This is a genomic window from Agrobacterium sp. GD03872 (genome assembly GCF_029840625.1).
Taxonomy (GTDB): Bacteria; Pseudomonadota; Alphaproteobacteria; order Rhizobiales; family Rhizobiaceae; genus Agrobacterium; species Agrobacterium fabrum_A.
This window is the reverse complement of the sequence record NZ_JAOCCY010000021.1, coordinates 1-57,671: the sequence shown is the minus strand read 5'-3', so window position 1 is coordinate 57,671 and position 57,671 is coordinate 1. Positions and strand designations below refer to the sequence as shown.

Annotated in this window: 51 protein-coding genes and 1 riboswitch (1 of these 52 running past the window's edge); of the genes, 27 read left to right on the top strand and 24 right to left on the bottom strand. The window is 60.7% G+C overall.

What is annotated here, in order from left to right; genetic code table 11:
* From N5D22_RS24815 to N5D22_RS24765, 11 genes are all read left to right on the top strand, one after another.
* A protein-coding gene (locus tag N5D22_RS24815; RefSeq protein WP_279658637.1) for a DUF2169 domain-containing protein crosses the window boundary here: on the top strand, positions 1–672 show its 3' portion. Its footprint begins 354 nt before the window's first position; the window shows 672 of its 1,026 coding nt (coding positions 355–1,026); the start codon falls outside the window, past its left edge; its stop codon occupies positions 670–672.
* Positions 669–1,736 carry a hypothetical protein gene (locus tag N5D22_RS24810; protein WP_279658638.1) on the top strand — a complete coding sequence of 356 codons (1,068 nt, stop codon included), beginning with the start codon at positions 669–671 and terminating at the stop codon, positions 1,734–1,736. The genes N5D22_RS24815 and N5D22_RS24810 overlap by 4 nt, the downstream gene beginning before the upstream one ends.
* The gene (locus N5D22_RS24805; protein WP_279658639.1) at positions 1,733–2,869 is read left to right on the top strand and encodes a DUF4150 domain-containing protein; all 1,137 of its coding nucleotides are present in this window, start codon (positions 1,733–1,735) and stop codon (positions 2,867–2,869) included. The genes N5D22_RS24810 and N5D22_RS24805 overlap by 4 nt, the downstream gene beginning before the upstream one ends.
* A 9-nt stretch (positions 2,870–2,878) precedes the next feature.
* Positions 2,879–3,871, top strand: a complete 993-nt coding sequence (locus tag N5D22_RS24800; RefSeq protein WP_279658640.1) for a type VI immunity family protein — start codon at positions 2,879–2,881, stop codon at positions 3,869–3,871.
* Between the two features lie 14 nt (positions 3,872–3,885).
* On the top strand, positions 3,886–4,878 hold the full coding sequence (locus N5D22_RS24795) for a type VI immunity family protein (RefSeq protein WP_279658641.1): 993 nt from the start codon (positions 3,886–3,888) through the stop codon (positions 4,876–4,878).
* A gap of 9 nt (positions 4,879–4,887) precedes the next feature.
* The gene (locus N5D22_RS24790; RefSeq protein WP_279658642.1) at positions 4,888–5,880 is read left to right on the top strand and encodes a type VI immunity family protein; all 993 of its coding nucleotides are present in this window, start codon (positions 4,888–4,890) and stop codon (positions 5,878–5,880) included.
* A gap of 427 nt (positions 5,881–6,307) precedes the next feature.
* Entirely contained in the window at positions 6,308–6,592 is a 285-nt protein-coding gene (locus N5D22_RS24785; protein ID WP_279658643.1) for a YMGG-like glycine zipper-containing protein, read from the top strand.
* Between the two features lie 182 nt (positions 6,593–6,774).
* Positions 6,775–7,467: a response regulator transcription factor gene (locus N5D22_RS24780; protein ID WP_279658644.1), complete on the top strand. Its 693-nt coding sequence runs from the start codon at positions 6,775–6,777 to the stop codon at positions 7,465–7,467.
* Position 7,468: 1 nt separating this feature from the next.
* Entirely contained in the window at positions 7,469–8,818 is a 1,350-nt protein-coding gene (locus N5D22_RS24775; RefSeq protein ID WP_279658645.1) for a HAMP domain-containing sensor histidine kinase, read from the top strand.
* Positions 8,819–9,068: 250 nt separating this feature from the next.
* Positions 9,069–10,262 (top strand): efflux RND transporter periplasmic adaptor subunit, encoded by a 1,194-nt coding sequence (locus tag N5D22_RS24770; RefSeq protein WP_279658646.1) that lies wholly within the window; start codon positions 9,069–9,071, stop codon positions 10,260–10,262.
* 8 nt (positions 10,263–10,270) lie between these two features.
* A complete protein-coding gene (locus N5D22_RS24765) occupies positions 10,271–12,220 on the top strand; it encodes a MacB family efflux pump subunit (protein ID WP_279658647.1) in 1,950 nt (649 codons plus the stop codon).
* Positions 12,221–12,286: 66 nt separating this feature from the next.
* Here N5D22_RS24765 and N5D22_RS24760 read toward each other — a convergent pair whose 3' ends face one another.
* Entirely contained in the window at positions 12,287–13,171 is an 885-nt protein-coding gene (locus N5D22_RS24760; protein ID WP_279658648.1) for an NmrA/HSCARG family protein, read from the bottom strand.
* 89 nt (positions 13,172–13,260) lie between these two features.
* Here N5D22_RS24760 and N5D22_RS24755 point away from each other — a divergent pair, with 89 nt between their 5' ends.
* Entirely contained in the window at positions 13,261–13,674 is a 414-nt protein-coding gene (locus N5D22_RS24755; protein ID WP_279658649.1) for a helix-turn-helix domain-containing protein, read from the top strand.
* 236 nt (positions 13,675–13,910) lie between these two features.
* On the opposite strand, the gene N5D22_RS24750 is transcribed toward N5D22_RS24755, so the two are convergent.
* A complete protein-coding gene (locus N5D22_RS24750; protein ID WP_279658650.1) occupies positions 13,911–15,131 on the bottom strand; it encodes a LysR family transcriptional regulator in 1,221 nt (406 codons plus the stop codon).
* Positions 15,132–15,203: 72 nt separating this feature from the next.
* On the opposite strand from N5D22_RS24750, the gene N5D22_RS24745 reads away from it, so the two are divergent.
* The 6 genes from N5D22_RS24745 (at position 15,204) to N5D22_RS24720 (ending at position 23,797) form a co-directional block, all read left to right on the top strand.
* Positions 15,204–16,586, top strand: a complete 1,383-nt coding sequence (locus N5D22_RS24745) for an amidohydrolase family protein (protein WP_279658651.1) — start codon at positions 15,204–15,206, stop codon at positions 16,584–16,586.
* The gene (locus tag N5D22_RS24740) at positions 16,586–17,824 is read left to right on the top strand and encodes a Zn-dependent hydrolase (RefSeq protein ID WP_279658652.1); all 1,239 of its coding nucleotides are present in this window, start codon (positions 16,586–16,588) and stop codon (positions 17,822–17,824) included. The genes N5D22_RS24745 and N5D22_RS24740 overlap by 1 nt, the downstream gene beginning before the upstream one ends.
* 2 nt (positions 17,825–17,826) lie before the next feature.
* Entirely contained in the window at positions 17,827–18,918 is a 1,092-nt protein-coding gene (locus N5D22_RS24735; protein WP_279658653.1) for a DUF917 family protein, read from the top strand.
* A gap of 2 nt (positions 18,919–18,920) precedes the next feature.
* Positions 18,921–20,579, top strand: a complete 1,659-nt coding sequence (locus N5D22_RS24730; RefSeq protein WP_279658654.1) for a urocanate hydratase — start codon at positions 18,921–18,923, stop codon at positions 20,577–20,579.
* Positions 20,580–20,682: 103 nt separating this feature from the next.
* Entirely contained in the window at positions 20,683–21,990 is a 1,308-nt protein-coding gene (locus N5D22_RS24725) for an MFS transporter (RefSeq protein ID WP_279659053.1), read from the top strand.
* Positions 21,991–22,132: 142 nt separating this feature from the next.
* Positions 22,133–23,797, top strand: coding sequence for an aromatic amino acid lyase (locus tag N5D22_RS24720; RefSeq protein ID WP_279658655.1), 1,665 nt, complete (start codon positions 22,133–22,135; stop codon positions 23,795–23,797).
* A 319-nt stretch (positions 23,798–24,116) separates the two neighbouring features.
* On the opposite strand, the gene N5D22_RS24715 is transcribed toward N5D22_RS24720, so the two are convergent.
* Complete coding sequence (locus N5D22_RS24715; RefSeq protein WP_279658656.1) at positions 24,117–24,464, bottom strand: gamma-glutamylcyclotransferase; 348 nt, start codon at positions 24,462–24,464, stop codon at positions 24,117–24,119.
* Between the two features lie 112 nt (positions 24,465–24,576).
* On the opposite strand from N5D22_RS24715, the gene N5D22_RS24710 reads away from it, so the two are divergent.
* On the top strand, positions 24,577–24,786 hold the full coding sequence (locus N5D22_RS24710) for a molybdopterin-binding protein (protein WP_279658657.1): 210 nt from the start codon (positions 24,577–24,579) through the stop codon (positions 24,784–24,786).
* A gap of 5 nt (positions 24,787–24,791) precedes the next feature.
* Here the strand turns inward: N5D22_RS24710 and tsaA are convergent, their stop codons facing one another.
* The 5 genes from tsaA to N5D22_RS24685 all read right to left on the bottom strand — a co-directional run bounded on the left by tsaA (position 24,792) and on the right by N5D22_RS24685 (position 29,657).
* Complete coding sequence (gene tsaA / locus N5D22_RS24705) at positions 24,792–25,316, bottom strand: tRNA (N6-threonylcarbamoyladenosine(37)-N6)-methyltransferase TrmO (protein WP_279658658.1); 525 nt, start codon at positions 25,314–25,316, stop codon at positions 24,792–24,794.
* A complete protein-coding gene (locus N5D22_RS24700) occupies positions 25,306–26,109 on the bottom strand; it encodes an ABC transporter ATP-binding protein (protein WP_279658687.1) in 804 nt (267 codons plus the stop codon). Before N5D22_RS24700 ends, tsaA begins: the two co-directional genes overlap by 11 nt.
* A complete protein-coding gene (locus N5D22_RS24695; protein ID WP_279658659.1) occupies positions 26,106–27,134 on the bottom strand; it encodes an iron ABC transporter permease in 1,029 nt (342 codons plus the stop codon). Before N5D22_RS24695 ends, N5D22_RS24700 begins: the two co-directional genes overlap by 4 nt.
* Positions 27,131–28,168 carry an iron ABC transporter substrate-binding protein gene (locus N5D22_RS24690; RefSeq protein ID WP_279658660.1) on the bottom strand — a complete coding sequence of 346 codons (1,038 nt, stop codon included), beginning with the start codon at positions 28,166–28,168 and terminating at the stop codon, positions 27,131–27,133. The genes N5D22_RS24695 and N5D22_RS24690 overlap by 4 nt, the downstream gene beginning before the upstream one ends.
* A 232-nt stretch (positions 28,169–28,400) precedes the next feature.
* Positions 28,401–29,657, bottom strand: a complete 1,257-nt coding sequence (locus N5D22_RS24685; RefSeq protein WP_279658661.1) for an MFS transporter — start codon at positions 29,655–29,657, stop codon at positions 28,401–28,403.
* Between the two features lie 90 nt (positions 29,658–29,747).
* Between N5D22_RS24685 and N5D22_RS24680 the strand changes: the two genes are divergently transcribed.
* Complete coding sequence (locus tag N5D22_RS24680) at positions 29,748–30,599, top strand: LysR family transcriptional regulator (protein WP_279658662.1); 852 nt, start codon at positions 29,748–29,750, stop codon at positions 30,597–30,599.
* A gap of 276 nt (positions 30,600–30,875) precedes the next feature.
* Here the strand turns inward: N5D22_RS24680 and atzF are convergent, their stop codons facing one another.
* The 9 genes from atzF to N5D22_RS24635 form a co-directional block, all read right to left on the bottom strand.
* Positions 30,876–32,702 carry an allophanate hydrolase gene (gene atzF / locus N5D22_RS24675; protein ID WP_279658663.1) on the bottom strand — a complete coding sequence of 609 codons (1,827 nt, stop codon included), beginning with the start codon at positions 32,700–32,702 and terminating at the stop codon, positions 30,876–30,878.
* On the bottom strand, positions 32,702–36,238 hold the full coding sequence (uca, locus tag N5D22_RS24670; protein ID WP_279658664.1) for an urea carboxylase: 3,537 nt from the start codon (positions 36,236–36,238) through the stop codon (positions 32,702–32,704). The genes atzF and uca overlap by 1 nt, the downstream gene beginning before the upstream one ends.
* A 4-nt stretch (positions 36,239–36,242) precedes the next feature.
* Positions 36,243–36,893: an urea amidolyase associated protein UAAP2 gene (locus tag N5D22_RS24665; protein WP_279658665.1), complete on the bottom strand. Its 651-nt coding sequence runs from the start codon at positions 36,891–36,893 to the stop codon at positions 36,243–36,245.
* A gap of 16 nt (positions 36,894–36,909) precedes the next feature.
* Positions 36,910–37,725 (bottom strand): urea amidolyase associated protein UAAP1, encoded by an 816-nt coding sequence (locus N5D22_RS24660; RefSeq protein ID WP_279658666.1) that lies wholly within the window; start codon positions 37,723–37,725, stop codon positions 36,910–36,912.
* Between the two features lie 163 nt (positions 37,726–37,888).
* The gene (locus tag N5D22_RS24655; protein ID WP_279658667.1) at positions 37,889–38,635 is read right to left on the bottom strand and encodes an ABC transporter ATP-binding protein; all 747 of its coding nucleotides are present in this window, start codon (positions 38,633–38,635) and stop codon (positions 37,889–37,891) included.
* Entirely contained in the window at positions 38,632–39,450 is an 819-nt protein-coding gene (locus N5D22_RS24650) for an ABC transporter permease (RefSeq protein ID WP_279658668.1), read from the bottom strand. The genes N5D22_RS24655 and N5D22_RS24650 overlap by 4 nt, the downstream gene beginning before the upstream one ends.
* 59 nt (positions 39,451–39,509) lie before the next feature.
* Positions 39,510–40,583 carry a putative urea ABC transporter substrate-binding protein gene (locus N5D22_RS24645; protein ID WP_279658669.1) on the bottom strand — a complete coding sequence of 358 codons (1,074 nt, stop codon included), beginning with the start codon at positions 40,581–40,583 and terminating at the stop codon, positions 39,510–39,512.
* Between the two features lie 74 nt (positions 40,584–40,657).
* A riboswitch (guanidine-I (ykkC/yxkD leader) is annotated at positions 40,658–40,767 on the bottom strand.
* A gap of 323 nt (positions 40,768–41,090) precedes the next feature.
* A complete protein-coding gene (locus N5D22_RS24640; protein ID WP_279658670.1) occupies positions 41,091–41,411 on the bottom strand; it encodes a ferredoxin family protein in 321 nt (106 codons plus the stop codon).
* The gene (locus N5D22_RS24635) at positions 41,411–43,027 is read right to left on the bottom strand and encodes an FAD-binding protein (protein WP_279658671.1); all 1,617 of its coding nucleotides are present in this window, start codon (positions 43,025–43,027) and stop codon (positions 41,411–41,413) included. The genes N5D22_RS24640 and N5D22_RS24635 overlap by 1 nt, the downstream gene beginning before the upstream one ends.
* Positions 43,028–43,116: 89 nt before the next feature.
* Between N5D22_RS24635 and N5D22_RS24630 the strand changes: the two genes are divergently transcribed.
* Positions 43,117–43,923, top strand: coding sequence for a PhnD/SsuA/transferrin family substrate-binding protein (locus N5D22_RS24630; RefSeq protein WP_279658672.1), 807 nt, complete (start codon positions 43,117–43,119; stop codon positions 43,921–43,923).
* Here N5D22_RS24630 and N5D22_RS24625 read toward each other — a convergent pair.
* The 5 genes from N5D22_RS24625 to N5D22_RS24605 are packed head-to-tail and all read right to left on the bottom strand — an operon-like array spanning position 43,905 to position 49,265.
* The gene (locus tag N5D22_RS24625; protein WP_279659054.1) at positions 43,905–44,882 is read right to left on the bottom strand and encodes an oligopeptide/dipeptide ABC transporter ATP-binding protein; all 978 of its coding nucleotides are present in this window, start codon (positions 44,880–44,882) and stop codon (positions 43,905–43,907) included. The genes N5D22_RS24630 and N5D22_RS24625 overlap by 19 nt on opposite strands.
* Positions 44,879–45,853: an ABC transporter ATP-binding protein gene (locus N5D22_RS24620; RefSeq protein ID WP_279658674.1), complete on the bottom strand. Its 975-nt coding sequence runs from the start codon at positions 45,851–45,853 to the stop codon at positions 44,879–44,881. The genes N5D22_RS24625 and N5D22_RS24620 overlap by 4 nt, the downstream gene beginning before the upstream one ends.
* Positions 45,850–46,683 (bottom strand): ABC transporter permease, encoded by an 834-nt coding sequence (locus tag N5D22_RS24615; protein WP_279658675.1) that lies wholly within the window; start codon positions 46,681–46,683, stop codon positions 45,850–45,852. Before N5D22_RS24615 ends, N5D22_RS24620 begins: the two co-directional genes overlap by 4 nt.
* Entirely contained in the window at positions 46,680–47,660 is a 981-nt protein-coding gene (locus tag N5D22_RS24610) for an ABC transporter permease (RefSeq protein WP_279658676.1), read from the bottom strand. The genes N5D22_RS24615 and N5D22_RS24610 overlap by 4 nt, the downstream gene beginning before the upstream one ends.
* Before the next feature lie 42 nt (positions 47,661–47,702).
* Entirely contained in the window at positions 47,703–49,265 is a 1,563-nt protein-coding gene (locus N5D22_RS24605; RefSeq protein ID WP_279658677.1) for an ABC transporter substrate-binding protein, read from the bottom strand.
* Between the two features lie 234 nt (positions 49,266–49,499).
* On the opposite strand from N5D22_RS24605, the gene N5D22_RS24600 reads away from it, so the two are divergent.
* Together N5D22_RS24600 and N5D22_RS24595 are read left to right on the top strand one after the other, a co-directional pair.
* Positions 49,500–50,480, top strand: a complete 981-nt coding sequence (locus N5D22_RS24600) for a fatty acid desaturase (RefSeq protein WP_279658678.1) — start codon at positions 49,500–49,502, stop codon at positions 50,478–50,480.
* Positions 50,481–50,735: 255 nt separating this feature from the next.
* Positions 50,736–51,419, top strand: a complete 684-nt coding sequence (locus tag N5D22_RS24595; protein WP_279658679.1) for a DUF2161 domain-containing phosphodiesterase — start codon at positions 50,736–50,738, stop codon at positions 51,417–51,419.
* 82 nt (positions 51,420–51,501) lie between these two features.
* Here the strand turns inward: N5D22_RS24595 and N5D22_RS24590 are convergent, their stop codons facing one another.
* Both N5D22_RS24590 and N5D22_RS24585 read right to left on the bottom strand, forming a co-directional pair.
* Complete coding sequence (locus tag N5D22_RS24590; RefSeq protein WP_279658680.1) at positions 51,502–52,422, bottom strand: SMP-30/gluconolactonase/LRE family protein; 921 nt, start codon at positions 52,420–52,422, stop codon at positions 51,502–51,504.
* Positions 52,423–52,454: 32 nt separating this feature from the next.
* Positions 52,455–53,168 carry a GntR family transcriptional regulator gene (locus N5D22_RS24585; protein WP_279658681.1) on the bottom strand — a complete coding sequence of 238 codons (714 nt, stop codon included), beginning with the start codon at positions 53,166–53,168 and terminating at the stop codon, positions 52,455–52,457.
* Between the two features lie 102 nt (positions 53,169–53,270).
* Between N5D22_RS24585 and N5D22_RS24580 the strand changes: the two genes are divergently transcribed.
* The 4 genes from N5D22_RS24580 to N5D22_RS24565 form a co-directional block, all read left to right on the top strand.
* On the top strand, positions 53,271–54,323 hold the full coding sequence (locus N5D22_RS24580; protein ID WP_279658682.1) for a Gfo/Idh/MocA family oxidoreductase: 1,053 nt from the start codon (positions 53,271–53,273) through the stop codon (positions 54,321–54,323).
* Positions 54,316–55,332: a Gfo/Idh/MocA family oxidoreductase gene (locus N5D22_RS24575; RefSeq protein WP_279658683.1), complete on the top strand. Its 1,017-nt coding sequence runs from the start codon at positions 54,316–54,318 to the stop codon at positions 55,330–55,332. Before N5D22_RS24580 ends, N5D22_RS24575 begins: the two co-directional genes overlap by 8 nt.
* Positions 55,329–56,402, top strand: coding sequence for a Gfo/Idh/MocA family oxidoreductase (locus N5D22_RS24570; protein ID WP_279658684.1), 1,074 nt, complete (start codon positions 55,329–55,331; stop codon positions 56,400–56,402). Before N5D22_RS24575 ends, N5D22_RS24570 begins: the two co-directional genes overlap by 4 nt.
* 22 nt (positions 56,403–56,424) lie before the next feature.
* On the top strand, positions 56,425–57,671 hold a 1,247-nt coding region (locus tag N5D22_RS24565), incomplete at its 3' end, for an ABC transporter substrate-binding protein (RefSeq protein ID WP_279702807.1).

The following is a 57,671-nucleotide window of genomic DNA, read 5'->3' as shown; positions in this document are numbered from 1 at the left end:
AAAAAAAAGCGCGGCTGGGAGGTTACCGAAAAACAGCAGGCCTCACGCGTCGAACTGTCATGGAGACGTTCGCTCGGCGGAAGCGATCTTTTTGTGGATGATGATGGGGCCGAATGCGAAGCCAATCCAATTGGCCGGGGCTGGTCACGTCATTTCGAGCGCGCGCCGGAGGGCGCGGAGCTGGCTATGCCGCAGATTGCAGCTCCCGCCGATGTCTTTGATCCCGGTCGCCCGCTTTCGCAGCCGGTCGGGTTCGGTGCGATTCAGCCGGCCTGGGCAACGCGGCGTATTCACGCCGGCACCTATGATGAAGCGTGGATGAAACACAGGTCTCCGCTTTTGCCTTCCGATTTCTCGGAAAATTTTCACCAGACCGCGCCCGTCGATCAAATCTATTCCGGTGAGTTGCGTGGTGGCGAACCGGTGCGACTGGAAGGGCTTCATCCGGAAGGCGGTTACGCATTTCGTCTGCCGCAATGTATCCTCGAAGCGGACACTCGGATCGCCGGCAAGACGCTGACGCACAGGTTCAGGCTCGTTCAGGTGGAGATCACTGGCGATGAGCGTCTCGTGGATCTGATATGGAACGCCCATGTGCCCTGTGGCGGGCGCGATCAGGACGTCGAAGTCTCTTTCCTTCGACTGAGGCAAATGGCCGGGGTCGTCGCATGAGGGCGGCGGTTTCAATTCTGGCGGCCGGCCTGACATGTCCGGCGGGCAAAAATTTTGAAACGGCAACTGCCGCCTATTCGCGCGGCGAAAGATTCACCGAGAAGGACCGCAACCTGGTGATGGCGGACGGGCGACCACCGACCCTTGCGCCGGTCTATCCGTTGACGGAAGAGCGGGACTATGTCGAGCGGCTGCGAAAATTACTCGCCTGCGCGCTTGCCGATTGCGTTGCGCAATTGGCGAAGTTCGGACAGGAAAGCGCGGATTATGCGATGCTTCTGCTGCTGCCCTATTGGATGGAGGACGGACCTGTCGCTGAGGACTTTAATGCCCGGCTCCGCCAATTTCCTCTGCCGCGGGTGACGAACCTCTTCGTTTCCTTTGGTGGGCAGGCTGAAAGCCTGCAGCTTGTTGGCAGGGATGGTCCGGAAATCGTGAGGAGAACGGAGAGAATTGTTCTCGTTGCGGTCGTAGACAGTTATATCCACTCAGACATGCTCGACAGTCTGGCTTATCACGGTGAATTGCTGACACGAGACAACCCCTACGGTATGGTTCCCGGCGAAGCTGCGGTCGTGTTGGCACTTGGGCCGGAAGATGACGCGCGGCTCGGTCGAATTGCGCGCCTTTCTACCATGGAAGAGCCTGAAAACCCGATTGATCCCGAGCGCGGATTGATGGGCCGCGCCCTTGCGAGCTGTTATGGGGCTCTCCTTGAGGGGGGCTTTTCTCCGGATCGCTTCATTGTCGATCTCAATGGTGATCGCGTACGCGCCGAGGAGTTTGGATATGCGATCGCAACCAATGCTGCGCAAATGGCCGAGCTGTCCGACAGGGCGGAAATCCCCGCGCTTCAACTGGGTGATCTTGGGGCCGCGAGCGGGCTTGTGATGGCGGCGCTTGCGCTTGGGCCCGCGCCAGGATCGCTCGTAGAAAAGACAGAGCCGGGGGGCGAGGAATTTCTCTACAGCCTTCTGTCCGCCAGTTCCCGCGACGGGTTGAGAGCGGCAACAATTGTGGAAAGCGTCCAGCGCGACATAAAAACCGGCAGGATAGACGCATGAAGGAAACAATCCGCATCAACGGGATTACACTCTGCCATAAAAACTCGAATGGCTATGTCCGCTCGACGCTGCCGGATGTATGCCTGACCCCGCCCAAGCCTGTGCCCGTGCCATATACGAATACCGCATTTGCCCGCGACCTCGCCGATGGTACCACCACGGTGTTCTCGCATGGCGGGGCGATGAATGGCGTGCGCGGCTCGCGGTTCGCCAAATCGATCGGTGACGAGCCCGGTTCGTCCGGCGGGATCAAATCCGGCACGCATCTGCATCAGGCCACCTTCCTGTCCTGGTCTCCCAACGTGTTCATGCAAGGCCGAGCAGTGACGCGCCTTACCGACAAGATGCTCCTCAACAAGGGCAACACCGTATCGGTCGGTGGTTATAAAACCGACCTGCCCGAAGGCCATCCCGAGCGTTATCTCTGCGAAGTGGGCTGCCGCTGCTATGCGCTGCATCGTCCGCGAAACAGCGTTACCGAGGGGCTTGAATGGGTCGATCAGGTTTTACCACGCGACGATGAGGCCAGCCCGGGGCGTTATCAGCGCTGTGTCGATGCAACGATCCAGGCGCAATATCCGAACACGGTCCTTGGCAGCAGCATGCCGGTCGGCGATCCGCGCACCAATTACGGCTATGTTTCCGAGCTTGGATTCTGGGACCCGAACAATCCGAACAATCAGTTCCCGGACAAGCCGCCCGGCAATGTCATCCTGCAGGGAGAGGAACACGACATTCCGAAGGTTCCCCGTCGGGCGCCCTGGGGCGGCACGCGATGGTTCAATGTGCGTGGCTCTCGCTGGCTGGATGTGGTGAAAGTCGAGAACGGCCAGATGACCCACATGTATGACATGAAGTTTCCGGGGGACAAGTTTCCAAATGAAACCGCGAAGGATGATGCTTATCGCGCTATCGCACGACGGCACAGAGCTCGTTACAAGGAGTTCGTGGTGTTGGATGAGTGTGACAATTGCGAAGAGTCTGTGAGACAGCGCGAACAGGAGCGCCAGTGGGAGGCCGAAGAACGATGGCGACAGTTAAAAAAGGGGCTTGAGAATGCTCCACCGATCTGGCTCCCCTTGCCCGGACCACGGATCCCGGGTGGGCGCCTCCCACCCGTCCCAAGCTGGTAGGATGATGTCATGAATCTAAACGAACTGATCGCTGTCATGGCAAATTTCGAAGAGCGCGGTGAACTCGAAAAACTGGATGAAATCGGCCTGCCGCCCGGCAATGCCATCCAATGGTTGTTCGGACTGACATCCGGGTTCTATTTTGCGGATGGTGAAACGCGGCGTACACGCCAAGCCATGCTGAATCTGGCGCTACGTTACTACGACCTTGCGGAAGGCAACACAAATTTGTTGTCCTTTAACGAGCGAGTACGTCGCATCGAGTCACGGGAAGACGTTGCGCAAAATCTGTCACAAGACGAGTATTTTGACGAGGGGAAGACCGCGAGCTTTTATATCAGGCACATGCCAAAACAGGCGTTGCGTTCGACCGATCCGGTTCACGACTACTTTACTGTCCTGCTTCCAAGCGCCGGCTACCGCGGCGGCAATGGGCGCTTGATGTATCAGACGCGGTTGTCGGAATTATCACGCGGCCCAACTGGCGTGGTTCGCTTCTTCGTTGATGCCTGCCGTGATCTCCGGGTTTTTTATGCTGTTTCGGGGATGTCGCTTTTTTTCTATTCTTATGCGACGGGTGTGACTGAAAAAGCGTATCCTCTATTTCGCCGGTTTCCTGGCCTCCTTTACGAAGATGGCAGTAATTTTACCTTGGAAATATTACACCGTACCGATGTGATCCGCGACGTGAATTGGCTGACAGCCATCAACGATGAGCTACTGGAGCGCGTCGGCGGTATTGAGAAGGCAAGGGAAACACTCGGAGACGAGGTCATCCTCCATCCCTATGAGGGCGGCGTCGTTTTCCAAGCGGGCGAACGTCCCGTGCTCGGCGATTTAAATAAGGGCCGCGTGCCTGCAGCATACCGAGCGGTCAACGATTTCCTCAAGCCCTTGCGATACGAGAACTGGGATTATCCCTATCTGCGAGCACCGTACGATGTTGACGAGATGGAGTATACGCAATGGTGGACACATCGATTTGACGATGTTGAACGTTAAGATCGCTCAGCCTCGTGGAGTTAAACGAACTCATCACCGCGATGGCCATCTTTGAGGAGTGTGGTGCACTCGAAAAGCTGGATGAAATCGGAATGCCGCCCGGCAATGCAATCCAGTGGCTATTCGGGCTGACATCCGGGTTCTATTTTGCCGACGGAGAAACGCGTCAAATACGCCAATCTATGCTGCGTTTGGCACTGCGTTACTACGATTTCGTAGAAGGTAACACCAATTTATTGTCGTTTAACGAGCGGACGCGCCGCATTTCAGCAGGAAAACAGATTGAAGAATACCTGTCGCAGGGGGAGTATTACGACGAAAGGGAGACGGCGAGTTTCTACATAAGGCATATGCCAAAACAGGCGTTGCGTTCGACCGATCCGGTTCACGACTACTTTACTGCCCTTCTTCCCGGCGCCGGTTATCGCGGTGGCAACGGTCACCTCATGTGCCAGACGAGGCTATCGGCGCTGTCGCGCGATCCGGATGGTGTGATCCGTTTCTTCGTTGACGCCTGCCGCGATCTGCGGGTTTTCTATGCCGTGTCGGGTTTGTCGCTCTTTTTCTATTCCTATGCGTCTGGCGCAACTGCGAAAGCCTATCCTCTGTTTCGCAGGTTTCCTGGGCTGCTTTACGAGGATGGCACGCGTTTTGGATTGGCCATAAGAGACCGGACGGACACTATCCGCGACGTGAACTGGCTGACAGCCGTCAACGATGAGCTACTCTCAAGGGTTGGCGGTCTCGACAAGGCACGAGCCGCACTTGACGAAGAAGTGATCCTTCACCCTTACGAGGGTGGCGTCGTTTTCCAGGCTGGCGAACGGCCTGTGCTCGGCGACCTGAACAAGGGGAGGGTGCCCGCAGCATATCGCGCAGTGAACGATTTCCTCAAGCCCCTGCGTTACGAGAACTGGGAGCGCGCCTATCTGAGAGCACCATACGATGTCGATAAGATGGAGTACACCGAATGGTGGACACGCCGGTTTGACGATGGCGAGCGCTAGGATGGCGTCTTGGATATAAACGAACTCATCGTCACAATGGCGCTCCTCGAAGAGCGCGGTGAACTCGACAAATTGGACGAGATCAGTTCGCCGCCGGGCAACGCGATTCAATGGCTGTTTGGCCTTACGGCCGGGTTCTATTTTGCGGGTGGTGAAACACCGCGGACACGCCAGGCCGCGCTCGATCTGGCCTCGCGTTACTACGATGTGACGAAAGGAAACACCAATCTTCTGACGGTCGGTGAACGTTCGCGCCGTCTGTCTTCGAGAGATGACATCGAGCGGCATCTGGCACAAAGCAATTACCTTGATGAGAAGGAGACCGCAGGCTTTTATATCAGACACATGCCTGCCCAAGCCCTGCGGTCAACCGATCCCGTACACGACTATTTGACGGCACTTCTTCCGGGTATTGGGTACCGTGGCGGCTGTGGGCACCTGATGTACCAGACGCGGTTGTTGGACCTATCGCTAGATCCGATAGGTGTTGTGCGTTTCTTCGTTGACGCATGCCGTAACCTTAAGGTTTTTTATGCCGTGTCCGGCATGTCGCTTTTCTTCTATTCCTATGCGGCAGGCGCAACCGAGAGAGCCTATCCATTGTTCCGCAGATTTCCCGGCCTTCTCTATGAGGACGGCATCCGTTTTGGGTTAATCATTTCGCAGCGCACCGATGTGATCCGTGACGTGAATTGGCTTACAGCCGTCAACGATGAACTGCTGGCGCACGTTGGTGGTCTTGAGAAGGCGAGAGAAGTGCTCGCAGACGAGATTGTCCTCCATCCCTATGAGGGTGGCGTCGTTTTCCAGGCGGGTGAACGGCCCGTGTTCGGCGATTTAAATAAGGGCCGCGTGCCTGCAGCATACCGAGCGGTCAACGATTTCCTCAAGCCCCTGCGCTACGAGAACTGGGACTATCCCTATCTACGGGCTCCCTACGGTGTCGATGAGATGGAGTATACGCAATGGTGGACACATCGATTTGACGATGGTGAACGTTGAGTTTGTCCAGCCTCGTGAAGTTAAACGAAACTTATTACCATCATTTCGTCTCGACGCTGCCTTCCGGCGCAGCTGGTTGCGTCGCGACCGTTTTGGAAAATGCGGGATCGTCGTGATAAAGCGTGCTGCGGAAGAAGGCGGTTGAAAGGCGCTGGATCGCGGCGACCCGCGGGGCCGTTCGTCGTCTCGTGCGCCTCATAACCAGGGGTGTCGCCAAGAGCATGCCCTATCGATCAGGCGGGCGGAGTTGCCTGAGAATGACTTATCGCGAAGACGCGCTTCCTGCACGAATTTGCGCTTTCGACCGGTGTCGATACCGACGGCTCTGCGTAACTTCCACGTAATTTTCGGTGTCCATACGTCTCCGCCTTGGTGCGTCTCAACGGTCGACGGGCGACCGTAGCGGCGATGGATCGAAAGGACAGACATGAAAAAAATCATTTCAGGCGTATTCGTTTGTTTAACGCTGACGGCGTGCAGCCAGACGGAAAAGGGCGCCGGTATTGGTGCGGCCAGTGGTGCAATCATTGGCGGGCTGGCAAGCGGCACGTGGCAAGGTGCTGCAGTGGGAGCCGCCGCGGGTGGCGCGGGAGGGGCTGTCATTGGGAACATCAGTGAACGAAACGACAGGAACCGCCGCGATCGCTGGGAAAATCGGGACCGGCGCGACTACGGTTGCAGATATCGGGATAACTACGGCCGCTGCCGATAAGGAGCGGGTCTTGGCGACGGGGGGGCTAAAAGCCGGCTGGATACTCAGCAGGTTTCGGTTCCCCGGTGCCGGACATCTGGACCGCCGATTGACTTGGCGGCCAGTCGGTCATGGCAGTCGAGTTTATCTGAACCATACATATAAATTTGCTGTTAGAATTCCTGGGAACAGCTGTCCGGGACTTGCACGATCAGGCCACTATGAAACTTCTGCTTATCGAAGACGATCCGGAAATGACGGATGCCTTGAGGACGGCCCTCTCGCAGCATGGCATCGTGCTGGACGCTGTTGGTGATCTGGCAACGGCACGGGAAGCAATCGCCATGGCGGACTACGATATTGTCCTTATCGACCGGCAACTGCCGGATGGTGATGGCAGTACCTTCCTCGCCGATTTGCACCGCACGGGTTCAAATACGCGATCGATCATCATCTCCGCTCTGAGGTCGACCGACGAGCGAATTTCCGGCCTCAATGACGGTGCCGATGACTATTTGCCGAAGCCGTTCGAAATTCCCGAGCTGATTGCCAGAATGAGCGCTGTGCTGAGGCGGGTGCCGACAACGGGCCCGTTCGTCCTGTCGGCGGGAAACGTCACCTATGATCGTGTTTCGTGCGATGTGCACGTCAACGGCGTCAGGCTTGCGCTCACCCGAAGGGAACTGCTTATCATCGAAACTCTTTTGAGAAACCGTGGTCGTACCGTGTTGCGCTCGTCCCTTGAGGGGCAGGTCTATTCCTTTGACGATGAGATCCAGTCGAACTCACTGGAATCCAATATGTCTCGCCTGCGCCGAAAGCTTGGCGAAGCGGAGGCCGACATTGTTATCAAGAACATTCGTGGCATAGGCTACTACCTTCATGAGCAGAAATAGGATGACCAGCACATCCCTTCGCTGGCGATTCACTTTTGGTTTTATTGTCCTGCAGCTCTGCGCGGTCATCGCCTCGCTCAGCCTGGTTTTCTATCTCCTTTCTGGCCTCAAGCCCGATGTGGCGATCACGTCCATCTGGCTGTCTCAGGAAATCGCAGACTCGGTTCGTCTCGAGCCGAATGGCCGACCCCATCTGGTTCCGACGGCCGAGCTTAAAGAAATTATGGAGGAAGCGCCTGACCTGTGGTTCGTGGCAGACCTTGGAAAAGATATTGTCCTTGCACACGGCGCGCCTCCCGGGAAAATTGCCGACAACATGCCATTCCTGCGGGCGTTCAGAAGTGTCGAGCTCCATGGTGACCTGAACGATCCGCTGAGTGTCGCCCGCATGGAGCGTTTCGACACAGAGGCCGGTGAGGCAACGATTTTTGCCGGCGGTGTTTCGATGTCCCAATATGGTGTGACCGTGCTGTTGGGGAACCTTGCCATCGGCGTGCCGGCGCTGATCCTCGTCGCTATTTCCCTGATTGGCGTCCCGTTTGTCACACGCTGGGCTTTGCGGTCCTTCAGCGACCTGACCAGGCGTCTCGACAGGATCGATCTCGACACACGTGGCGCCCTGGTGGAAGAGCGGGGCTTGCCCAATGAGGTGCTTCGTCTGGTGCGCGACATCAACAGGGCGCTGCGTCGTCTCGATAGCGGCTTCGAGTCGACGGAGCGCTTCTTCGTCAACGCCGCCCATGAACTTCGAACGCCGATTGCTGTCCTGCAGGTGAGAATCGATACGCTTTCACCAGGTGCGGACAAGACACACCTGCAGACGGCCATCAAGCGACTAACGGCGATCGCGAACCAGCTTCTCGACACCGAGAAGTACCGGCAGAAGCCCCAGCAGAATGCACCTGTCGATCTCAACAGTGTTGTGTCGAAGGTGGTCGCCGACCTTGCTCCGCTGGCGATCGCCGAAGGTTATGAGATTTCTTTCGACAGCGACGCGGAAAACCTGTTCGTTCCCGGTGATGCCGAAGCTCTGGAGCGTGCATTCGTCAATCTGGTGCGTAATGCAGTCCAGTACGGAGGTGGAAAAGGACAGATATCGGTCAGTATCGAGGCTGATGGCAGCGTGACTGTCGCCGATCAGGGCTGCGGAATCGCCGGCGACAAGCAATCGCGCATATTCGAACCGTTCTACCGGGTCAGCCCTCACGGCTCAGGTGCGGGCCTGGGGCTCAGCATGGTCAACGAGATCGTGACCCGTCACGGCGGCTACGTTGAGCTTTCGTCCGCTCCAGGCAAGGGCAGCACATTTGCCGTGCGCTGGCGCGAGAAGCGCGTTTTCCAGCAGCGGTAGGGCCCGTCGTCTGCGCCAACCGGTCAAGGCATCTTCGTCCGTCGACGTTGGCTGAGCATGGCCGCGATTGCTTGATGTCTCTGGCGCGCAATCTCTGGTGCGGCATCCACATTGCAAGCACCCTTTGCCGATCGGCTGATTTTACAGCGCGTGCCAAACGGATCAGGCACGACGACCGCTCCCCGTAATTTTCAGGTAACTCTCGTGACAGAGAAAGCCCGCAAATTTCAATAGCGTGGACCAATATCTAATGGCACGACACATTACCCGCAAGGGTTTCATCCTGGCGGCGGCGGTCCTTGTCGGTCTGCTGGTCGTCTGGTTCCTGTTTCTGCGTCCGCCGGCGAAGCCTGAACTGGTGACGGCGCAGGCGCGAACGGGTGACATTGAAGAGGTGGTGCTGGCGACCGGGGTTCTCGAACCGCTCGAGCTGGTGCGTGTCGGCGCCCAGGCCTCGGGTCGCATTGAGCATCTGGCTGTCAAGATCGGTGACATCGTCGAGGCTGGCCAATTGGTGGCCGAGATCGATTCCCAGACCCGGCGCAACACCTTGCGGGACCGCGAGGCCGCTCTGGCGAACATCCGCGCCGTTCACGCCGCACGCAGCGCCGGTCTGGTGAAAGCCGAGAAGGATTTCGAGCGCGAGCGTGACCTGCTGGCAGGTGGTTCCACGCCGCGCGCCCAGTATGACGCCGCGGTTGCGATGCGAGACACCGCGCGGGCTGAGGTTCAGTCGTTGGACGCTCAGGTCTCCCAAGCGCAGGTCGCGCTGGAGTCTGCGGGTATAGAACTGGACTATACGCGCATCACCGCCCCAATCGCCGGCACAGTGGTTGCGATCGTCACTGACGAGGGCCAAACCGTGAATGCCCTGCAGACCGCGCCGACCATCGTCATGATCGCACGATTGGACACAATGACGGTGCGCGCGGATATCTCCGAGGCTGACGTTGTGCGTGTGCGGCGGGGCCTGCCGGTCTGGTTCAGCATTCTTGGCGATCCGAAGCGCCGTTTCGATGGGGAGTTGCGACAGGTGGAACCGGCCCCAGCCTCCATCGCCAACGAGAGCAACGCCGCCGCGAGCCGGATTGGCTCAACCAACGGCGCGGTCTATTACACCGGGCTGATCGACGTGGCGAATGCGGACGGGGTGCTGCGGCCGTCCATGACGGCGCAGGTGTCCATCATCTTGAGCCGCGTCAGCGGCGCCGTGCTGGTTCCGCTCAGCGCAGTGGAAGGGGCGCCCCGGGCCGGCGATACGGCGCGTGTGCGCATACTGGACGCGATGGGCGAGGTCCAGATCCGGCAGGTCCAGGTCGGCATCGATAACGGCGCGGACATCCAGATCCTTAGCGGTCTTCAGGCAGGCGAGACCATCGTCCTGGGAGCGTCCACGGACGAACGCACGGATGGCCAGGCTCAACTGGCCGCAGCGAAGCGGTAGGGCGCGCTATGACGGAACCACTGATCCGCGTACGTGGGGTATCCCGCGCTTTCCCCGCAGGCGACGAGATGGTGCGGGTGCTGAAAGACGTCGACCTCGACATCGAGGCCGGCGAAATGATGGCGATCATCGGTGCTTCTGGCTCCGGCAAGTCGACGCTGATGAACATCCTTGGCTGTCTCGATCGTCCGACGGACGGTAGCTACTGGATCGAAGGGCGCGAGACGTCGAAGATGTCCGTGGACGAACTGGCGACGCTACGCCGTGAGCGTTTTGGTTTCATCTTCCAGCGCTATCATCTGCTTGGCGATCTCAGCGCGGCCAGCAACGTCGAGGTGCCGGCCATCTATGCCGGACGCAGCCGATCCGACCGGCACAAGCGAGCGATCTCCTTGTTGACCCGGCTGGGCCTCGCCGAGCGGACGGGCAATATCCCCGGCAAGCTTTCGGGCGGCCAGCAGCAGCGGGTGTCGATCGCCCGCGCCCTGATGAATGGCGGCGAGATAATTCTGGCCGACGAACCGACCGGAGCGCTGGATACGCACAGTGGCGCCGAAGTCATGAAGATCCTGCGCGAGCTTCACGCCGAGGGGCACACCATCATTCTCGTCACTCACGACAAGAAGATCGCCGAACATGCGGATCGGGTCGTCGAGATCAGCGACGGCGTTATCATTTCCGACGAGCGCAATATATCCAAATCCGCCGCGACGGCCCGTCCCATCCGCGAGCACGCGCCGGGCGGTGGCTGGCGGGGTGCAATTGACCGGATGACTGAGGCCTTTCGTATGGCGGGCGCGGCAATATGGGCGCACAAGATGCGCTCGCTTCTGACCATGCTCGGCATCATCATCGGTATCGCCTCGGTGGCGGCTATTTCGGCGCTGGGAGCCGGCTCGCAGCAACAAATCCTGAGCAGTATCAGTTCGCTTGGCACCAACACGATCGAGGTGCGGGCCGGTAAAGGCTTCGGCGATCTGGAAGCGGGCAAGATACGGACGCTGGTTCCCGCCGATGCCGAAGCGCTGGTAAACCAGCCCTATGTCGACAGCGTGACACCAACAGTTACGACGAGCGTAACTGTCAAGCGCGCCGCCGTGGCCGTCAATGCGTCAGTCACCGGAGTTGGCGCGGACTTCTTTCGTGTACGGGGTCTCGAGCTGGCGCAGGGACAACTGTTCGACGCCCAGGACGTTATCGCCTACAGCCAGAATGTGGTGATTGATGCAAACGCCGCGCGAGACCTGTTTCCAGACCGGGTAAACCCGGTGGGGCAGGTCATCCTTCTGGGCACAATGCCGGCGAGGGTTGTGGGTGTGACGAAACGGGAAAACTCCTTCGGCCCGGCGGTTGATACGTTGACCGTTTATGCGCCCTACACAACCGTCATGGGCCGCATGCTGGGTCGTCCGAATGTCGACGGCATAACGGTCCGTATCAGAGACGATGTCGATCCGGGCAATGTCGAGGCCGCAGTTTCCCGCCTTATCGAGCGTCGGCATGGCGCGAAAGACTTCTTCCTCACCAACTCGGCGACCATTCGCGAGACTATCGAGACCACCACGCAAACCCTGACGCTGCTGATTTCGTCAGTCGCCGTGATCTCGCTGATTGTCGGCGGCATCGGCGTGATGAATATCATGCTGGTGTCCGTGACCGAACGTACCAAGGAGATCGGCGTTCGTGTGGCTGTCGGGGCGCGCCGCAGCGACATCCTTTCCCAGTTCCTGATCGAGGCCGTCATGGTCTGCCTTGTCGGCGGCTTCATGGGAGTGATGCTCGCCCTCGGGATCAGCGCTCTTTTCAATTTGCTGAGCCCCGACTTCAAAATGATCTTCTCTTCGGGCTCCATCATGGTGGCCTTCGCCTGCTCAACCCTGATCGGAATTGTCTTCGGCTTCCTTCCGGCCCGCAATGCGGCAAAGCTGGACCCGATCGAAGCCTTGGCGCGCGACTGATGAACTGCAAGCGTCTGCTTGGTGGCGTTGTGATTCGCTTGTCATTATTGAGGCTGGCGTATGTCACTAGACCGACGGTTGCAAGGCTGCATCGAGCAGCTTGCGCCCATTGCCAGCGAGCCAGGACCTGAAAGTGAGAAGGTTGGGGTTAATTTCGCGCATAACTTTCAGATCGACGAGCTCGGCGAGCGGCCCGGCTACCAGGCTCTCTGCCATATGCGCGAGATCCGTGTTTGCAGCGAGAACGTCATCGGGAAACCGTTCATAGGTTATCGAGCGACCGGCTGCTTCGCTGAAGGCGGCCTCAAGCTCGGGGCCGGTCAGTCGATCGCTGGCGATCTTAAGTGTTGCCCCGCCGAAGCGTGACTTGTCGGCAAGCACGGCAGCGACAAACTTGCCGATGTCTTCCACGGCGGTAAGCTGAATGGAATGATCGGGTCGGATCAGGGACACCAGCCGGCTCTCATCCAGACCGAAGCCAGGTCGCACCAACATTTCCATGAAAATCATCGGCCGGATGATGGTCGTGGTCATGTCGAGCTGTCGAATATGGGCTTCGATACGAGGCTTGGCGTCGAAACGCGGAACGCCTGTCAGTTCATTCCCCACGCTGGCGCCTGACGAATAAACAAAATGGTCGATGCCGGTTTCAGCAGCGATATCCGCAATCGATATACCATGACGGACTTCGTCTTCGGCAGCCAGGCTGGCTGGTAGTACGCTAAAGACACCGTAAGCGTCTTTCATCGCTGTGCGGACTACTTTGGTCTCTTCAAATGAACCCTGCACAAGCTCGACGCCTGAATTCTGCAATTGCAGCGATGCAGCTTTGGTGGAATCCGGAACGAGTGCGCGAACAGGCCATCCCGCCTTCAACAAGGCTTTGGCGACAGATCCTCCCTGCCTTCCGGTAGCGCCGAAAACCAGAATGGGGTGCTTGCTATTGGTCACTTGAAGCCCTCGCGTTAAACTAGGACCGTCTATATATACGAATGTAATTCTGCCGGAAGACGGCACATTTTTTAGCATCAGGCACAGGGATGATACCCTTGGAAGAACAGATCGATGCCGGCCCATCGTGCGGATCAGAAAACGACAGACACTTCAGACCCATCCCGTCAAACGGGGTCTGCAGCCTGCTGAGTGACAAATGGACTGTGCCGGTTCTTTGGCGTCTTTCTCTCGCGGAAGATCATCGGCTCCGCTTTTCGACATTGAGAAAAGAGGTCGGTGAGATCACCCAGCGCATGCTGACGCTCACGCTGCGTAATCTCGAGCGTGAGGGATTTGTCGTGCGTCACTATTTTCCCGAAGTGCCGCCGCGTGTCGAGTACGAACTGACAGAGATCGCCCATGGAGCTTTGCGCGCCCTTGAGGGATTTAACTTCTGGGTTCACGACAATCTGGACACCATCAGAGCGCGCCGGCGCGCTTACGACCGGGCGGAGTTGTAAATCCAAGTGACCGAAATTGGCTGAGAAGGTCAGATGTCGGTTCTGAGGCCAGCGTAGACCTCAAGTCGGCATCCGTCAGAGGCAACGCCTTGGGGAGGCGTGCTGGAAGTCGATGGCTACTGACTAGAGATATTTTTACGGATAGGCGCGTTCGGTTTCTGGACCAAGCGTTTAATCAGTCGACATACGGGATTTCTTGAACCCGGGTTGCTGGAGCCGAGCTCGCCCGGCCACCATCAGTTCGTCATATCAAGCAGCTGAAGAACGCGCTGCGCCATATCTGTGCCTCTGTCATCGGCGCGCCAGGCTAATAGCAATGGAACGGAAAATGCCATCGGTAATGGGATTTTCGTCACCTTGGGGGAGGTTATTCCCACGGCGGACGGTAATATCGAACAATATCCGTGGCTGACAATCAGTTGCACCGCCACCGGTATGCTGTCGATTTCTATCAACTGCACCTTTGATAGCCAGGTTGGCCCAAGCAGGTGTTCGAGAAAGCTCTCGGCCGTCTGGCGAAGTCCGGAGGCGCGGGAAGGCAGTACCAGGCGGTGTTTGAGGATCGCCTCGCGCATCTGTGACGGCGAATCTGCATCCGTCAGTTCAGGTGCTTCATGCTGCAGGAAACATGAAAGGTGGCTGCGCAAAACCTCACGGCTGCGCAGGCGAGAATTGTTGACTGGCATGTCGACAAGGACTGCATCGTATCGCTGCTGTTCAAGCCCTTCCAGCAGGCTGTCTGCAAGTCCGGGCTGCATCAGCAGCGGTGTGTCGAAACGCCTTGCCCAGTTGGCGGCAATGCGCGCCAGAATAATTGCCGACGGGCTGTCCGTCGTTGCGGGAGGAATGCCGCCGAATGACCAATGCCGCAAATGCCGCTTGAAACGCAGGGCGGATGTGGAGTCCAGCGCAGCCCAGATATCGCGTAACTTGTTGACGTGGGGCGATATGCGAAGCGCCTCGGGCGATGCGAGCGAGCCGCTGCGGGTCCGTTCAAAAAGCCGGACGCCCAGATTGTCCTCCAGCATCGCCATCATCCGCGTCAGCTGTGGTTGCCCGATTTGAAGCCTCAATGCGGATTTACGGATCGAGCCCGATTCGAGAATGTCCACGAAGCGGAAGAGTGCAATCAGCGACACGCTTCTCTGATAAATATCTTTCGTATGGTCATCGCCGCACGCGCCATGGATCGTGAAGATTTCATAGGCGGCCTGCGCGAGATAAGGGCCAAGTCTCCCGCCTTCGGCCGTCAGGATCAGGCCTTTTGCGCCCTGGACAAAAAGCCTGACGGAGAGGGCGGTTTCCAGGCGGCTGACGGCATCCGATACAGTCGAAACCGGAATTCCCGTTGCGTTGGACGCAAGGTGGATGCCGCCGAGGCGAACCACCTGGTCACATAAAAGAATCGTCGAAACCTTCACCGCCCACGCCTCGTTTCGATCTTCCCATTTCGGCATCGTCTGTCCGGATTTTGGGATATACCACTAATTTAATTGTGCCTCATAGTCGAAATATGACAGGAGGACGACATGGCGGATTTCGATACGGTTCTGGCGGGGCGAGTCATTCTGACCGATCGCGAGATTTCTCGAGGTTTCGTGGCCATTCGCGAGGGGAAAACGGCACTCATCGGAGAAGGCCCCGCGCCGGCTGGACGAGAAAATCATGATTTCGGCACCGGCCTTATATTGCCTGGCGCCATTGATGCACAGGTGCATTCGCTGTCGCAGAAGGGGGCCGAGGGTTTTGCGGCTTCGACCCGTGCGGCGGCGGCGGGCGGCGTCACGACAATCGTGGACATGCCCTATGATGAGGGCAATCTTGTGTGTTCCGCCGAGGCCGTCGGGCGCAAGGTCGCGATGATCGACGCGGAGGCGCGCATCGACGTCGCGCTTTATGGCACTGTCGATCCGCAAGAGGGTCCCGCCCGCATTGCCGAACAGGCTGCGGCGGGAGTTTGCGCCTACAAGTTTTCGACTTTCGGCACGGATCCCCAACGCTTTCCGCGTATCCCACCTGCGCTGCTTCGCGCCTGTTTCGCCGAGATTGCAAAGACCGGGCTTGCCGCAGGCGTGCACAATGAGGACGACGCCTATGTCCGCGCCGCGATTTCCGAGGTCGAAGCATCCGGCATAACCGACTGGCGTGCGCACGGTCTGTCACGTCCCGAATTGGCCGAGACGCTGGCGATGCTGCAGATTTACGAAACCGGCGCCGAGACGGATTGTCCGGCGCATGTCGTCCATTGCTCCGTCAGCCGCGGTTACGAAATCGCCGAGATGTATCGCAGGAACGGCCGGTATTCCTCCATCGAATGCTGCATTCACTACCTTGTTCTGGATGAGGAGAACGATGTCGCGCGGCTTGGCGGCAAGGCCAAGATCAATCCGCCGATACGCCCCCGCAAAGAAGTGGAGGCGATCTGGCGCCATCTGGCGGAAGGGCGGGTGTCGATGGTGTCCACCGATCATGTAAGCTGGAGCGAAGACCGCAAGACCAATCCCGATATGCTGAAAAATGCCTCTGGCGTCCCGGGGCTGGAAGTGATGGTGCCGCTCTTCGTCAAGGGCGCGATCGCACGCGGTGTGCCGCTGGTGTGGGCGGCTCGGCTTATGGCTGAAAATCCGGCCCGGCATTTTCGTCTGGACCACCAGAAAGGCGGGCTGCAGGTCGGGCGCGACGCTGACGTCATGGTGCTGGTCGATCGGCCCGTGGTGTATGACGCAGCCACCAGTCCACACTCCATTGCGGGGTGGTCGCCTTATCACGGCATGGAACTTCCCTGGACGGTCGCAGCCACCTGGCGGCGGGGCGAGATGGTCTTCGACGGTGAAAACGTGCTGGCTGCGCCGGGAACCGGCATTTTTGTGCGGCCGCCCGAAACGCTTGGACTGCGCAAGGGGCTGTTGTGATGCGCCGCAATCTCGATGCATCGATAAAGGACATAGAAGCGGATATCGACGCGCTGGCGCAGATTACCGATCCGGAACGTCCCTGGACCCGCCGCGCCTTCTCGCCCCGTTTCGATGAAGGGCGCGACTATCTTCGGCGGCGTTTCCTGAGTGAAGGATTGAATGTCTCGACGGATGCGGGCGGGAACCTGATCGGCCGCCGCGAAGGCACGGAACCGCAGGCCGGAACGATCATGCTGGGCTCGCATTCCGACACCGTGCCGGATGGTGGACGTTTTGACGGTGTTGCCGGCGTCGTCGTTGCATTGGAGGTCGCACGTATTCTTTCACGGCGCGATGTCGCCTTGCGGCATAACCTTGCCGTCGTCGATTTTCTTGCTGAAGAAGTCTCCATTTTCGGCGTTTCCTGCATCGGTTCGCGAGCGATGGCGGGTGTTCTGCCGCGGGACTGGCTGAGGCGTATCAGCGACGGGCGCGATCTGGCGACGGCCATATGTGACGTGGGCGGCAAGCCGGAAACTCTTGAAGCTCCTTTGGCTGATGATCTGAAGGCCTTTCTGGAACTGCACATCGAGCAGGGGCCGGTTCTCGAACGGGAAAAAATTGCGCTCGGGGTGGTGACAACCATTGTCGGCATCAATCGCGTCGAGATCGAGGTTAAGGGCCGTCCGGATCATGCCGGCACAACTCCGATGGGGTTGCGTGCGGATGCCCTTGTCGCTGCGGCGCGGATCGTGAATGAGATCGAGCGGTACGCGACTGAGCTTTCCGGTGGTCCCGGGCATTTTACCGCAACTGTGGGCGAGTTCGAGATATCCCCCAATGCCGCCAATGTGGTGCCGGGCCGGGTCCGCATGCTGGTTGATATCCGCGCCGAGCGGGCCGAAGACAAGGAAGCATTCGTATCCTGGCTGACCGGACTTGACGCGGACGGCGAAAACACGATCGAAGCGCGGCTGATTTCCGGCAATCCCGGCGTGCAGATGGATGATGGATTGCAGAAGATGCTGGCAAAGGCCGCCGACGGGCTGGACACGCCCTATCGCAAGATGGTGTCGGGCGCGGGCCATGATGCGGCATTCATGGCACGGCTGTGCCCTTCGGCGATGCTCTTCGTCCCTTGCCGCGACGGCCGTTCCCATTGCCCGGAAGAATGGGCGGATGCGGCCGATCTCGCTTTGGCGGCTGAAGTTCTGGCAAACACGATTATGGAATTGGACAGAAAAAGGGAGGGCTGAAAGTGGCCAGAATTCTGACGGAGAAGGATGTGGAGCCCGCGGTGCGGGGAGGCGCGGTCTATGCGGCCGGCGGTGGCGGCTGGGTCCACCACGGACGGAAGCTGGGCTATGCCGCGGTGAACGCCGGTGCGCCGGAACTCGTCTCCATCGACGAATTGAACGAAGATGACTGGGTGGCGACGGCTGCCGCCATCGGCGCGCCTGCCTCCACGACGCCCTGGGAAATGCGGGGCGTGGATTATGTCAAGGCCGTGCAGCTTTTGCAGGATGAGCTTGGTGCGAAGGTCGCGGCCCTGATGATCGGGCAGAACGGCAAGTCCTCGACCCTCAACGCATGGCTGCCTTCAGCTATCCTCGGTTGCAAGGTGCTGGACGCGGTGGGTGACATGCGCGCCCATCCGACCGGCGACATGGGGGCAATCGGCATGGCTGGAAAACCGGACCAGTCGATCCAGACGGCCGTCGGCGGAAATCGCGATCAGAATCGCTATATCGAACTCGTAACGCGCGGCGCAACCGGCCGTATCTCTCCCATCCTGCGCACCGCCTCCGACATGTCGGGCGGTTTCATCGCCTCGGCCCGCAATCCGGTTCGCGCCGGCTACGTCGCGAAGAATGCGGCGCTCGGCGGAATTTCCAAGGCGCTGGAGCTTGGTCAGGCAATCCTCGCCGCCGAGCCTCGAGGGCATGCGGCCGTTCTCGATGCGATCCTTTCGACTACGGGCGGCAGGATCATGATTGAAGGAGAGATCACGGCGAAGGATGTCGTTTATACGAATGAGGCTTTCGACGTCGGTACGGTCACCATCGGCAGGGGCGATGCGGCGCTGACCCTGCATGTGATGAACGAATACATGGCGGTCGATGCGGTCGATGGACGTCGTCTCGCAACCTTTCCGGACGTCATCACCACATTGTCGCAGGAGATCGAACCGCTGTCTGTCGGTGAGCTGAAGGTCGGCATGAAGATCCACCTGCTGCATGTCCCGAAGACTCTCATTCCGATCGGCGCGGGCCTGATGGACCCGGCGATTTATGTCCACCCCGAAAAGGTCATGGGTATCAACCTGACCAACTACGCATTGGAGGCTTGAAGATGCCGAGAGAGAATCCCCGCAATCCCGGCTTCCCGATCCCTTCAGGCCCAGAGCTTCGAGCGAAGGGCTGGCGGCAGGAAGCCCTGCTGCGCCTTGTGGAAAACGTGCTGGCTGTGGGTGAAGACCCGGAAAACCTCGTCGTCTACGCAGCACTCGGCAAGGCGGCCCGCAACAAGGCCGCATATGATGCCATCGTGCGTGCATTGACGACCATGGATGAGGATCAGACGCTTGTCATTCAGTCGGGAAAGCCGGTCGGCTTGATGAAGACTTCGACCGAGGCCCCGATGGTCATCATGGCCAATTGCAACATGGTCGGCCAATGGGCCAAGGCCGAGAATTTTTATGCTCTCGAACGTAAGGGCCTCATATGCTGGGGCGGCCTGACTGCGGGGGCATGGCAATATATCGGCTCGCAGGGCGTCATTCAGGGCACCTATGAAATCTTCATGCGCATTGCCGAACGCCGCTTCGGCGGCACGCTCAACGGGCGTTTCGTATTGACTGCGGGCCTTGGCGGCATGGGAGGCGCACAGCCGCTTGCCGGCCGCATGGCGGGCGCGGCTATCCTGTGCGTGGAGATCAATCCGAAACGGGCCCGCACCCGCAAGGATATCGGTTATCTCGACGAGATTGCCGATGATCTCGATAGCGCACTGGCACGGATTGAAGAGGCCCGTTCGAAGGGTGAGGCGCTGTCCGTTGGCCTTGTCGGCAATGCAGCGGAAATCTATCCCGAAATAGCTGCGCGCGGGATCATTCCGGATATCGTGACCGACCAGACCTCCGCCCACGATCTCGTTTATGGCTATATTCCAATCGGTTATGATCTGGACCGGGTACGCCGCCTGCGCAGCCAGAACCCGGATGAGCTGATTGAGGCCGGCAGGGCGTCGATTGCCAAACAGGTAACAGCCATGCTGGAATTCCAGCGGGCCGGCTCGGAGGTTTTCGACAATGGCAATCTGATCCGCACGCAGGCGCAGGCCGGTGGCGTTGCTGACGCCTTCGACATTCCGGTCTTCACCGAAGCCTATCTGCGCCCGCTGTTCTGCCGGGCGATTGGTCCCTTCCGCTGGATGGCCCTGTCGGGCGAGGCCTCGGACATTGGGCGGATAGACGAGCTGGTGCTGGAGATGTTTCCGGACAACAAGATTGTTACCAACTGGATCTCGCTGGCGCGCAAGTATGTTCCGTTCGAGGGGCTGCCGGCACGCATCGCCTGGCTCGGCCATGGCGAACGAAGCGCACTCGCACGGCGGGTCAACGCTCTGGTCGCTTCGGGCGAATTGAAGGGGCCGGTCGCCTTCTCTCGCGATCACCTCGATTCAGCGGGCATGGCGCATCCGAACATCATGACGGAGAACATGCTTGACGGCTCGGACGCCATCGCCGACTGGCCGCTTCTCGACGCGATGTTGCTCTGCGCTTCGCGTGCCGACCTCGTCGCGCTTCATTCCGGTGGTGGGGGATATGCGGGTTTCATGACCTCGGCAGGGGTCACGATCGTCGCTGACGGCACCAAAGCGGCTGACGACCGGCTCTCGCAATCACTCGACAATGATACCGGGCTCGGCGTCATCCGTTACGCGGATGCGGGCTATGCCGAGGCACAGGATGAAATTGCCAGCAAGGGCATAAATCACGTGCAGATCTGACAGGTCAAAGCGAGGAGACGCCATCAATCGCCACGAAGGGCGGAAAACTACGATCACCAATCAACATTGCCTGCCGGCACCGGCAGGCCAAGAGGGGACAATAATGGAAAAAACATATCAAAATTTGTCAGTGACACCGGCCAGACGGTCATCACCGGAGCGCGCCGTTGCGGCAGCATCGATAGGCAACGCCCTGGAATGGTATGACTTCACCGTCTATGCGCTGTTTGCAATCTACATCGCCCATAATTTCTTTCCCGGCGGCGATCATACGGTCGAACTCGTGAAAGCCTTCCTCGCCTTTGGGCTGGGCTTCGTGATCCGCCCCCTGGGAGCCATCGTGATCGGGGTCTATGGCGACAAGGCTGGCCGAAAGGCCGCACTGTTCCTGACCATCATGATCATGGCGGCGGGCACCCTGCTTATCGCGGTGGCGCCGACCTATGCCGCGATTGGTGTGGGAGCGCCGCTCATGATCCTTGCCGGACGAGTCCTTCAGGGCTTCTCTGCGGGCGGAGAAATCGGCGGAGCAGCCGCCTTTCTTGTTGAACATGCGCCAGCCGACAAAAAAGGCAAATATGCTTCCTGGCTGCAGGCAAGCATGGCGATTTCAAATATCATGGGTGCACTCGTCGCCTTTGCGGTCACCTCGCTTCTGACGGAGCAGGAGATCGGAGACTGGGGCTGGCGGATTCCGTTCTTCATTGGCGTATTGATCGCGCCGGTGGGCCTGTGGCTGCGCAGGACGCTGGACGAAACGCCGGCTTTTCAGGCCGAACAGGCAAGTCTGGAGAACCAGTCCGCCAAAACACCCCTGAAGCTCGTCTTCTCGGACTATTTCAGCCATCTGATCAAAGGCTTCGCTTTCTCGATCCTGTGGGCGGTTTGCGTTTACGTGCTGATCATCTACATGCCGATCTTCGTTCAGCGTGCTTTCGGTTTCAGCCCTTCGGAGGCGTTTACGGCATCGCTGATTGGCAACGTCTTCCTCGCGGTCGGTTGCGTCAGCGCCGGCAGCATTTCGGACAGGATCGGCCGGCGCTTGATGCTTACCATTGCCGCCGGCGCAATGCTGGTCGCGGTCTACCCCCTGATCTGGTGGCTGCAATCCTCACCGACGCTGACGACGCTCATCATCGTGCAAAGCCTCTTCTGCATCATGGTCTCGGGATATGTCGGGGTCGCGCCCGCAACCCTGTCCGAGGTTTTCCCGACTAATATCCGCACCACCGGCATGTCATTGGCCTACAATGCCGCCGTAACGATCTTCGGAGGATTTGCCCCGGCGATGCTGACCTGGCTTGGCAGCACGGGCATCGGTTATCACGCGCCCGGATTTTACGTCATGGCCGCCGCATTCATATCGCTGATAGCGGTCCTGATCCTGCCGAAGCCGTATTCCACGAACTGAAGGAGATGGGCCGCTCAAGGCCCAGCTCCCCCATTGCTCCACCCGTCATGTCTGGAAAACTTCCAGTCGAAGCGAAGCCGCTTCGACGCCGGACAGTGCTGCAAACATGACAGCATAATAATAACCAACTCAAGGGAACATCATGTCTGTTAAAAACGGGACTATTCATCGCTTCTCCATTGTCACAGCTTTTGCGATCGTCGGGCTTGCTGCTTCAAACGCACGGGCGGAACATTGGTCCATCGACGGCCAAAACCTCACCGTGGAACAGGTCGTCGGCCTGGCGCGGGACGGCAACGCCAAAATTACTCTCACCGATAGCGCGAACAAACGGATCGCCGAAGGCTTCGATCTGGTGATGGAGGCCGCCCTGCAAGGCAAGGCGGTCTATGGCCTGACGGTCGGCGTCGGCTGGAACAAGGATCGCCCAGTTTTCGCGATGAAGGACGGCAAACGCGTGCTGGACGACGATCTGCTGAAACTGTCACGCGCTTTCAATTCGACATCCCTGCGCGCGCATGGCGCAGGCGTGGGCGAGCCGATGGCGGTCGAGGCCGTGAGGGCGGGCATGGCGATCCGTCTAAACCAGATTGCAACTGGCCGAACCGGCGTTCAGAGCGCCGTTGCGGAAATGTATCGACAGTTTCTGGAGCAGGGGATCACCCCGGTCGTTCCTTCACGCGGTTCTGTTGGCGAGGCGGATATCACCCTTGCCTCCCATATCGGTCTGGCGATGGTCGGCGAGGGGGAGGTCTTCATGAAAGGCAACCGCATTCCCGCAGCGCGTGCCCTGACTGACGCCGGCATCGCTCCGCTCGAGCCGGTTGGCAAGGATTTCCTTTCAATCCTCAGCACGAATGCGCTGACCGCCGGGCAGGCTGCCCTGCTGGCGCACGATACGGCGGGCTATCTCGAGAAGGAAGCCGTTGTCTTTGGTTTGGCACTGGAAGGTTTTAACGGCAATGTCGCCCCTTTCCTCGCAGCGACGAACGAGCTGCGCCCCTTTGCCGAAAACACATCCGGGGCACTGATGGTTCGCTCTGCTCTTGACGGCAGCTATCTCTGGTCACCCTCGAAGGATAGGGCGTTGCAGGACCCGCTGTCTTATCGCACCATGGCCTATGTGCTCGGCGGAGCCGAAATTGCAACGCGTGATCTGACCAAGGCGCTGGAAATCCAGATCAATCACAGTGATGACAATCCGGGCGTGGTTGCGGGAGCCTCGGACGACAAGGCTTCCGGGCAGGTCTCGCAATATTTTATCGAGGGCGAAGTATCGGGAGCGATCTATCCGAGTGCGGGTTTTGAGATGCTGCCGGTGGCCTCAAGGGTTGAAGCACTGAACACGGCGCTGGTGCGTCTGTCACAGGCCATTACGATGCAGACGATCCGCTTCGAGAACCCGGATTTGACGCATCTTTCGCGGTTCCTTGCTGCTGAAACCAATCAAGGACATGCGTTTGGCGCGATCCAGAAACCGCTCGTCGCGCTTCTGGCCGAAAATCAGCAGATCGGCGCGCAGGCCCCGGTCGGCTCGATTGCGATGGCAGGAAATATCGAGGATCTGGACAGCCACGCTCCGCTTTCGGTCGCCAATCTCGGCCGAATTCTGGATAACCTGTACTGGATGTCCTCGATCCAGTTGCTACATGCGGCGCAAGCTGTTGATCTGCGCAAACCCGGGCAGTTGGGAGCGGGAACGAAAGCGTTGTTTGAAGACTATCGCCAGGGTGTGCCCTTTGTGGCGACGGACCGAATATACAGCAATGATTTCAGTACGGGTTATCGCTTTCTAAAGGCCCGTTGAGCAGTTGTTGTATTGGTGTTGAACCAGATGAGAGGACCGACGTCTTCGGACCGTTTCGCAAAGCAGAAACTCGACGCTGCGGCACGGCCCGACGACCTCTGCCATTTCTATCCGTGGGGAACCTTGGATAGGATGCGTGCTTCGGGTTCCTCTCGTCGGTATCGGCTTCCGGCGTCAGCGGGCCGTGCTCGCCAATAACCGCGATCATCGCGAACGGAACGTTTCAATCAGCGCGCAGATGACGGCCGGGAGCCTGAGCATCCCATAGTGCCATTGAATTGCCAATCGACATTTGAGTTCCGGTTGGGGCCAGAGCCATTCAGGCCTTGACGTAGACACAGGCAGGGATGCCGGATTTCAGGGTTACTTCTATTCGTTTATAGTCGGACACTTCATAGGCGTCTGCCGCAACCAGTTCCTCGGCGGTGATCCGGAACACTTTGCCGGTTACCGCATCATCGGGATTACCGGAGGGAAGAACAATCGGATGGTAGCGCTCGCCACTTTTCTCCAGCACGGCCGGATCGGTGATCTCGACCATTTCCTTGCGAAACCCCGGCATGCTGTCGTCCGAGCCATGCAATAGCCGTCCAAACGACGCCATCTGGACATTGTCCAGTTGCAGTGTTCCATAGGAGAAGAGATGGATGGTTAGAGGGTCAGACATCGGGCACCTTGTTTGCGGCGGTTGTTCGGATTGGCGGGTTATGGCAATGCTGCATCGATCGAAATAACGCTCGACTCGTTTGAAGCCGATACAATGTCCAAGGGAGGACACCATGAAAATCAGCGCACGCAATCAGCTCAAGGGTAAAATCGTCGAGGTCACCAAGGGTGCAACGACATCCCATGTCTTCATCGACATCGGCGGCGGCGCGATCGTCACTGCGTCGATTACCAACCAGTCGGTTGACGAACTCGGCCTTGCTGTCGGTGGCTCGGCCTATGCGATCATCAAGTCCTCCGACGTGATGGTTGGCGTCGACTGATCGTTTCAGGGTTTCTGGCAATAATGTGCGCTCCCATCGTCGCCGGTCTGGAAATCGCCCGGCTGCGGCGGCGCGATTGGCTTGAACAGGGTGCGGTCGGGCTTGAGATCGATCAACGGCGTGCCATCCAGGCAGTCGAGGCCGCGCACCAGAAGCGTTGCGCCCTCGACGGCCTCGAGCTTGACGATCGATGTGCCGATCGGATTCGGCCGCACCGGGGAGCGTAACGAAAAGGTCCCGTGCACCTTGCCATTGCTGGCCGGGCTTTGCAGGACGAGATCACGGCGTGACCGATCAAGCCAATAGAGAACTTCCAGCCGTTCGAAGGCATCGATACCGCGCAAGCCCATAATCCAGGGCTCGAAGATCTCGATCCTGCAGATGGGGCCGTCATGCCGGCCCTGCCTTGGCGTCTCCATGCGCGATGTCCATGGTGTCGAGATGCTGCCGATGAACACCAGGCCGGCATCCGTCGCCGGCGGCGGGTCGACGGCGACTTCGTTTTCACGGATTTCGTTCTCACGAACCATCGGTATCTCCTTCTGTCGATGATCGAGCACGCGGTGCGCAAAGCCGCGCTTCGCTGCCGTCGATGGAGCCGACGACAACGTCGATACCATAGAGCTGTTTGAGTGCTTCGGGCGTCAGCACCTCTGCGGTCGGTCCGAGCCCAATAAGTTCGCCGGCATGAAACAGGGCAACGCGATCTGCGACCATGAAGACGTGATCGGGATTGTGGGTCGACAGGATGATCGAAATCCCGCGTGCCGCCAGCTGCTGGATATGGGAAAGCAGCCGCAGCTGGTTGCCGTAGTCGAGGTTTGCCGTGGGTTCGTCCATCACCAGGATTTCCGGCTGCTGGGCGAGAGCCCGCGCAATCAGGGCCATCTGGCGTTCGCCGCCGCTGACCTCGGTATAGGGGCGGTCTTGCAGATGCCCCATACCAAGACCGGCCAGGGCGCCCAGCGCGATATCCCGGTCATGCCCATCGGGCGCTGCAAAGGCTGGCAGGTGCGCAGTGCGGCCCATCAGCACGACATCGAGAACGGTGAACGGAAAAAGTGCAGCGTGTGTCTGTGGGACGTAGGCGATGCGCTTGGCCCGTTCGCGACGCGACCAACCGGAGAGCGCTTTCCCGTCGAGGAGAACCTCACCCGCCTGAACCGGCAATAGACCCAGGATGGTTTTGAACAATGTGGTCTTTCCGACTCCGTTAGGTCCCAACAGCGCCAAAACCTCGCCCTTTGCGACGGCGAGGGTTACTTCCCTGCCGATCGTACGGCGGCCGTGGCCGAAGCCGAGAGCACGTAACTCGAGTATCATTGCCAACCCTTTTTGCCGGCTGCGAGCAGCCAGAGAAAGAATGGTGCTCCAACTGCCGCCGTCAGGATGCCGAGCGGCACCTCTATCAGCGCGATGCTGCGGGCCAGCATGTCGACCACCAGCAGATAGCCGCCGCCGAGCATCATCGAGGCCGGCAGCAGTTTTCGAAAGTCGGGACCGACAAGCATGCGGGCCATGTGGGGAATGATCAGGCCGACCCAGCCGATGATCCCGGTTACAGAAACGGAGGCAGCGGTGATCAGCGTTGCGGCCGCGATGAGAAGTGCGCGTGTGCGAAATGTGTCGATACCCATCGTCTGAGCTTCGTCGTCGCCGAGCGTCATCACGTTCATGCGCCAGCGCAACAGGAAGAGCGGGACAAAGCCAATGATCAGGGCCGGCAGAATGGAGAAGGCGTCAAAGTGGGTGATCGCCGTCAGGCTGCCTAGCAACCAGTAGGTGATGGCTGGAAGCTGGTCATAGGGATCGGCGAGGATCTTGGTCAGCGAAATACCTGCGCCGACAACCGCACCGATCGCAACGCCGGCAAGCACAAGGGTTAGCACCGGATCTCGGCCACGAATGGAGGCGCCGATGGCATAAACGGCGGCAACAGCAAGGAGACCGCCGACGAAGCCGAGCAACTGGATGGCGATGACGGGGAGGGACAGGAAGATGCCGAGGACCGCGCCGAGACTGGCGCCGGCGGAAACGCCGAGAATATCGGGGGAGACCAGCGGATTGCGGAACAGGCCCTGATAAGTGGCGCCGGCCGCCGCAAGCGCCGCGCCGACACAGACGCCGGCCAGAACACGGGGCAGGCGGACATTCCACAGTACGGTCGACAAAATCGGATCAGTCATCCCGCCGGTCAGCGCCGCCTTTGCCGCACCAAACAGCGCAACCGGCCCGGCGCCGTATTTTCCGACCATCATCGAGATGATGGACAGAGCCAGCAAACCGCAGAGACCAAGCCATAAGCCGGCGGCGGTGTTGCGCGGTCGCGTCACCACAACGGCCGTCATTGCGATTCCGTCAAGGCGCCCTTCAACAGCGCCGTCACCTGGTCGTCGGTGAGAGCGACCTGATAGAACAGCTTGTAGAATGTGCGAACCTCTGCCGAGAGATCTTCGGAAAACGTCGCCGGATAGAAAAGCTTCTCCAGCCAGGCGATGCCGATCAGCCGGTTGATGCCAGGCGGCGAATCGAACCAGCCGAAAGGCAGGGACGGCGCCACGAAAACACGCTTGTTTTTGACGGCGTCGATATTGGCCCAAAGAGGATCGCTCTTGACGGTCTTTGCGAACTTGCCGCTGGCAGCGAGGATTGTGTCGGGATTCCAGGACAGGATCTGTTCCAGCGAAACCTGGGTCAGCCCGCCGGTGCCCGCCGCGGCTGCAACATTGGTCGCGCCGGCCGTCTCGAGGATTTCCAGATTGATCGACCCGGAGAGGCCGGTCTCCAATCCTTCCGGACCGCGTCCATAATAGACCTTCGGACGCTTGGTCGTCGGGACCGCCCCGAGCTTGTCGTTCAGCCTCTTGATGGTGGCATCGGAATAGTCTGCGAGCATCTTGGCCCGCTCTTCGACCCCCAGCAGATCGCCGATCTGCCGCAGCGTCTCGCCGGATTTGGCGAAACTACCGTCGATCAGCACGTAGGGGATGCCGGTCTGGGCCTGAACCCTGTCGGCAAGCGAGGCGTAGGTAGCATCCACGGTTCCAACGTCGAGAATGATGTCTGGCTTGGCGGCCAGCACCGCTTCCATGTTCGCCGTCCCGCCTTTTCCGGTCAGCCGCCCATAGGTCGGGAGGTCGCGAACGGACGGAAGCAGATAGGCCTTCTCCTCGTCGCTGGGCGATCTCACCCATCCTGTCAGCTTTTCCGGCGCCAGCGCGTAAACCAGGATGGATGCCGGCGGACCGGCGGGCAGCACGCGGCCGATCCCGTCGGGGATTTCGACCTTGCGGCCTGCGGCGTCGGTAATCATGCGCGCCTGCGCATCGGTCGCCAGAACACCGAGAATTGCGAATGACAGGACCGTCAGAAATCTGAGCATACCAGTCTCTTGCCTTGTTGTGACGAGAACGAACCGGCGGACTATTGCACGCCGTTATATTTAATGGAATATCTCGATGCCCGAACGGGTTCCGTTTCTCGATCGAAGCCAATGATGGCTCGCTTGGGCGGGGTGGACCTCTTTTTTACGCCACCCGAGATCGGAATGAAAAAGCATAATGGATTCCGCAAGCCCCCAATATCACCACTGAGCCCAGCGGCGCCGTCCTGTTTCATTGCCGGTCAATTTTAGCTCCCGGGAGGCGCGGGGACGGGATTGCCAGAGGCAGCGCCGCCAGGAGCACCGGCAGGATCAATGCCGACCATGCTGCTCCATAACCAAAATGATCGACCAGAAGCCCGAATATGTAAGGACCCAGTGCCATGACCGCCAAACAGACCGTTGATGCAAAGGCGATCGTGGAGGCTATCGACCCTTTCGGTGCGCTCTCCGCGATCTGCAGGAGGTAAAGCGGAAACCAGCCGATCCCGAATAACCCCAGCACGACAAGCAGGAAGAGCATCACCGGTAGCGGCGTGCCGACGGGGAGGGCCGCAAGGATTGTGGCGACGCCGGCGGCTATGATGGATACCAGGCCGAACGATTGACCACGCAGGCCGGGCCGGAAACGGTCGCTGATCCACGGCAGCAGAATGCGGCCCGGAATGCCCGCAAGCTGTGTGACGGCGAACATCGAGGAGGCGACAAAAAGGCCAAGTCCCAGCCCATCGGCCATGAAGCCGATGACATGAGCCGTGAGGGTGAATTGAAAGGCGGACATGGCGATACCAAGCCGCAATACCGGCCAGAAGCTGCGGTCCTGCCCGACCGTACGGGTGAGTTTTGCCAAAGGAAGCGGCCGCTCGGTTTTGGCGGCGATGTCGCTTCCCTCGCGATAAAGTCCCCAGAAGAGTGCGGCGCCGGCGATGGAAACACCGGCGCAGAGCCAGGCTGCGACGTGCCACCCGTAACGGACAGCCAAGAGCGGCAGGAGAGCGGCCGCAATCATTGTCCCGAAGGGAACGGCGGCCTGCCGGAACCCCGTCGCAATGCCGCGTTTTTCGGGCGGAAACCAGCGCATGATCGCCCGTGTGCCGCCGGGTTGCACGGCTGCGTAGGTGCCGCCCAGAAATGCGATGCAGGCAAGCAGCGCGGGCAGGCTGTTTGCGAATGCCGCCGCGCAGGCCATGGCAATCGCCATGCCGAGCATGGCGATGCCGACGATGCGCCTTTCGCCGTGCATGTCGATGGCGCGCCCGAGCGTGAACATCGTGGCGATCTGGACACCGTTCATGACAGTGACGGCAAGCGAGGCAGATGCAAGGGAAACGCCGAATGCTTCCCGCCAGAAGGGCACGAGAATGTAAATTCCCTGGGATACGAATGAGCCTGCGGTTTGTGTTCCAACCGCAACGGCAAGGACCGCCCAGATTTTGTGGTCGGCGGCAGGTGCGGGGCGAGGCGAGGCGGAAGATATCTGTGGCGGCACGAAAAGCTCCTGTCGAGGGTCTCCTGCAATAACCCTGCTGCGGAGCCGATAGAATTCAGGGCTTGCAAGTTTCAGCGATAACAGCTTGTTATGAAAGCCATGCGTTCACTGGATCCCGAGGCCGTCGAGGCCTTTCTTCTTGTTGCCGAATTGCAGTCGTTCACGCGGGTTGCAGGCGTGATGAATACGACGCAGGCGGCCATTTCCCTGCGCCTGCGCCGGCTTGAGGAGATGCTGGGGCATCGCCTGCTTGAGCGAACGCCGCGCCGCGTGCGATTGACGGCCGCCGGCGAACGCTTTCTTGAACCGGCACGCGCCTATGTCGCCGCCGGCCGTCGCGCGCTCGATGTCTTTGGGCAGGAGCCGACGCGTCTGGCGATCGGTGTCACCCATCATCTGATCGGGGCGGACCTGCCTCGGATACTCCGGATGGTCAGCGAGCGCGAGACGGGCGTTACGCTTCATCTTCGAACCGCCGGCACAAGGACGCTGCTTGAACTCTACGATGCCGGAGACCTCGATGCGATTGTGGTGTTGCGGCATGACGATATCCGTCGGGATGGCGAGCCGCTGTTTCAGGAGAGCTTTGGCTGGTACTGCAGCGCGGATTTCGATCTCTCTCCAGGCCGATCCGTACCCCTTGTTCTGCAGCCGGAACCCTGCAATTTGCGGGCCATGGCCCTTCGCGCGCTGGATGCCGCAGACATCTCCTGGCATGAGGCGTTTGTCGGGACCGGCGCAACGGCGGTGGGCGCGGCTGCCGAAGCCGGAATCGGCGTTGCGCTTCTGGCGCAAAGCGCGGCTCCCGCCGGCGTGCGGGAAGTGAGCGGCGAGGTGCTGCCCGGGTTGCCGAAACTGGATGTCGTGATGATTTCCACGGTCACCGGCGACCACGCGAACGCCGTGCTTCGACGGATCACGCGCGCTTTTCGATCACCTTGAAACGGCGGCTTTTTGCGGCCCGGATGTGAGCCGGCATAGTTGGGTTTCGTGATTGATCGTAAAATGCCAGCTGCGCCGCTTATGCGGCCTGCCAGACCTACCGCTAACTAAGCCTCATGGCGAACGATCGGGCTCAAGCGCATTGCATGCTGAACAGCCCGATCGCGCAGGCCGGCTTAGCCGTTTCGGTGTCCTCCGCCCCAATACATTCCGGCTCTCGCGGTCAAAAGCATCACCATTCCTCGCCGTATGAGGCCCGTATATTTTGAGAAAATGTTACGCATGGCTTTTCCCTTCTTCATTTTTGATTGAGCGGATATAGGCGCGCCAACCGCCAAGACCCGTCACTTCCACGGCGTCCCTGAGCGCATAGGGTTCGCACAGGAAGCCGGAGATTTGTGACCCGTCGTCCAGCGTCACCTTGCCGATGCCGAGCGGGGCGGGAATGTTCTGCACGAAACGTCCGAAGGTCTCGGGCGTCACCCTCCAGACCTCCACCTCCAGCCCCGCGCCTTTAAAGCCGGGCTCCCGCAGCAGGCCGGGTTTCGGCGGAACGGTATTCGGCAAGACGAACAGCCGGTAGTCGCCGGCCGTGCGGCAGGATTTCATCAGCCGGCCGCCGGGGCCTGTGAGTTCGTGATTGAGCGGCATGCCGGTGAGATGGGCGCCGACAACGACAATCGGCACCAGCCCGTCATCGCTATCCGTCACTTTCGAAGCTTCCGGCAGGGCAGCCTTGCGGTCCCTGCCCATGCCGGGCTGCAATGCACGGTGCAGCATATCGGCAAATGGCGCCAGCGCATCGTCGGAAAAGGCCGGGCCGAACAGGGTGACACCCGCAGGCAGATGATCCGCGATATCGAAGCCCGCGGGAACAGCGATGGCCGCATAACCGAACAGATTGGCGAAATTGGTATATCGCCCGAAATGGCCGTTCTTCGCGATCGGGTCCGCGCGCATCTCCTCCACCGTGTAGGTGGTCGGCGATGTCGGCAACATCAACACATCGGCTTTCGCCCATTCCGCTGATGCCTTCTGGCGAAGCGTCTCAAGCCCGTATAGTCCCTCGAAGGCGTCGACGGCATCGTATCGCCTTGCTCCTTCGATGATTGCCCTTACGGTGGGATCGAAATCGCCGGCATTGGTCGCCAGGAAATGCTTCACCGCCGCCAGACGCTCGGCCACCCATGGGCCGTTATAGAGCAGCTCGGCGGCCTGACGGAACGGCGCATAATCGAAGGGGACGATCTCTGCGCCGAGCATTTCCGCTTTTTCGACAGCCGCGTCATAAAGCGCCTCGAAAGCGGCATTGCCGAAAAATTCCCGTTCCCCGGGTTCAAGCACACCAATGCGCAGCTTGGCAGCCGGCAGGGCGGCCGGCTTTGCCCTGCGCGAGAAGGGATCGCCGGGGTCATAACCCTCCATGACCCTGCGCACGGCCACGCCGTCGCCCACCGTGGCGGAAAAGACGGTCACGACATCCACCGAACGGCATGCGGGTACGACGCCGACATTCGGCACCAGTCCGGGTGTCGGCTTGATGCCGACAATATTGTTGAAGGCGGCCGGCACGCGGCCGGAGCCGGCCGTATCCGTGCCGAGCGCAAAACTGGCAAGGCCAGACGCCACCGCCACGGCGGAGCCGGAGGACGAGCCTCCCGACACATAGGCCCTGTCGAACACCGATCGCGGCGCGCCGTGGGGCGAGCGTGTGCCGTTAAGCCCGGTGGCGAACTGGTCGAGATTGGTCTTGCCGATGACGATTGCACCCGCGGCCTTCAGCCGGGCGATGACGGTCGCATCCTGTTGCGGCAGATAGGCAAAGGCCGGGCAGGCGGCCGTTGTCGGCAGGCCGGCAACGTCGATATTGTCCTTGACGGCAAAAGGCACGCCCCAGAGCGGCAGGCTGTTGGCCTTTGGCGCGCGGGCCAGGAGGTCGCGGGCGGCGGCGCGCAGATATTCGTCCGGCGTCTTCGTTATGAAGATCGCCGGATCGTCCGACGCGTCGATGCGACGAATTATCGCCTCGACGAGATCGAGCGGGCTCAGCCCCTTTGCATAGGCGGCTTTCAGCGAGGCGATATCGAGAATGATCGGCAACATTACATGGCCTCCAGAACGACCAGCACGTCGCCGGCCCTGACATTGCGGCCCGGCCCGGCGCGGAGATCGCGCACCTTGCCCGCGGCGTGCGCGTTGACGGTGATTTCCATCTTCATGGATTCGATGATGGCGAGCGTTTCTCCGGCCGCCACCTTCTGCCCTTTTTCCACCAGCACCTTCCAGACATTGCCCGGCACGGCACTTTCAATGCCGAAGCAGCCGTCGGGAATATCGCCGCCGAGGCCGGGACCGACGCCTTCATCGACCACAAAACTGTCGAGCCCCTGATCTTTCCAGCGTTGGCGTTCCGCCTCGAAGGCGGCCTGCTGGCCGGCCTTGAATGCGCCGATTGCGGCGGCATTCTTCTGAAGCTCCGCCTCGTAATCCGCATAGGAAAACTCGCCCTCTTCGATACGGACGGGATAACCCCCATGGGGAAAGGCGGCGCGGGCTTCGGTCAATTCGCCGTGGCTGACGGGAAAGAAACGGACCTGATCGAAGAAATCGAGCAGCCAGGGTTTGTCCTTGCCGAAGACCGGCGTTTGCCGCCACGTATTCCACATCTGGATGGTGCGCCCGAAGAGCTGATAACCGCCCGGCCCCTCCATGCCGTAGATGCACATATAGGCGCCGCCGATGCCGACGGCGTTTTCCGGCGTCCAGGTGCGCGCCGGATTATATTTTGTCGTGACGAGGCGATGGCGCGGGTCGAGCGGCGTGGCAACCGGGGCGCCGAGATAGACATCGCCAAGCCCCATGACGAGATAGGAGGCGTTGAAGATTTTGTCTTTCACCGCCTGTTCGTCATCCAGACCGTTGATGCGGCGGATGAATTCAATGTTCGAGGGGCACCAGGGCGCATTGGGGCGCACCAGTTCCTGATATTTTCGCATCGCCAGCGCCGCATCCGGATCGTCCCATGACAGCGGCAGCCAGACGGTACGGCTCGGCACCTTCACCGAGTGAACGGAAGGCATGCCGCTTTCGATTTCGGAAAGAAGGCCGAGCAACCGGCCACGCGTCACATGCGATCCATCGTAGTGAATTTGCAGCGAGCGGATACCGGGGGTCAGGTCTATCAGGCCGGGAACGCCGGCTTCCCGCACCGCCTGCATCAAAAGATGGCTGCGCAGGCGCAGGCTGACATCGAGCTGCATCGGCCCATATTCGACAAGCAGATTGTCGTCGCCCTGCCGGCGATAAACGACCGGAACCTCGCCGTCATCGCGATGGCCGAGAATAGGAGAGCCGGCATTGTCGCCAATGCGTTTGACGATGGGGCCGGCAATGGGATCTGCCGCCCGCGCAACCGGATGAAAGCGGATTTTGTCGCCCGGTTTGAACTGTCCCATCTTCCATTGCTCATCCGCGGCAATCACCGCCGGGCAAACGAAGCCGCCGAGGGACGGGCCATCCGGCCCGAGAATGATCGGCATGTCGCCCGTAAAATCGATGGCGCCGATGGCATAGGCATTGTCATGGAGGTTCGAGGGGTGAAGCCCGGCTTCCCCGCCGTCCTGGCGCGCCCATTTCGGCGCGGGCCCGATGAGGCGTACACCCGTGCGGGCAGAATTGAAATGTACCTCATATTCGGTCGCAAACAGGGTCTCGATATCGTCCTCAAGGAAAAAATCCGGCGCGCCATGGGGCCCGTAAAGCACGCCCACCGACCATTCGCGGGTCAGGTCGGCAGGTTCGGAGGCGGCTTTCGCATCGGTTTGGGGCGCGCGGGCGAGGCGAAGAACGTGGCCGGCGCGCAAGGCGCCGGTGGCGTTGCCGCCGAACTGGCCAAGCCCGAAAGTGGCGCGCGAGCCGAGCACGACCGGCGCGTCAAAACCGCCTGCTACCGCCAGATAGGCCCGCTGCCCCGCACCGCTGATCTGGCCGATGGCAAGCGTCTGCCCGGCCCTGACCGTGACAGGGGTGTTATGCGGAACGGGTTCGCCGTCGCACGTCATCGGCATTTCCGCGCCGGCAAGCGCCACCGTCACATCCGCAAAGAACTTGAGCACCGGCCCGGAAACGGTGATTTCCAGAGCCGCCGTGTGGTCGTGATTGCCGACCAGCCGGTTCGCATGACGGAAGGAACGTTCGTCCATCGGTCCGCTCGGCGGCACCCCGACATGCCACAGGCCGAGACGGCCAGGCAGTTCCTGAAGGCTCGATTGCGCTCCCGGTGCAATGACCTCGACGACATCCGGCACGAAGGGGAAATCCTTCAGCGCCGTGGTCGCGACATTGCCGGTCCGGAAAAGGCTGGAGCCGGCAATCGCCTTGAGATAGTCGAGATTGGTCTCGATGCCTGAAATCGCGGTGTTCGACAGGGCGGCGCCGAGGCTGGCGATCGCCGCGTTGCGATCCGCCCCCGTGACGATGATCTTGGCCAGCATGGGATCGTAAAAAGGCGTTACGTCCGTGCCGGTCTCTATCCAGCCATCGACCCGGACATCTTCGGGAAAAACCACTTCGGTCAGAAGACCGGCGCTCGGGCGAAAATCGGCATGCGGCATTTCCGCATAGACACGCGCCTCGATGGCCGCCCCCTTCGGTATCAGCTCCTCTGCGCCGGTCAGGACATCGTCGCCGGCGGCCTGACGGATCATCCATTCCACCAGATCGATGCCGAAGACGGCTTCGGTCACCGGGTGCTCCACCTGCAGCCTCGTATTGACCTCCAGGAAATAGAATTCCTCGCGGGCCGGATCGTAAATGAACTCGACCGTGCCGGCGGAGCGATAATTCACCTGTTTTCCGAGCGAGACGGCCGCCGCGTGCAGGCGCGCCCGAACCTCATCGGAAAGCCCGGGGGCTGGTGTTTCCTCGATGACCTTCTGGTTGCGGCGCTGAAGCGAGCAGTCGCGTTCGCCAAGTGCGATCACCCGTCCCTTGCCGTCGCCGAATATCTGCACTTCGACATGGCGAGCCTTTGCCACGAACCGTTCCAGATAGACGCGGGCGTCGCCAAAGCTTGCTTTCGCCGTGCGCTGCACGCTCTCGAAGGCCGCTTTCAGCGCGGCGTCGTCGGCGCAGAGCTGCATGCCGATGCCGCCGCCGCCGGCGGTGGATTTCAGCATGACCGGATAACCGACGGCTTCCGCGGCGGCGAGCGCTTCTTTGACCGAACCAAGCAGCCCGGAGCCCGGAAGCAGCGGCACACGGCTTTTCTGCGCCAGTTCCCGGGCGGTGTGCTTCAGGCCGAAATCGGCGATGTTTTCCGGCGTCGGGCCGATGAAGACGATGCCTTCGGCCGCCAGCCTTTCGGCAAAGCCGATATTTTCGGAAAGAAAGCCATAACCGGGATGGACTGCTTCCGCCCCGGTCTTTTTGCAGGCGGCAATCACCGCTTCGACATCGAGATAACTTTCTGCGGAGGGCGCCGGCCCGAGGCGTATCGCTTCGTCGGCCGTCAATGCCGCCCTGGCGAAGCGGTCGGCATCGGAATAGACCGCCACGGAGGCAATACCCATGTCCCGCAGCGTTCTGATGATGCGGACGGCGATTTCGCCACGATTGGCGATGAGGACTTTCTTGAACATCGGCTCACTCCTCCCCGTTCCAAACGAGCACCCTGATCGGTGTCGGATCGAAACCATTGCAGGGATTGTTGATCTGCGGGCAGTTGGAGATGACCAGCAGCACATCCATCTCGGCCACCAGTTCGACGTAGTCGCCGGGTGAGGAAATGCCGTCCACGATGGTCATGCCGCCATTGGGCGAGATGGGCACATTCATGAAAAGGTTGATATTGGAAACGACATCGCGTTTGCCCATGCCGTATCTGGCGACTTCGGCGACGAAATTGTCCCGGCAGGCATGAAGATATTTCGTTCCGTGGCCGAAACGCACCGTGTTGCTTTCGCAGGAGCAGGCGCCGGCGGAGGTATCGTGACGGCCGCAGCTGTCGGCGGTCACCGTCAACATCACACGACCCTCGCTCGACATGATTTTCGTGCCGGTCGAAATATAGGCCGCGCCCTGCGCCCACACCGTATCCTGACTGGAGTAGCGTTCGGAAAAGTCTCGAGCGTTGTAAAACAGCGTATCGATGGCCTGCTGGCCGTAAGTGTCTTCGATGCGAACCGTGGCGCCCTTGCGGATGAAGGTGGAGAAGGGTTTTTCCGCCGGGACGTAGTGGTTTTGCGCTGCATTTTCACATGTGCGCGACGAAACGGTTTCAATGAAATCGGTCATGTTCGTTTCTCCCGGCTCAAAGGTTGGAAAGCGCGTTGTTCTCGAAACCGCGCACGGCCTCGGCGGTGGCCGTCCGGCACAGGTCGTCGGCGGCAACCGGAGCGGCCGCAAGGCGGGTGACCGTCACCGGGTTCGGCGCATAGGCCGGGTTGGGATCGAGCGGATGCGGGCAATTGGAAAAACCGACCAGCATGTCCATTTCCGCACGCAGTTCCACATAGTCCCCGCCATTGAGGAGGGCCGGGTTCCAGAAAAACCGGCCTTCGGCATCAACACGCACGGGTGCGAAAAGCGTCAGCGCCGCCGGAATGTCACGGCGGTCGAGGCCGAGCTTCATCGCTAGCTTGATGAAATTATCGCGCGTGTCGCGCAGATGTGCGCCCTCATAACGGGCGTTGCTTTGCGCGTTCGAGCCGCCGACAAGGCAATCATGCGCGCCGGAACTGTCCTCGGTAATCGAAAACATCACACGCCCCATGTCGGAAAAGATGACGCGGCCTTTGGAAAGCCCCGTCGTCCACTGCACCTTGATCGTATCGGGCAGATTGATGCGTTCCGAGGTGTCGGCGGCATTCCAGGCGATGAGCGCAATCGAAGAGAAGCCGTGGCTCAGGCTGATGCGCAGCACCTCTTCCCGGCGCAGCCTGGTCGTCCAGTACCAGCCGCCGGGAATGATTTCGCGGTGGAGGATTTGGGTTTCGTCGAGCGCGGGTTCGGGCAGGAGGCTGAAGCCGGGCAGCGCCTTGGGCGCGAATTCCAGCCCTTTTTTCTGATGATCTTCATAACGGGCGCGGTTGGCGGCGATTTCTTCGGGCGAACGTCTTTGGTGCATAAGGTGCTCCATGGCAGTTGAGTTCGGGTCGTCCCGGTGTCTGCCCTTGTTTGCCGGGTCGTCCCGGCGGGCCGTCGGAAGCAATTCCGGCAGGGGTGTTGGGCCGCCCCTCTATCCGCAACTGCGCAGTCGACATCAGGGCTTGGCCCTGATGCATATCGTTTCAGGCGGCGACGCCGCCGGCCCGGCGCGGCGGCCAGATCGAAATGTCGCGGGTGACCGTTGCGCCATAGCGCAGTTTTTCCTCCGGGCGGTCGCGTGGGCGCTCGAAAGCGATGACGCGGGTGGCAAGCGTGAAGGCCTCGCGCATGTCGTGCGTCACCATCACCACTGTCATCTGCGCTTCGTTCCACAGCCGTTTCATCAGCTGGTGGATTTCGGCGCGAATGCCCGGATCAAGTGCGCCGAAGGGTTCGTCGAGCAGCAGGATTTTCGGCCGCATCAGCAGCATCTGGGCAAGCGCGAGGCGCTGCTGCATGCCGCCGGAAAGCTGGGCAGGATATTTGTCTTCCGACCCTGAAAGGCCGACATCGGCGATCATGGTACGGGCCTCGTCTATCGCGGTCCGGCGGGCGACGCCGAACAGCCTGCCGCTGACGGTTGACGCGGCAAGTTCCTTGCCGATCAGGACGTTACCGAGCACGGTCAGGTGCGGAAACACCGAATATTTCTGAAACACGACGCCGCGGTCCGGTCCCGGTTCGTCGGGCAGCGGTTTGCCGTCGAGAAGGATCGTGCCGCGGCTCGGCCGCTCCTGGCCGAGGATCATGCGCAGGAAGGTTGTCTTGCCGCAGCCGGACGGACCGACAAGCGCGACAAATGCGCGGGATTCGATCTCGAGCGAAACATTCTCGAGCACGATCTGGTCGCCATATTCCTTCCAGACATTGTCGATGGTGAGCGTGCTCATGCCTTGTTCTCCGTTGCCGACCACGGAAAGACGGCAAGGCGCAGCCGGTCCAGCAGCCAGTCGGTCAGCACGGCGATAAGGGTGATCCAGATGACATAGGGAAAAATCACATCCATCGCGAGATAGCGACGAACGAGGAAGATGCGATAACCGAGCCCCGCATCGGACGAAATCGCTTCCGCCGCGATCAGGAAAAGCCAGGCCGGTCCGAGCTGGAGACGCAGACAGGTGATGAGCCGCGGCAGGACCTGCGGCAGCACCACGCGCAGCGCGATCTGCCATGAGTTTGCCCCCAGCGTCTCGGCCTTGATGATCTGCTCGCGCGGCAGTTCGACGGCCCTGAGCGCCAGATCGCGGATCATCACGGGCGCCACACCGATGACGATGAGTGCGATCTTGGAAATTTCGCCAAGGCCGAGCAGGATGAAAAGGATGGGCAAAAGCGCCAGCGGCGGCACCATGGAAATGGCGCCGACGAAGGGCGAAAGCAGCGAGCGGGCATAAGGCAGCATGCCGATCAGCATGCCGACGGCCAATGCTATCGCCGTTGCTATGCCCAGTCCCGAAAACAGGCGGACGAGGCTTGCGGCCGTATCCGTCCATAAAAGAATATCACCTGTTCGAGAATCGGGAATGACCGCCAGCCGGCTGATGGCGTCGGCAAGGCCGGCAAAGCCCGGCAGAAGCTTGTCGTTGGCGTTTTCGGCAAGCCGCGCGGCCGAGCCGACCATGTAAGCGATCAGCACGGCTGCAAAGGGCAGGACGGCAAGTCCAAGGCGGGCGCCGTTCGAAGGACGCAAATTGATCCAGCGCATGGGAAACTCCGGGTGATGGCAGGATGGAAGGCCGCGCCGGGGCGCGGTGCGGCTGGTCCTCAGAGCATTCCCTTGGCTGCTTCGGCCATGTAGTCCGTCGTGAAGCGGAACTTCACGTTGGACGCGTCACCGCGGACGGAACCATCCGGAAAGGCGATGCCGATTGCGTCCGCCGATGAAGCGCCGTTGCCAAGCAGGCCCTTGTCGAACAGGAAGTGCCGCACCCGGTCCATGGTCTTCGGCAGGTCCGGCGAAGCCGTGAAGGTGACGGCGTCGGCCGGCTTGTCGAACAGCTTGGTGGCCGCCATCTGGGCCTCGAAACCGGCAAGATCCGTGCCGGATGCCTTGCCCATCGCCTCGCGCGCGGCCTTGCCTTCCGCACTCTCGGCGGTCATCACCTTCATCGTGTCGTACCAGATGCCCGCAAGCGCCTTGCCGAAATCGGGATTATCCTTCAGCACATCGGTATGGGCGACCATCAGATCGATGATCTCGCCGGGGACCTTGGAACTGTCGAAAACCTTGTTGGCCGAGGAATTCTGGAGAATGGTCGACACCAGCGGGTTCCACGTCACGACAGCGGAAACCTCCGGTGTCTGGTAGGCGGCGACCATGTCCGCGTCGGAGGTGTTGACAACTTTCACATCGCGTTCGGATGAGCCGATGGTTTCGAGCGCCCGTGCAAGCAGATAATGCGACACGGAGAACTCCACGAGATTGATGTCCTGGCCCTTGATCTCGGCAAGGTCTTTTTTGTCCTTGAGGATGACGGCATCGTTTCCATTGGAGAAGTCACCGACGATGACGGCGGTTGTATCGACGCCGCCAGCTGCCGGAATGGAAAGGCCGTCCATGTTGGTCAGCGTCACGGCATCATAGGCGCCCGCCGTATACTGGTTCATCGATTCCACATAATCGTTGAACTGCGTGACCTCGATGTTGATGCCGTATTTATCGGCCCATTTCTTGACGATGCCATGGTCGGCGGCATAGCCCCAGGGCATCCAGCCCACATAGATCGACCAGGCGACCTTGAAATCCTTCTTGGGCGCGGCATCCGCTGCCGAAACGAGCGGGAGCGCAAGAAGGCCCCCCAGCACCGAAACGGAAATGATTGTTCTGAAAGTCTGCATTGGTATTCCCCTTTTGCTTTGTCTTCAAAAAGGGATCGGCATAGACCAACGCCGCCAATCCCTTGGCTAACGAGGTCTCCCGGGCTTTTGTCCCGCCGTGCATCCGTGCGAGATTTCTCCTCGCACAGTGGCTGCTCTCGGACCAGCCATGCAAACCTGCACCGGAACCCTAGCGGCCAACTCAAAATAAACGAAGCAAACCGCGTGCCAGATTGAATATGGGTGCTCTGACGCGCAATTCTGGCGATGGGCGACGGAGCATGCCTAATTTGTGTTCTTGCCGGTGGGCTTCCAAGCGCATTTTTTGGGCGGAGGCTGCTGCGCCTGTCGGGGAACAGGCGTCGCCGGGCGTGAAGGTTATGGCGCTCTATCTCTTTTCGCGAAGAGATAGGCAAAAACCCGGAGATCGCCCGCCGTCGCCAGATATCATGGGGTAAAGTCGCTTCCATCCGGCTCGCAGAAGCAAAGACCGCCGCCCGTCCTGAGCGCGCGCCGACGCGCCCGGAATTATTGCGGAAGGCGGAAATGATCGTCGATGTGACGGCGTTGACGCGTGTCCTTGTGCCAGCCTATGGCCTTCCTGTAACTGCCGAAGAGGTTACCTGCCCGCACGCTGTCCACTGTCAGGCCGTGCACGGCCTCGGCATCCGGATCGACGTAAAGAGCATCCACCGGGCAATAGGCCTCGCACATGAAACATGTCTGGCATGAATCCTGCCGCAGGATGACGGGCGGGCCTTCCGGCATCGCTTCGAAGACATTGGTCGGGCAGACCTGAACGCAGAGATTGCAGTCCGTGCAGGCATCTTTATCCAGAACCTCGATCATTATTCCGCCGCCTCCTTGCAGATGCCGGGATCAACTGTTTCCCGCCGGATGGCGATCGCATCAAGGCCGCTGAGGATGAGCCGGTGATGCTGGGCGGCATCCTGCTTCGGAAAATCGTCGCGCCGGTGCATGCCGCGCGTTTCCGTGCGCGCCAAGGCCGCGCGATACATGAAGCGTGCGGTGGCGACCATTGCCTGCGCCTGGCGCAACGGCAATATCTCGCTGTCATCGGCAGCTGTTGCCGTTGCGACCCTTGTCCACAAATCATCAAGCCGCGCCAGTGCCGCGGAGAGGCCGGAATGGGTGCGGAAATAGTTGATGTCGAGGGGGAAAACCTCGTCCTGTACCGCCTTGATGACGCCTGCGGGATCGGTGGGCTCCCGGTGCGCGGCGGTCTGGACTGTGGCATGCGGAAGAGCGCTTTCCGCCACTCCCGCCTTCTCGCGGGCGAAGGCCGCGGCTGCAGCGCCGGCGAAGGCGCCCGTGGTAATCGCCCAGGCCGCATTGTGGCTGCCGCCGCCAGTGAAACCGCCGCAGATCGGCTCACGTGTGGCGTTGTCACCGGCGGCATAAAGGCCGGTGACAGTCGTTGCGCAGTCGAGCCCGGTCAGCCGCAATCCACCCGTGCCGCGCACCGTGCCCTCAAGCCGCAGCTTCACTTCGAAAAACTCGGTGAAGGGATCAATGCCGCGGCGGTCGAATGGCACGAAGAAATTCGGCTGGGCGCGCCGCAGGATGGCCTTCACCTCGTCGGTTCCGGCAAGGTCGAGCCGGGCATAGACGGGCTGCGAAAGCAGGGTGCGGGCGATGACCGATCGTCCCCGTGCGGAGCCTGCGCCTTCAATCAGGCTATGGTCCCTGCGATAAAACTGCGCGAAACGGTAGAGCGCCGTCTTGGTAACCGACGCGAAGGCCGGCGAAATCGCATAAGCCGACGAGAACTCCATGCCGGAGAGTTCCGCGCCCGCCTCGGCGCCCATCAAATAGCCATCCCCGGTCAGAACATCGCAGCCGAGCGCCTTGCTCATGAAGGCGCAGCCGCCCGTTGCCAGCACCACCGCCCCGGCGGCGATGCGCCACTGCCCGCCCTGCTGCCGTCGCACGCCGGTTGCGCCAACGACGCGTGCGCCTTCTGTCAGCAGCCGGGTCGCGGGGTGGTGATCGAGAATGGTGACGCCGGCATTTTTCACCCGGCGACGCAAAAGCCGCATATATTCCGGCCCCTGAACGGAGATGCGCTGCTGTTCGCCCCTGTCGTCGCGCGGGAAGGGGTAGCCCCAGTCCGCCAGCCGGTTGACGCTTTCGAAAGTCTTGTCGAGGACCGGCACCATCCATGACCGTTCGGAAAGATAACCGCCCATCGCCTCGCGGCTTGCCATGGCGGCGTCCCGCGCGGCCTCATCCGGCGGCACATACCAGATCTGTGTGCCGGCCGAGGCCGTTGCGCCGGAACTGCCGCAGTAGCCCTTGTCAACCAGAACAACCCGCACTCCGACGCCGGCTGCTTCCAGCGCCGCCCAGCAACCGGCCGGACCACCGCCGATGACGAGCACATCGCAGGTGATTTCGGTCGTGGTCGAAGACGTGGAGCGGGCGTCTTGCAAGGGCAGGCTCATGGCAGGCATCCTTTCAGCGAAGAAATCGCATTGCACTTTAAATCTATGTATTGCATAGGTTTTTGAGCTGCTTTTCCGGAGTTTCCCCGATGTCGCTTGCCAGTCTTGCCATGTATGCCAGCCCTTCGCCGGTCAGGGAGGCGACGGCGCTGTTCTGGGCGGCGCTGGGCGAGCGTCTCCGCACGGGTGGTGTAGATGCGCCGGTGGCGCTGGATGATGAGATTCGTTATGACGAGGCGTGGCTCCGGCCCGACTTGCTGTTCGGCCAGACCTGCGGATATCCCTATGTGCGGCATCTGCGTGGCAAGGTACAACTGGTGGCAACCCCCGTTTATGGTCTGCCCGGATGCGACGGCCCGCTCAAATGCAGCTTCATCATTGTCAACGCTGCCTCGCCAGTGCAGTCGATAGAGGAATTGAGGGGCACTCGGGCTGCGATCAACGAACCCGGCAGCAATTCCGGCTACAATCTGTTCCGGGCTTTCGTGGCGCCACATGCGAATGCCGGCCGGTTCTTCTCCTCTGTCTTGGAGACCGGCGGTCATCTGGCGAGTATCGATGCGGTTTCGAAAGGGGAGGCAGATGTCGCTTCCATCGACTGCGTCACCTTCGGCAACACACTGCGCTTTGATCCGCAACGGGTTGCGGGCGTGCGCATTCTTGCCGAAACTGCGAAGGGGCCGGGCCTGCCTTTCATCACTGCCGCTGCGACACCGGAAAGGGAACTCGTGATCTTGCGACGTGCCTTGGCGCAGACCATCGCCGACCCCGCACTTGCCGGTGTCTGCGATACGCTCTCGTTGCGCGGCATCGATCTGCTCGACGATACCGACTACGAAGTGCTGGCCGAGTTTGATCGGGATGCCGCGCGTCATGGTTACCCCGTTATTGCCTGAGGCAATGCTTCTGCTTCCGCCATGAGCGGAAAGTGGCAGGCGACACTGCGGCCTGATGGGCCGGCGGAAACAAGCAGCGGCACCTCGCCTGCGCAGCGTGGGCGCGCCAGCGGACAGCGTTTGTGGAAACGACAGCCGGAGGGCGGGTTGCCCGGGCTTGGCAATTCTCCGGAAAGCACGATGCGCTCACGTCGGCGGCCGGGATCGAGTGTGAGATTGGCCGAGAGCAGTGCCTGTGTGTAGGGATGCGCGGGACTGTGAAACAAGTCGGCCGTCGGCCCGCTCTCGACGATCTGGCCAAGATACATCACGGCGACACGATCGGTAACGCGGCCAACGACGTTGAGATTGTGGGAGATGAGCAGATAGCTGAGCCTTAGCCGATCCCGAAGCACGCGCAGGAGATTGAGCAACTCACCCTGAATGGAAATGTCGAGGCCAGCCGTCGGTTCATCGGCAACGATGATCGAGGGTTCGGCCGCAAGCGCCCGCACAAGCGCCACGCGCCGCGCCTGCCCGCCGCTCAGCTGGTGCGGATAACGGGAAAGAAGCTGTTCGCCGAGGCCGATGCTTTCCGCAAGGGCGGAGATCCGCGCCCAGCTCTCGGCCGAATGCGCTTTGCGTATTTTGAGCGGTTCGGCCAGAAGCGCGCGCACCGTCATGCGCGGAGAAAGCGAGGCGGCGGGGTCCTGAAATAACAACTGGATGCGGCGCTGCAGATCATTGCGGCGCCTGGTCGCTGTGGTATCCAGCGTTTCTCCGGCAACCGAAAGCGTACCGGCGGCAAGCGGCTGAAGCCCGACGATAGCCCGGGCGAGGGAAGATTTTCCGCATCCGCTTTCACCGACAAGACCAAGGGTTTCGCCGGAGAACAGATCCAGTGACACGCCGTCGACGGCGGTCAGCCGGTCATAACGTATCACCGCATTTTTCAGTGAGAGGGCGGGTGCGCTCATCATGCCGCCTCCAGCCAGCAGAAGAAGCTCTGCCCGCTTTTTGCCTGCCGGCGTGGCGGCTTTTCCACACAACGTCCGTGGCGGGAGGGACAGCGCTCAGCGAAGATGCAGCCCTGCGGCCGGTGAGCGGGATCGGGAACGGTACCGGGAATGGTGGCAAGATCCTGCCGGCGGTCGAAGGCGGCGTAGGGGTCGATTTCGCAGTTGAGCAAGGCCCGGGTATAGGGATGGTGAGGGCGATGCAAGACGTCTGTCACCCGGCCGCTTTCCACCACCGTTCCCGCATACATCACGATGACGCTGTCGCAGAGTTCGGCAATCAGCCCCATGCTGTGACTGACGACCAGCATGGAAGCGACAGTCCGTTGCCGCAGCCGATGCAGCATCTCCACCACCTGCGCTTCAACCGTGGCATCGAGCGCGGTCGTCGGTTCGTCGGCAATCAGCAGCTTCGGTTCGACCAGAAGCGCCATGGCGATGACAACGCGCTGTCGCATGCCGCCGGAGAATTCGTGCGGATACTGGTGCATGCGCCGCGCCGCATCCTGCAAGCCCACATCGGCGAGCACCGCTTCCGCCCGCGCCCAGAGCGCGCGCCGGCTTTCCTTTGGGAACCGCCGGCGCTGGATGTCGACGAGCTGTGTGCCAATCGTGAACATGGGGTTGAGCGCGGTCATGGGGTCCTGAAAGACCATGGCTATATCGGTGCCGCGCAGCCTTGTGGTTTCCCCCGATGCCAGATCGGTCTCGCATCCGTCGAAGGCCGCACGGTTTGCCGAAATTTCCGCATTATCGGCAAGCAGGCCGAGCAGCGTGAAGGCGACCGTCGATTTGCCGCTGCCGCTCTCGCCGACGAGGCCGACCGACTGGCCGCGGCCTATGGTGATATCGACGCCGTCGAGAATATGCGCGCTGCGCCCGGCGCCCCTGTAGGACACGTTGAGGTTTTCGATGTGAACGAGGGCGTCTGTCACAGGGTTTTCCTCAGTTTCGGGTCGAGTGTGTCGCGCAGGGCTTCACCGAGAAGCGCAAAACCGAGTGTCGCGAGGATCAGCGCCAGACCGGAAAAGGTGGCGAGCCATACCGACTGGTCGAGATAGGTGTAGCCGTCATTCAGCAGGTTGCCCCAGCTTGCAAGCGGCGGGCGCACGCCAAGGCCGAGGAAGCTCAACCCCGCCTCGATGGTGATGACAACAGGGATATCCATGCATGCCAGCACGAAAATCGGGCCGATGATATTGGGCGTGACGTGATGCATGACAATCCGCCACGTTTCCGCACCGAGGACCCTTTCGGCCTCGATGAAGGGGCTGTTGCGGATCGCAATCGTCTGGGCGCGGGCGACCCGGCCGAAATGCGGAATGAAGACGATGCTGACCAGCAGGACGACATTGCCAAGACCGGGGCCGAAGACGGCGACGAGCGCCAGAGCGAGGATAATGCTTGGAAACGAAGTCACGACATCGAAGACACCGACGATGAAGAGGTCGACGACGCGTGAGGAGAGGGCCGCCGCCACACCAAGTGCGACGCCCGTTGTCAGCGAAATGGCGATGACGGAGAGAGAAATGCCGAGCGCTATCCGCGCGCCATGGACAAGACGGCTTAATATGTCGCGCCCGAGATGATCGGTTCCCAGAAGATGTTGCAGTGACGGGTCCATGAACCGGCTTGCCGGTGCGATCGCGTTCGGGCCATAAGGCGCGATCAGCGGCGCAGCGATTGCCACGAGACAGAGCAGCGTAACGGCAAAGAGCGCAAATGTGCCGCCGGGCCGGCGGGAAAGATCGTGGAGCAGGGTCATTGCCGTTGCCTTCCAGTAACGAGCCGGGCGCGTTCGCGCGGATCGAGCAGGCTTTGGGACAGGTCCGCAATGAGATTGGTCAGAACGTAAAGCAGCACGATGACAAAGACGCCGCCCTGGACCACCGGATAGTTGCGGGTGCGAATGGCGTCATAGATCAGCGAACCGAGACCGGGACGGTTGAAAATGACTTCGGCAAAAACCGCCCCGCCCAGAAGTTCGCCAAACCCCATGCCAAGCACCGCGACGGTGGGCAATATCGCCGGTTTGAGGGCATATTTCACCAGGATTTTTGTCTCGCTGACCCCATAGGCCCGCAGCGTGCGGATCTGGTTTTCACCAAGCACTTCCAGCAGCGAGGCGCGCAGCAGGCGGGCGATATAGCCGATCCAGCCGGCGGCCAGCGCCGCCGTCGGCAGGGCGAGATGCCAGAGCTGGTCGCCGATATCGCCGCTGTTGCCGGCGCCCAGCACCGGAAACCACCGCAGCTTTACCGAAAACATCATGAGGAGGAACACCGAGACGACAAAGCTCGGTGTCGAGATGAAGCCGACGCTGAGGAACGCGATAAGCCGGTCCGTCCTGCCGCCCGGCCAGCGGGCGGAGACAAGCGCAAGCGGCACGCCGAGCGCGACGGCGCAAAGCATGGCGGAAACGGCCAGCGCCGCCGTGTTCGGCAAGGCTGCCGCAACAAGGGTAATGACCGGGCGGCCGTTGAAAACGTCTTCGCCGAGATCGCCGGAAAACAGCCGGCCGAAAAAGGCAAACACCTGCTCGATCAGCGGCCTGTCGAGACCGATGCGGGCGTTGAGCGCCGCCACGGCCTCGGGCGTAGCGCGTGAACCGAGGATCACCGTTGCGGGATCGCCGGGGATCAGCCGTGTGAGCGCCATCAACAAAACAACGGAACCGGCCACGGCGAGAAGCGCCGTAACCAGCTTGAAGGCGAGATGAATGTGCAGGGATGCGCTCCTCATCGCAGCGCATCCCTGTCGGTCATTGGGAAAACGCGCACCGGATCAGGCCGTCGCTTCCGTAAAGGCCGTGTAGAGCCAGTTGTTGCCATTCGGAAGAACGCCGGGCTTCAGCCATCTGCGTGAGGCAAAAGCATTCAGATTATGCGTGATCCAGATGAAGGCGGCGGATTCGTCGAGCAGCTTCTGGGCCTCGATGTAAATCTTTTCGCGCTCGGCGGGATCGACCGTGACGCCGCCCTTTTCATGCAGCGCATCGTAATCGGCGTTTTTCCAGCGCTGCCAGTTCCATTGGCCGACCTGCGCCGAGGTGAACCATTGCGTCTGGAAGCCGGGGTCGAATTTTCCGTTGAATTTCACGAGCGAAAGTTCGAGGTCCCTGCTGGCGTCGTTTTTGCCGAGCGCCCAGTAGGCGGCGGATTCCAGCGCCTCGATCTCGACCTCGATGCCGACTTCGGCGAGGTTGGCCTGAATGATCTGGGCGATGGCCTCATAACGCGCCGTCGCCTCGATGGTGAGCCTGGTCTTGAAACCGTTCGCGTGGCCGGCCTCGGCAAGCAATGCCTGCGCCTTCTCCAGGTCCCGTGTATAAACCGGCGCGTCTTTCCAGTATCCGAGCAGGCTTGGCGCAAGCAGCGAATTGGCGCGCGGATAGATGCCGGAATAGGCGCCCTGCAGGATTGCGTCGATATCCACGGCATACCGGATCGCCTGGCGGACGCGGATATCGTTGAAGGGGGCCTTCTCGATGTTCGGGCCGAACCAGACGTAGTCGATGGCGGGAATTTCCGTCACACTTGCATCCGGCAGGTTCGCGAGCGCCTTGCCGCTTTCGGGGTCGACTGCGGTGAAGTCGATCTCGCCGGACTGGAAGGCGATCTCCGAGGTCTTCTGCTCGCCGATCGGCTTGCCGACGATCTGCTGGAAGTGCGGCTTGATCGGCCCCTTGTAATCGGGGTTGATTTCGAGCGTGAAATGCTCGCGCGGAACCCATTCCTTGAGAACATAGGGGCCGCTGCCGATCAGCTTCGTGGCGATGTCCTTGCCCAGCGCTTCGAACGCCTTTTTCGAAATGATCCGGCCAGACCCGTCGGCGAGCGCGATCGTATAGAGCGCCGGCGCCGGCTGTTTCAGGATGATGCGGCCTTCAAGCGGGCTGGTGATCTCGATGCGATCGAGGGCCGACCAGTCCTTGGCATAAGTAACGGGCTTGCCTTCGGCGTCGGGTTTGAGGAAACGCTCGAAGGAGAATTTCACGTCTTCGGCGGTCAGTTCGCCATAACCGTCGGTGAAGGTGAGGCCGCTGCGCAGCTTGAAACGGATTTCGGTGTCGCTCACCTGTTCCAGCTCTTCGGCGGCATCGAGTTCCCATTCCGTCGAGCCCGGTCTGAAGGAGATCAGGCCCTGCTGCACCGACCAGAGGACGTTGAGATCGATGGGGCCCGAACGATTGGCCGGATCGAGATTTGAAAGGTCCTTCTCGACGCGGACGACGATCCTTGAGCGGTCGGCATTGGCAAAAGCGGGATAAGCGCCGCCAAGGGCGACGAGACCTGCAATGGACGCGCCGCCGACGAGCACCTGCCGGCGTGTGGTGTTGAATGTCAAGAAATTGCCCTCCGTTATGAAGCGCCGTCCGCATGAGACGGGCAGCACTCATCAATTCGATGGAGGGATTAGAGCCAATAGCCTACAAATTTTATAGAATAAATATTTTCTGTAGAACTCCATTACAAAACCATTTTTCCCTTTTTGCCGTCTCTGCTGCAAAGCCGTACGGCGCGGCCGCCGGCGGCCGGTCTTATAGTTGTGCGCGAACCCATCTCAGCCGGAACCTGCTCCATGTCCCGTCTTCCCTCGCCCGATATTTTTTCCTCGTCCACCAACGCTCTCGCAATAGCCCGCATCGAATGGCAGACGGTAGCCCTTGCCCTCGTCATTTACGGCGGCTTCCTGGCGGTGACCTGGTTTTGGCAATCTCTGCCTGTTGTTGTCGTGATCGCCATTGGCGGGTGGCTGATTGCCTGGCATGGATCGCTCCAGCATGAGGTCATTCATGGGCACCCCACCCGCTATCGCACCGTCAACGATGCGATCGGCTGGCCGCCTTTGTCCCTGTGGTTGCCCTACGCCATTTACCGGGAAGGGCATCTCACCCACCACCGCGACGAACATCTGACCGATCCGATCGAAGATCCGGAATCCTCCTATTTCACCCAGGCGGCCTGGGAAAAAATGGGGTCGATCGGCCGGTATCTGGCGCTCTGGAACACCACCCTGCTGGGGCGGCTGACGCTTGGCCCTCTGGTCATGATCGTTAATTTCCTGGCGCAGGAGGCGTCTCTGATCTTTAAGGGCGACAGGATAAGGGCGGCGCTTTGGGCGCGGCATGCGGTAGGTGTCGCGAGCGTTCTGATCTGGGTGGTGGGGATTTGCGGAATGCCGCTCTGGCTTTATCTCTTCGGTTTCGTTTATGTCGGCGCGGCGCTGAGCAGGCTCAGATCCTATGCGGAGCACCGTTATGCCGATCATCAGGATGAGCGCACCGCGATCGTCGAGAACAGCCCGCTATTCGGGCTGCTGTTTCTCTACAACAATCTGCATGTGCTGCATCACAAATTGCCGGCCGCCCCCTGGTACAGCATCCCAGTTCTCTACCGCCGCCATCGAAACACGCTTGTGACGATCAATGGCGGTCTGGTCTATAACGGCTATCTCGATGTCGCCCGTCGCTTCTTCCTGAAACCCCACGACGATCCCCGTCATCCTCGCCATCTCGACGTATCGCCTGTCGAGGCCGCGGCGACGTTGCGAGAACCGTAGAACGGACTGGAGTGATGCCGTTTCCGATAGTCTTCGTCAACCTTGCCCGCCATCCGAGAACCGGCTGGGGTCGAACCGGGGGCTGTCGTCAAGAGGGCAAGCAGCAAGGTGAGGATGTCGCTTACGTAAGCATGTTTGCGGTTGGCCGCCTGTCGCCATCGTCGATGCTTTCGACCGTATCGGCGGTGACGATGGTTGTCTTGTGCAGCCGGATCAATGTATTCAGGGTCAGGATTTCTCTTACAGCTCGGATACATGGAAACGTCGCTTTATCTGCCGGTCAAAGGCTTCCTTGAGAACGCAGGTTACACAGTCAAAGGCGAAGTAGGCGGTTGCGATCTTGTCGGCCTGAGTGATTGCGATCCTTCCGTGGTTGTCATCTGCGAGCTGAAGCTGAGCTTCAATCTGGAACTCATTCTGCAGGCTGTCGATCGCGCAACGGTCGCAGACGAGGTCTGGATCGCAGCCCGGGTCTCCGCCAGAGGCAGGGGCCGCGAGGCTGACAAACGTTACCGCGACCTCTGCCGCAGGCTTGGTATCGGCATGCTCGGCATTTCCGATGCCGGCGATGTCAGCATTATCGTCAATTCCATATCGCCGATGCCGCGTACCAATCCGAAACGGCGTTCGCGCCTGATGCGCGAGCATCAGAGGCGGCGCGGTGATCCGGTTATGGGCGGAAGCACACGCGTACCGATCATGACCGCCTACCGCCAACGGGCGCTGGGCTGCGCTTTGGCGCTTGCATCGGGTCCAATGCGTGTTCGGGACGTCAGATCCGCTGTGCCGGATGCCGGGAAGATTCTGCTTGCGAACGTCTACGGTTGGTTTGAGCGTCTCGACAGAGGAGTTTATGGCCTGACCGCCGCAGGACAGGAAGCCCTGAAGCAATGGCCGCAGCAGGACATGCCAGCGACGGCGGCCACTGTTTCAGGTTAATCCGCGTTCCGCCGGGACGGCCCCAGGCTGGCAGCTGGTTTTCGGATGAATGCCCGGGGGAAGGGCGGGAAGACGGCTAACGTCACCCCTCATCGAACCGGAAGGCTGCAAACCCTCTCACCTGTGTCGGGATCATCCATACGCCGCCCGAGAAGGGAGCCCGTTCAAGCCGGTCGGCGGACATGTTATGGCGGTGCGAGGTGACGAAAAGAGTGCCGAAATCGGGCCCGCCGAAGCAGGGCATTGTCGGGTGCGGCACGGGCATCCTTGCCACGCCGGTCTGTTTGCCGCCATCTTCCCCGAAGATGTTCAGCACGCCGGCGGATACGCCCGCGCTGTAATAGGTGCCGCCGCTGTCGAGACAGCCGCCATCGGGCCTGCCCGTCTCTTCCGTCATCTGCGCCACCAGCACACCTTCGTCGAACAGGCCGTTCACCCTGTCGAAATTGCGCCTGCGTATCCATTTCTGAACGGAATCGCTCTGCCACATGGCGGAACCGTCCGGGGAGAAGGCGAGCCCGTTCGGGCATGTCAGTCCGGTCTGCATGCGCTCGGCGCTCTTTCCGGTGATCCGCCAAAGCTCGCCGTGAGGTTCCATGTCCGCAAGCGGCACATTGTGCATGGTTCCTACCCAGAAGGCGCCATCGGGGCCGACACGCCCGTCATTTAACCGGCAGGGGACGCCATCCGGTGCAGGAATGGAATGGAGGAGACGCGTCTTGCCGCTCTCCGGATCGAGGATGACGATGTCCATGCCGCAGGCGACGACGAGATCGCCGTTCTGGCAGAGCCCGAGGCTCGACACCGTGTGAGGGAATGGCCATTCGCGATAGAGGCCGGGCTTAAGCGCTGCCGACCGCACCGTCTTGCCGAGGATGTCGCACCAGAAAAGCACCTGCCGCCGCTCGTCCCAAACAGGGGATTCCGCAAGTGTGCTCATCGTATCGCACAGAAGTGTCGCCTGCGACATGGCAAGCGCTTGTTCGGGATTTGCCGTATTCATGATGCTTGAACCGTAAAAATGATGCCGCAGAATTATTCGAAATAGTCCTGATGGTTCTCGAAAACCTGGGAAAGAATGCCGAGGACGCGCCTCAAGTGCTTGCGCAGCTCTTCGGCGGCCCGGGCCTCGTCCCCGGTCCTGATGGCGTCATAGACCGCCTCATGTTCCGTGAGCAGCCGCGCCATATGCGCCTCGTCGGTGATGGCGAGCGCGCGCAGGCGATCCAGCCCCGCCTTTTCGCGGATCAACAGCGTTTCCAGCCTCTCGAGCCCGGTCGCGGCGGCAAGCGCGCTGTGGAACTGGTCGTCATGCACGCGGAAGGCCTTTCTGTCTCCGCTGCGCATGGCCGCGCGCTGACCGTTGAGGGCGTGTTCGATTTCCTGTTCGGCTTCCGCCGTCAGGCCGATCTGGCATAGCCGGCTGACCGCCGCCACCTCCAATGCCTCGCGGATGAATTGGGCGCTGCGAATGTTCTTTTCGGATAGTCTTGAAACATAGGTGCCGCGGCTTGGCAGGGTGACGATCAGGCCGTCGTCCCGCAGGCGGCTCAGCGCTTCCCGCACCGGCGTGCGGCTGGAATTGAAGGAGTGTCCTATCTCGTTTTCGGAAACCGCCTGGCCGGGGAAAAGCTCCCGCGAGAGGATGGCCGATTTCAGCGCGGAATAGATCTGGTCCACCACCGGACGGTTGAGGTCCAGTCGCTCCATCGTCGGCACGGTGCCGCCTGTTACGGGAATTTTCGGCATATACCCTCCAGCGTTTTCATAACCGGTATACCGGAACACAAGTCTGTTGACAACCGGCATACCGGTATGCAAATGATTGCGCATGGGAAGGAGGCTCCCGAAATGCAAAATATCAAGACCTGCGTCATCGTTGGCGCCGGAATGGTGGCGAAGACGCATGTGCTCGCTTGTGCGGCAAGCCCTGAGAAAATTCGGCTGAAGGGTTTGGTCGATGGCGGTTCCGGCCGCGCCAGGGCGCTGGCCGCCGAAGCGTCGAAACATGCCGGATATGAGGTCGCCGTTTATTCCTCGGTCGAGGATGCCACGCGCGATGCGGATGTTGATTTCGCCATCATTGCGACGCCGCCGAATGCCCGCATCGATATCGTCGGACAGCTCGCAAAGGCGGGCAAGCACATTCTGATGGAAAAACCCGTCGCCCGGAACACGCAGGAGGCGGAAGGCCTTGTCGCCCTCTGTCGTGACGCGGGCGTCACGCTCGGCATCATCTTCCAGCATCGCATGCGGGCGGCATCGCAGAAGGCTCGCGAACTCGTGGACGGCGGGACGCTTGGGGCGCTCGGTCTCTGCGAAATTTCCGTGCCGTGGTGGCGCGCGCAATCCTATTATGACGAACCTGGCCGCGGCACCCTGGCGCGCGATGGCGGCGGCGTTCTGATCTCCCAGGCCATACACACCATCGACCTGGCGCTGAGCTTTGCCGGTCCGGTCTCGCGGGTTCAGGCCATGGCGGCGACGACGCGTTTTCACCGCATGGAAACCGAAGATTATGTCGCGGCCGGCCTGCGCTTCAAGAATGGCGCCGTCGGCTCGCTGGTGGCAAGTACCGCAAGTTTCCCCGGTGCTGCGGAATCGATTGTCCTGCATTTCGACAATGCCAGCCTGCGGCTCGCCTCGGGCCTCCTGCATGTCGACTGGCGCGATGGCCGGCAGGAGACCTTTGGTGGCGCGGCGTCCGGCACGGGCGGCGGCGCCGACCCCATGGCTTTCACGCATGAATGGCATCAGGGTGTCTTCGAAGATTTCGCAGACGCCATCTCCTCAGGGCGCGCCCCGGTCGTCACCGGTGAAGCGGCCCTTTTGTCTCACAGATTGATCGACGCGATCATCAACTCGGCCGGCACCGGCAAGGAAGTGGAACTGCAGGATGACTAAAGCAATCAAGTTCGTCGCTCTCGGCATAGAGCACCGGCACATTTTCGGCATGGCCCAGAACATGCTGGATGCCGGCGCGGAATTCGCCGGCTGGTGGACCGAAGGCGAACCCGACGTGGTGGAAGGCTTCGTCAAGCGCTTCCCGGATGTGCCGCGCGCGGCCTCCAAGGAAGCGCTGCTCGCAGACGGCAGCATCGATCTCGTGCTGATCGCCGACATTCCCGCCAAGCGGGCCGATCTTGCCATCGCCGCCATGGAAGCCGGCAAGGACGTCATGTCCGACAAGCCCGGCTGCACCACCTTCGAACAGCTCGACCGCCTTCGCCAGACGGTGGCAAAGACCAAGCGCATCTGGACCGTCGATTTCTCCGAGCGCTTTGAAGTTCCGAGCGTGACCAAGGCGGCTGAACTCGTCGCCCAAGGCGCCATCGGCCGCGTCATTCAGACCGTCGGCCTCGGCCCGCATCGCCTGAACCGCCAGATCCGCCCGAAGTGGTTCTTCGAACGCGAAGCTTATGGCGGCATTCTCACCGATATCGCCAGCCACCAGATCGATCAGTTCGTGTTCTTCACCGGTTCGACCGAAGTGGAGATCGTGGCCGCCACCGTTGCCAACTATGCCAACCCCAAAGATCCGGGCCTGCAGGATTTCGGTGAAGTCGTGCTGCGTGGCGACAAGGGCCACGGCTATATCCGCGTCGACTGGTACACGCCCGATGCGCTGCCGACCTGGGGTGACGGCCGCCTGACGATCCTCGGCACCGAGGGCTACATCGAGCTGCGCAAATATGTCGATGTCGGCAATACGGAAGGCACCGACCGCCTCATTCTCGTGAATGGCGACCGCTGCGAATATATCGATGCTTCCGGTGCAGGCCTGCCCTATTTCGGCCGCCTGTGCGACGACATCCGCAACCGCACGGAAACGGCGATGACGCAGGAACACGTCTTCAAGGTCTGCGACCTCTCGCTTCAGGCACAGGCAAAGGCCGAGGGAGCCGCGAAATGATTGGTGTTGCCATCATCGGCGCCGGTATCGGCGCCCAGCATTTGAGCGGTTATCGGGCACTGCCCAAGCGTTTCGTCGTCAAGGCGATCTGCGATCTCGATCTGGAGCGCGCCCGCTCCGTGGCGGGCGATGACACGTCGATCCGCCTGACGACCGATCTCGACGAGGTTCTGGCGGATGAGAGCATCCAGCTCATCGACGTCTGCCTGCCGCCGCACCTGCATTTCCCTGTCACGCTGAAGGCGCATGCGTCGGGCAAGGATGTGGTCTGCGAAAAGCCGCTGGTTCGCTCGCTTGAAGAGGCCAACGCGCTGATCGATTCCGTCAAGAAGACTGGCCGCGGCGTATTTCCCGTCTTCCAGTACCGTTTCGGACATGCGATGCGACAACTTCGTGCGCTGATCGATGCCGGCCTTGCGGGCAAGGCCTTCGTCGCAAGCTCGGAAGTTCACTGGAACCGTGGCGCCAGCTATTACGACATTCCCTGGCGCGGTACGTGGAAGGGGGAGTGCGGCGGCGCGATTCTCGGCCACGCGATCCACGCCCATGATCTTCTCTGCCACGTCCTCGGTCCGGTCGATGAAGTGTTCGCCATGGCCGATACGCGCGTCAACACGATCGAAACCGAAGACTGCGCCGCAATCAGCTTCCGCATGAAAAGCGGTGCGCTGGCGACGAGCTCGGTGACGCTCGGTGCGGCTGAAGATACGTCCCGCCTGCGCTTCTGCTTTGAAGGCTTCACCGCCGAGAGCGGCACGCTGCCCTATCGCCCGGCCGAAGACACCTGGCGTTTCATCGCCCGTGCACCGACCACGCAGGACCAGATCGACGCCGTTCTGGCGACGGTGGCCGACGGCGAAAACGGCTTTGCCGGTTTTGTCGAAGCCATTGCCGACGCCATGGAAGGACGCGGCGGCAAGGAAGTGACCGTCAATGACGGCTTGCAGTCCATCGAGCTCGTCACCGCCATCTATCGCTCGGTCAGGGAAGGAAAGCCGGTCCGTCTCTCCAACGCCGCCGAAGGCGAATGGATCAAGGGCTGGGCGCCGCGCACATCCGCCAACGCATAATCATCTAAAGGGAGGAAACCAGATGACCAGAAAATACAGCATGGCATTGGCGCTCGCCTTGGGCGCGGCGTCTTTTGCCGGCGCCGCCCAGGCGGCGCAGGAAGTACGCTTCACCTGCGCCTATGACGGCAATGGCTGCGAAATCCTCAAGGACATTCTCGCGCGTTACGAAAAGCAGCATCCGGACGTGAAGATCGTCACCGATGTCGTGCCTTATAAGGCGCTGCTGGAAGGCCTGCCCGTGCAGCTTGCCGGCGGCAGCGGCCCGGATTTCGCAACCGTGACCGATCTTGGCGGCCTCAACCGCTATTATCTCGATCTCACGCCCTATGTGGACGCGAAATATTGGGAAGACAATTTCTCGAACGTGCTGAAATGGTACCGCAGCGGCCCTGACGACAAGGGCATTTACGGCATGCATACCCAACTCACCATCACCGGCGCCTTCATCAACCGCACCTTGTTCGATCAGGCCAATGTGGCGGTACCCGGCAAGGATGCGACGCTGGACGACTGGGCGAAGGCTGCCAATACCGTCGCCAAGGCAACCGGCACGCCGTATCCGATGGCCATCGACCGTTCCGGCCACCGTATTGCCGGCCCGGCCATTTCCTACGGCGCGAAGATTTTCGACGCCGATGGCAAGCCCATTCTCGTCGATGAAGGTTTCACGACCTTCGTGAAGAAATTCGTCGAATGGAACAAGGACGGCACCATGGCGCGCGACGTCTGGGCCGGTCAGGGCGGCAATACCTATCGCGACGCCGCGCAGGAATTCATCAACGGCCAGCTGGTCTATTATTATTCCGGCAGCTGGCAGACCGCGCGCTTCGACAGCCAGGTCGGCGATGCGTTCGACTGGGAAGTGGTGCCGCAGCCCTGCGGCGGCGCTGCCTGCACCGGCATGCCTGGTGGCACCGGCGTTGTCGGCTTCAAGCAGACCAAGAACCCGAAGATCGTTGCCGATATCCTGAACTTCCTCGCCCAGGACGAGAATTATCTCGACTTCACGGTGCGCACCCGCAACGTTCCGGCCCACAAGGCCGTGGCTGACAAGGGTGTGACCTATACCGGCGCGACGCCGGCGACGCAGAAGGCCATGGACGCCTGGCTGGCCCAGATCCCGGGCATCAGCCCGATTGCCTACACCTATCAGGGTTACAAGAACAATCGCGCCATGTTCAACATCTCCGTCCAGCGCATCACGCAGGCCATCGTCGGTGAAAGCACCGTCGATGAGGCCATGGCCCGTGCGAAGACGGACCTCGA

Excerpts from the sequence above, each read along its gene's own strand:
- N5D22_RS24740 (WP_279658652.1), top strand. The coding sequence starts at position 16,586 with ATGCGCCGCAATCTCGATGCATCGATAAAGGACATAGAAGCGGATATC.
- atzF (WP_279658663.1), bottom strand. The coding sequence starts at position 32,702 with ATGTTGCCGATCATTCTCGATATCGCCTCGCTGAAAGCCGCCTATGCA.
- uca (WP_279658664.1), bottom strand. The coding sequence starts at position 36,238 with ATGTTCAAGAAAGTCCTCATCGCCAATCGTGGCGAAATCGCCGTCCGC.
- N5D22_RS24805 (WP_279658639.1), top strand. The coding sequence starts at position 1,733 with ATGAAGGAAACAATCCGCATCAACGGGATTACACTCTGCCATAAAAAC.
- N5D22_RS24700 (WP_279658687.1), bottom strand. The coding sequence starts at position 26,109 with ATGATACTCGAGTTACGTGCTCTCGGCTTCGGCCACGGCCGCCGTACG.
- N5D22_RS24710 (WP_279658657.1), top strand. The coding sequence starts at position 24,577 with ATGAAAATCAGCGCACGCAATCAGCTCAAGGGTAAAATCGTCGAGGTC.
- tsaA (WP_279658658.1), bottom strand. The coding sequence starts at position 25,316 with ATGGTTCGTGAGAACGAAATCCGTGAAAACGAAGTCGCCGTCGACCCG.
- N5D22_RS24715 (WP_279658656.1), bottom strand. The coding sequence starts at position 24,464 with ATGTCTGACCCTCTAACCATCCATCTCTTCTCCTATGGAACACTGCAA.
- N5D22_RS24765 (WP_279658647.1), top strand. The coding sequence starts at position 10,271 with ATGACGGAACCACTGATCCGCGTACGTGGGGTATCCCGCGCTTTCCCC.
- N5D22_RS24695 (WP_279658659.1), bottom strand. The coding sequence starts at position 27,134 with ATGACGGCCGTTGTGGTGACGCGACCGCGCAACACCGCCGCCGGCTTA.
- N5D22_RS24720 (WP_279658655.1), top strand. The coding sequence starts at position 22,133 with ATGTCTGTTAAAAACGGGACTATTCATCGCTTCTCCATTGTCACAGCT.
- N5D22_RS24755 (WP_279658649.1), top strand. The coding sequence starts at position 13,261 with ATGATACCCTTGGAAGAACAGATCGATGCCGGCCCATCGTGCGGATCA.
- N5D22_RS24585 (WP_279658681.1), bottom strand. The coding sequence starts at position 53,168 with ATGCCGAAAATTCCCGTAACAGGCGGCACCGTGCCGACGATGGAGCGA.
- N5D22_RS24580 (WP_279658682.1), top strand. The coding sequence starts at position 53,271 with ATGCAAAATATCAAGACCTGCGTCATCGTTGGCGCCGGAATGGTGGCG.
- N5D22_RS24730 (WP_279658654.1), top strand. The coding sequence starts at position 18,921 with ATGCCGAGAGAGAATCCCCGCAATCCCGGCTTCCCGATCCCTTCAGGC.
- N5D22_RS24655 (WP_279658667.1), bottom strand. The coding sequence starts at position 38,635 with ATGAGCACGCTCACCATCGACAATGTCTGGAAGGAATATGGCGACCAG.
- N5D22_RS24770 (WP_279658646.1), top strand. The coding sequence starts at position 9,069 with ATGGCACGACACATTACCCGCAAGGGTTTCATCCTGGCGGCGGCGGTC.
- N5D22_RS24625 (WP_279659054.1), bottom strand. The coding sequence starts at position 44,882 with ATGATGAGCGCACCCGCCCTCTCACTGAAAAATGCGGTGATACGTTAT.
- N5D22_RS24595 (WP_279658679.1), top strand. The coding sequence starts at position 50,736 with ATGGAAACGTCGCTTTATCTGCCGGTCAAAGGCTTCCTTGAGAACGCA.
- N5D22_RS24590 (WP_279658680.1), bottom strand. The coding sequence starts at position 52,422 with ATGAATACGGCAAATCCCGAACAAGCGCTTGCCATGTCGCAGGCGACA.
- N5D22_RS24635 (WP_279658671.1), bottom strand. The coding sequence starts at position 43,027 with ATGAGCCTGCCCTTGCAAGACGCCCGCTCCACGTCTTCGACCACGACC.
- N5D22_RS24750 (WP_279658650.1), bottom strand. The coding sequence starts at position 15,131 with ATGCCGAAATGGGAAGATCGAAACGAGGCGTGGGCGGTGAAGGTTTCG.
- N5D22_RS24680 (WP_279658662.1), top strand. The coding sequence starts at position 29,748 with ATGAAAGCCATGCGTTCACTGGATCCCGAGGCCGTCGAGGCCTTTCTT.
- N5D22_RS24775 (WP_279658645.1), top strand. The coding sequence starts at position 7,469 with ATGACCAGCACATCCCTTCGCTGGCGATTCACTTTTGGTTTTATTGTC.
- N5D22_RS24645 (WP_279658669.1), bottom strand. The coding sequence starts at position 40,583 with ATGCAGACTTTCAGAACAATCATTTCCGTTTCGGTGCTGGGGGGCCTT.
- N5D22_RS24800 (WP_279658640.1), top strand. The coding sequence starts at position 2,879 with ATGAATCTAAACGAACTGATCGCTGTCATGGCAAATTTCGAAGAGCGC.
- N5D22_RS24575 (WP_279658683.1), top strand. The coding sequence starts at position 54,316 with ATGACTAAAGCAATCAAGTTCGTCGCTCTCGGCATAGAGCACCGGCAC.
- N5D22_RS24650 (WP_279658668.1), bottom strand. The coding sequence starts at position 39,450 with ATGCGCTGGATCAATTTGCGTCCTTCGAACGGCGCCCGCCTTGGACTT.
- N5D22_RS24810 (WP_279658638.1), top strand. The coding sequence starts at position 669 with ATGAGGGCGGCGGTTTCAATTCTGGCGGCCGGCCTGACATGTCCGGCG.
- N5D22_RS24660 (WP_279658666.1), bottom strand. The coding sequence starts at position 37,725 with ATGCACCAAAGACGTTCGCCCGAAGAAATCGCCGCCAACCGCGCCCGT.
- N5D22_RS24600 (WP_279658678.1), top strand. The coding sequence starts at position 49,500 with ATGTCCCGTCTTCCCTCGCCCGATATTTTTTCCTCGTCCACCAACGCT.
- N5D22_RS24690 (WP_279658660.1), bottom strand. The coding sequence starts at position 28,168 with ATGCTCAGATTTCTGACGGTCCTGTCATTCGCAATTCTCGGTGTTCTG.
- N5D22_RS24570 (WP_279658684.1), top strand. The coding sequence starts at position 55,329 with ATGATTGGTGTTGCCATCATCGGCGCCGGTATCGGCGCCCAGCATTTG.
- N5D22_RS24630 (WP_279658672.1), top strand. The coding sequence starts at position 43,117 with ATGTCGCTTGCCAGTCTTGCCATGTATGCCAGCCCTTCGCCGGTCAGG.
- N5D22_RS24610 (WP_279658676.1), bottom strand. The coding sequence starts at position 47,660 with ATGAGGAGCGCATCCCTGCACATTCATCTCGCCTTCAAGCTGGTTACG.
- N5D22_RS24725 (WP_279659053.1), top strand. The coding sequence starts at position 20,683 with ATGGAAAAAACATATCAAAATTTGTCAGTGACACCGGCCAGACGGTCA.
- N5D22_RS24615 (WP_279658675.1), bottom strand. The coding sequence starts at position 46,683 with ATGACCCTGCTCCACGATCTTTCCCGCCGGCCCGGCGGCACATTTGCG.
- N5D22_RS24665 (WP_279658665.1), bottom strand. The coding sequence starts at position 36,893 with ATGACCGATTTCATTGAAACCGTTTCGTCGCGCACATGTGAAAATGCA.
- N5D22_RS24640 (WP_279658670.1), bottom strand. The coding sequence starts at position 41,411 with ATGATCGAGGTTCTGGATAAAGATGCCTGCACGGACTGCAATCTCTGC.
- N5D22_RS24785 (WP_279658643.1), top strand. The coding sequence starts at position 6,308 with ATGAAAAAAATCATTTCAGGCGTATTCGTTTGTTTAACGCTGACGGCG.
- N5D22_RS24745 (WP_279658651.1), top strand. The coding sequence starts at position 15,204 with ATGGCGGATTTCGATACGGTTCTGGCGGGGCGAGTCATTCTGACCGAT.